The organism is Streptomyces sp. OZ13 (assembly GCF_052068155.1).
Taxonomy (GTDB): Bacteria; Actinomycetota; Actinomycetes; order Streptomycetales; family Streptomycetaceae; genus Streptomyces.
Genome location: NZ_JBQHCZ010000018.1, coordinates 115,344 through 164,168, shown reverse-complemented (window position 1 = coordinate 164,168; position 48,825 = coordinate 115,344). Strand labels below are relative to the sequence as shown.

Annotated in this window: 41 protein-coding genes and 1 tRNA gene (1 of these 42 cut by a window edge); 25 read left to right on the top strand and 17 right to left on the bottom strand. The window is 70.3% G+C overall.

Annotated features, from left to right (window positions below):
* The first annotated feature begins 195 nt into the window (after positions 1-195).
* A tRNA-Thr gene (locus tag ACTMTU_RS30850) sits at positions 196-268 on the top strand.
* 86 nt (positions 269-354) lie between these two features.
* Here the strand turns inward: ACTMTU_RS30850 and ACTMTU_RS30845 are convergent.
* Positions 355-3,003, bottom strand: coding sequence for a SpoIIE family protein phosphatase (locus tag ACTMTU_RS30845; protein ID WP_441266710.1), 2,649 nt, complete (start codon positions 3,001-3,003; stop codon positions 355-357).
* 267 nt (positions 3,004-3,270) lie between these two features.
* Here ACTMTU_RS30845 and ACTMTU_RS30840 point away from each other — a divergent pair, with 267 nt between their 5' ends.
* The 9 genes from ACTMTU_RS30840 (at position 3,271) to ACTMTU_RS30800 (ending at position 17,489) form a co-directional block, all read left to right on the top strand.
* A complete protein-coding gene (locus ACTMTU_RS30840) occupies positions 3,271-8,736 on the top strand; it encodes a HAMP domain-containing protein (protein WP_441266709.1) in 5,466 nt (1,821 codons plus the stop codon).
* A 274-nt stretch (positions 8,737-9,010) separates the two neighbouring features.
* Positions 9,011-9,694: a response regulator gene (locus tag ACTMTU_RS30835; RefSeq protein ID WP_441266708.1), complete on the top strand. Its 684-nt coding sequence runs from the start codon at positions 9,011-9,013 to the stop codon at positions 9,692-9,694.
* A gap of 149 nt (positions 9,695-9,843) precedes the next feature.
* Positions 9,844-12,600, top strand: a complete 2,757-nt coding sequence (locus tag ACTMTU_RS30830) for a DNA translocase FtsK (protein ID WP_441266707.1) — start codon at positions 9,844-9,846, stop codon at positions 12,598-12,600.
* A 190-nt stretch (positions 12,601-12,790) separates the two neighbouring features.
* The gene (locus ACTMTU_RS30825; protein WP_441266706.1) at positions 12,791-13,612 is read left to right on the top strand and encodes a helix-turn-helix domain-containing protein; all 822 of its coding nucleotides are present in this window, start codon (positions 12,791-12,793) and stop codon (positions 13,610-13,612) included.
* A gap of 71 nt (positions 13,613-13,683) precedes the next feature.
* On the top strand, positions 13,684-15,180 hold the full coding sequence (gene rimO / locus ACTMTU_RS30820) for a 30S ribosomal protein S12 methylthiotransferase RimO (protein ID WP_441266705.1): 1,497 nt from the start codon (positions 13,684-13,686) through the stop codon (positions 15,178-15,180).
* Entirely contained in the window at positions 15,177-15,842 is a 666-nt protein-coding gene (gene pgsA / locus ACTMTU_RS30815) for a CDP-diacylglycerol--glycerol-3-phosphate 3-phosphatidyltransferase (RefSeq protein ID WP_159686267.1), read from the top strand. The genes rimO and pgsA overlap by 4 nt, the downstream gene beginning before the upstream one ends.
* Positions 15,839-16,348, top strand: coding sequence for a CinA family protein (locus tag ACTMTU_RS30810; protein ID WP_441266704.1), 510 nt, complete (start codon positions 15,839-15,841; stop codon positions 16,346-16,348). The genes pgsA and ACTMTU_RS30810 overlap by 4 nt, the downstream gene beginning before the upstream one ends.
* A gap of 109 nt (positions 16,349-16,457) precedes the next feature.
* Entirely contained in the window at positions 16,458-16,838 is a 381-nt protein-coding gene (locus tag ACTMTU_RS30805; RefSeq protein ID WP_005311156.1) for a helix-turn-helix domain-containing protein, read from the top strand.
* A 180-nt stretch (positions 16,839-17,018) separates the two neighbouring features.
* Complete coding sequence (locus ACTMTU_RS30800) at positions 17,019-17,489, top strand: Dps family protein (RefSeq protein WP_441266703.1); 471 nt, start codon at positions 17,019-17,021, stop codon at positions 17,487-17,489.
* Between the two features lie 288 nt (positions 17,490-17,777).
* Here ACTMTU_RS30800 and ACTMTU_RS30795 read toward each other — a convergent pair whose 3' ends face one another.
* From ACTMTU_RS30795 to ACTMTU_RS30785, 3 genes are all read right to left on the bottom strand, one after another.
* Positions 17,778-18,539: an SDR family NAD(P)-dependent oxidoreductase gene (locus ACTMTU_RS30795; protein WP_441266702.1), complete on the bottom strand. Its 762-nt coding sequence runs from the start codon at positions 18,537-18,539 to the stop codon at positions 17,778-17,780.
* A gap of 70 nt (positions 18,540-18,609) precedes the next feature.
* A complete protein-coding gene (locus ACTMTU_RS30790) occupies positions 18,610-19,413 on the bottom strand; it encodes an Fpg/Nei family DNA glycosylase (protein WP_441266701.1) in 804 nt (267 codons plus the stop codon).
* A 45-nt stretch (positions 19,414-19,458) separates the two neighbouring features.
* Positions 19,459-24,096 (bottom strand): ATP-dependent helicase, encoded by a 4,638-nt coding sequence (locus ACTMTU_RS30785; protein ID WP_441266700.1) that lies wholly within the window; start codon positions 24,094-24,096, stop codon positions 19,459-19,461.
* Between the two features lie 92 nt (positions 24,097-24,188).
* Between ACTMTU_RS30785 and ACTMTU_RS30780 the strand changes: the two genes are divergently transcribed.
* Genes ACTMTU_RS30780 through ACTMTU_RS30770 form a run of 3 tightly spaced genes read left to right on the top strand, consistent with a single transcriptional unit; the run spans position 24,189 to position 26,345 of the window.
* Complete coding sequence (locus tag ACTMTU_RS30780; RefSeq protein ID WP_441266699.1) at positions 24,189-25,061, top strand: AraC family ligand binding domain-containing protein; 873 nt, start codon at positions 24,189-24,191, stop codon at positions 25,059-25,061.
* A 10-nt stretch (positions 25,062-25,071) separates the two neighbouring features.
* Complete coding sequence (locus ACTMTU_RS30775) at positions 25,072-26,040, top strand: AzlC family ABC transporter permease (RefSeq protein WP_441266698.1); 969 nt, start codon at positions 25,072-25,074, stop codon at positions 26,038-26,040.
* A complete protein-coding gene (locus ACTMTU_RS30770) occupies positions 26,037-26,345 on the top strand; it encodes an AzlD domain-containing protein (RefSeq protein WP_189474613.1) in 309 nt (102 codons plus the stop codon). The genes ACTMTU_RS30775 and ACTMTU_RS30770 overlap by 4 nt, the downstream gene beginning before the upstream one ends.
* Before the next feature lie 127 nt (positions 26,346-26,472).
* Here ACTMTU_RS30770 and ACTMTU_RS30765 read toward each other — a convergent pair whose 3' ends face one another.
* Complete coding sequence (locus ACTMTU_RS30765) at positions 26,473-27,408, bottom strand: hypothetical protein (RefSeq protein WP_441266697.1); 936 nt, start codon at positions 27,406-27,408, stop codon at positions 26,473-26,475.
* 79 nt (positions 27,409-27,487) lie between these two features.
* Between ACTMTU_RS30765 and ACTMTU_RS30760 the strand changes: the two genes are divergently transcribed.
* Complete coding sequence (locus tag ACTMTU_RS30760) at positions 27,488-27,682, top strand: DUF3046 domain-containing protein (RefSeq protein WP_159686234.1); 195 nt, start codon at positions 27,488-27,490, stop codon at positions 27,680-27,682.
* 333 nt (positions 27,683-28,015) lie between these two features.
* Positions 28,016-29,188, top strand: coding sequence for an AI-2E family transporter (locus ACTMTU_RS30755; protein WP_441266717.1), 1,173 nt, complete (start codon positions 28,016-28,018; stop codon positions 29,186-29,188).
* A 210-nt stretch (positions 29,189-29,398) separates the two neighbouring features.
* Here the strand turns inward: ACTMTU_RS30755 and ACTMTU_RS30750 are convergent, their stop codons facing one another.
* Positions 29,399-30,253, bottom strand: coding sequence for an alpha/beta fold hydrolase (locus ACTMTU_RS30750; RefSeq protein ID WP_441266696.1), 855 nt, complete (start codon positions 30,251-30,253; stop codon positions 29,399-29,401).
* Positions 30,254-30,823: 570 nt separating this feature from the next.
* On the opposite strand from ACTMTU_RS30750, the gene recA reads away from it, so the two are divergent.
* On the top strand, positions 30,824-31,951 hold the full coding sequence (recA, locus tag ACTMTU_RS30745; protein ID WP_441266695.1) for a recombinase RecA: 1,128 nt from the start codon (positions 30,824-30,826) through the stop codon (positions 31,949-31,951).
* 3 nt (positions 31,952-31,954) lie between these two features.
* The gene (gene recX / locus ACTMTU_RS30740) at positions 31,955-32,527 is read left to right on the top strand and encodes a recombination regulator RecX (RefSeq protein WP_441266694.1); all 573 of its coding nucleotides are present in this window, start codon (positions 31,955-31,957) and stop codon (positions 32,525-32,527) included.
* Positions 32,528-32,572: 45 nt separating this feature from the next.
* Here the strand turns inward: recX and ACTMTU_RS30735 are convergent, their stop codons facing one another.
* The 8 genes from ACTMTU_RS30735 to ACTMTU_RS30700 form a co-directional block, all read right to left on the bottom strand.
* Positions 32,573-32,959: a rhodanese-like domain-containing protein gene (locus tag ACTMTU_RS30735; RefSeq protein WP_441266693.1), complete on the bottom strand. Its 387-nt coding sequence runs from the start codon at positions 32,957-32,959 to the stop codon at positions 32,573-32,575.
* Positions 32,956-33,555: a cysteine dioxygenase gene (locus ACTMTU_RS30730; protein WP_441266692.1), complete on the bottom strand. Its 600-nt coding sequence runs from the start codon at positions 33,553-33,555 to the stop codon at positions 32,956-32,958. The genes ACTMTU_RS30735 and ACTMTU_RS30730 overlap by 4 nt, the downstream gene beginning before the upstream one ends.
* Positions 33,556-33,622: 67 nt before the next feature.
* Positions 33,623-33,709, bottom strand: coding sequence for a putative leader peptide (locus tag ACTMTU_RS30725; protein WP_312845644.1), 87 nt, complete (start codon positions 33,707-33,709; stop codon positions 33,623-33,625).
* Positions 33,710-33,741: 32 nt separating this feature from the next.
* The gene (locus ACTMTU_RS30720) at positions 33,742-35,451 is read right to left on the bottom strand and encodes an FAD-dependent monooxygenase (RefSeq protein WP_441266691.1); all 1,710 of its coding nucleotides are present in this window, start codon (positions 35,449-35,451) and stop codon (positions 33,742-33,744) included.
* A 175-nt stretch (positions 35,452-35,626) separates the two neighbouring features.
* Positions 35,627-36,532, bottom strand: coding sequence for an amino acid ABC transporter permease (locus ACTMTU_RS30715; protein WP_441266690.1), 906 nt, complete (start codon positions 36,530-36,532; stop codon positions 35,627-35,629).
* Positions 36,529-37,197 carry an amino acid ABC transporter permease gene (locus tag ACTMTU_RS30710; RefSeq protein ID WP_441266689.1) on the bottom strand — a complete coding sequence of 223 codons (669 nt, stop codon included), beginning with the start codon at positions 37,195-37,197 and terminating at the stop codon, positions 36,529-36,531. Before ACTMTU_RS30710 ends, ACTMTU_RS30715 begins: the two co-directional genes overlap by 4 nt.
* Positions 37,198-37,271: 74 nt before the next feature.
* Positions 37,272-38,117 carry a glutamate ABC transporter substrate-binding protein gene (locus tag ACTMTU_RS30705; protein ID WP_441266688.1) on the bottom strand — a complete coding sequence of 282 codons (846 nt, stop codon included), beginning with the start codon at positions 38,115-38,117 and terminating at the stop codon, positions 37,272-37,274.
* 72 nt (positions 38,118-38,189) lie between these two features.
* The gene (locus tag ACTMTU_RS30700; protein WP_159686208.1) at positions 38,190-38,972 is read right to left on the bottom strand and encodes an amino acid ABC transporter ATP-binding protein; all 783 of its coding nucleotides are present in this window, start codon (positions 38,970-38,972) and stop codon (positions 38,190-38,192) included.
* 301 nt (positions 38,973-39,273) lie between these two features.
* Here ACTMTU_RS30700 and ACTMTU_RS30695 point away from each other — a divergent pair, with 301 nt between their 5' ends.
* On the top strand, positions 39,274-39,981 hold the full coding sequence (locus ACTMTU_RS30695; RefSeq protein WP_441266687.1) for a response regulator transcription factor: 708 nt from the start codon (positions 39,274-39,276) through the stop codon (positions 39,979-39,981).
* A gap of 14 nt (positions 39,982-39,995) precedes the next feature.
* Positions 39,996-41,393 carry a sensor histidine kinase gene (locus tag ACTMTU_RS30690; RefSeq protein WP_441266686.1) on the top strand — a complete coding sequence of 466 codons (1,398 nt, stop codon included), beginning with the start codon at positions 39,996-39,998 and terminating at the stop codon, positions 41,391-41,393.
* 81 nt (positions 41,394-41,474) lie between these two features.
* Here ACTMTU_RS30690 and ACTMTU_RS30685 read toward each other — a convergent pair whose 3' ends face one another.
* Entirely contained in the window at positions 41,475-42,482 is a 1,008-nt protein-coding gene (locus ACTMTU_RS30685; RefSeq protein WP_441266685.1) for a TAXI family TRAP transporter solute-binding subunit, read from the bottom strand.
* Between the two features lie 98 nt (positions 42,483-42,580).
* On the opposite strand from ACTMTU_RS30685, the gene miaB reads away from it, so the two are divergent.
* On the top strand, positions 42,581-44,068 hold the full coding sequence (gene miaB / locus ACTMTU_RS30680) for a tRNA (N6-isopentenyl adenosine(37)-C2)-methylthiotransferase MiaB (RefSeq protein WP_441266684.1): 1,488 nt from the start codon (positions 42,581-42,583) through the stop codon (positions 44,066-44,068).
* A 111-nt stretch (positions 44,069-44,179) separates the two neighbouring features.
* Positions 44,180-44,893: a class III extradiol dioxygenase subunit B-like domain-containing protein gene (locus tag ACTMTU_RS30675; RefSeq protein WP_441266683.1), complete on the top strand. Its 714-nt coding sequence runs from the start codon at positions 44,180-44,182 to the stop codon at positions 44,891-44,893.
* 180 nt (positions 44,894-45,073) lie between these two features.
* On the opposite strand, the gene ACTMTU_RS30670 is transcribed toward ACTMTU_RS30675, so the two are convergent.
* On the bottom strand, positions 45,074-45,313 hold the full coding sequence (locus ACTMTU_RS30670) for an antitoxin (RefSeq protein ID WP_441266682.1): 240 nt from the start codon (positions 45,311-45,313) through the stop codon (positions 45,074-45,076).
* 25 nt (positions 45,314-45,338) lie between these two features.
* The gene (locus ACTMTU_RS30665; protein WP_441266681.1) at positions 45,339-45,650 is read right to left on the bottom strand and encodes a hypothetical protein; all 312 of its coding nucleotides are present in this window, start codon (positions 45,648-45,650) and stop codon (positions 45,339-45,341) included.
* Between the two features lie 223 nt (positions 45,651-45,873).
* Here ACTMTU_RS30665 and miaA point away from each other — a divergent pair, with 223 nt between their 5' ends.
* The 4 genes from miaA to ACTMTU_RS30645 form a co-directional block, all read left to right on the top strand.
* On the top strand, positions 45,874-46,812 hold the full coding sequence (gene miaA / locus ACTMTU_RS30660) for a tRNA (adenosine(37)-N6)-dimethylallyltransferase MiaA (protein WP_441266680.1): 939 nt from the start codon (positions 45,874-45,876) through the stop codon (positions 46,810-46,812).
* A 106-nt stretch (positions 46,813-46,918) separates the two neighbouring features.
* The gene (locus ACTMTU_RS30655; RefSeq protein ID WP_307710509.1) at positions 46,919-47,359 is read left to right on the top strand and encodes a hypothetical protein; all 441 of its coding nucleotides are present in this window, start codon (positions 46,919-46,921) and stop codon (positions 47,357-47,359) included.
* Between the two features lie 34 nt (positions 47,360-47,393).
* Positions 47,394-48,302 (top strand): diaminopimelate epimerase, encoded by a 909-nt coding sequence (gene dapF / locus ACTMTU_RS30650; protein ID WP_441266679.1) that lies wholly within the window; start codon positions 47,394-47,396, stop codon positions 48,300-48,302.
* A 138-nt stretch (positions 48,303-48,440) separates the two neighbouring features.
* On the top strand, positions 48,441-48,825 hold the start of the coding sequence (locus ACTMTU_RS30645) for a RelA/SpoT family protein (protein WP_441266678.1). Its footprint extends 1,694 nt past the window's final position; only the first 385 of its 2,079 coding nucleotides appear in the window; it begins with the start codon at positions 48,441-48,443; its stop codon lies off the right edge, out of view.

The following is a 48,825-nucleotide window of genomic DNA, read 5'->3' as shown; positions in this document are numbered from 1 at the left end:
GGAGAGTAGGACGCCGCCGAACAATCATTGTGGGAAAGCCCCGCACCTCTGGTGCGGGGCTTTCCTGCGTTCAAGGGGGGCACTGCACAGGCCGGCTTCCAGGAAGCGTGAAGGGCTGCTGGATCGATTGCGGCCGGTGGTTATGAGCATCCCCTGATGCAGGGTATGCTTTACCTCGTTGCCGCAGGGCAACAGGCCCCTATAGCTCAGTCGGTAGAGCGTCTCCATGGTAAGGAGAAGGTCAACGGTTCGATTCCGTTTGGGGGCTCCGGACAACAGAAAGGCCCCCGCCGAAAGGCGGGGGCCTTTTTCGTGTGCCGATTCGCTGACGCGGCCGGCTGCCATCAGCAGCCGTCAACTGTTGTGCGGCTCCGGGACGCGCATCGCGAGGATGGCCATGTCGTCCGACGCCGGCTCCGCCGCGAAGCGCTCCACTGCCCTCAACACCCGGGCCGCCACCGCACCGGCGGTGAGCCCCGTACAGGTCGTCAGAACGTCGCTCAGGCCGTCGTCCCCCAGCATGCGCGTGCCCTCGCGGCGTTCGGTGACGCCGTCGGTCACGCACAGCAGGACGTCACCCGGATCGAGCGTCACCATCTGCTCGTACAGCTCCAGGTCCTCCATCACACCGAGCAGCGGCTGTGGTTCGGCCGCCGGCTCCACGGTGCCGTCCTGGCGCAGCCGCAGCGGCAGCGGGTGGCCGGCGCACACGACCTTGAGGATCGCGCTGCCGTCCTCCTGCGGCCACAACTCGCCGTAGAGGAGCGTCAGGAACCGGCTGCGGGCCCCCTCGTCGAGAATGGCCGCGTTCAGCCGCTCCAGGACCGCGGGGCCTCCGAAGCCCTCCCTGGCCAGCAGGCGCAGCGCGTGGCGGGCCAGGCCCGTCACGGCCGCGGCCTCGGGGCCCGTGCCGCAGACATCGCCGATGGCGAAGCCGTACGCGCCGTCCCGGATGGGGAACAGGTCGTAGAAGTCGCCGCCGACCTCGTTGCCCTCACCCGCCGCGCGGTAGATGACCTCGACCTCCACGCCCTCGATCAGCGGCAGTTCCGGCGGCAGCAGGCTGCGCTGCAGGGACTGGCTGATCGCGACGCGTTCCGAATAGAGCCGCGAGTTGTCGAGCGCCAGGGCCGCTCGCCGGGAAAGGTCCTCGGCCAGTTCCAGGATCTCCTGGCGGAAGTGGTCGTCGGAGGGCTTGCCGAGGGTCAGCATGCCGATCACGCGGTTGCGGGCCACGAGCGGCAGTACGACGGTCTCGCCGCCGACAGCCGCCGCTGTGGCCAGCGTTGTGCCGATCCCGGAGGAGACGGGCGGAGTCGAGCCGAGGCCCAGTTCACGCTTGGAAGCGAGCAGGGCGGCGCGCTGTGCGGCCTCCGCGGGCGCGTTCCATACGCGGGCGCCGGGCGTCGGGACGGGGTCCGGAGGGTCGATCTTCGACAGGAGGGCCTTGAGGCCGTCGATGCGCTCCTCGTCCTCGTGCAACACATAGCTGAGGTACGGCTCGGACGACTGGTCGGCGATCGTGTAGACCGCGCACCAGGCGGCGAGCGTGGGAACCGTCATCTGCGCCATCAGGGCGAGCGTCTGGTCCCGGTCGAGGGTGCCGGCCAGCAGGTCGGAGGCCTCGACGAGGAAGGACAAGGAGCCGCGGCGCAGCCGTTCCAGTTCGCCGAGGCGGGCCGACTCGACGGCCAGCGCGATCCGGTCGGCGGCGAACTGGAGCCGCAGGGCCTCCTCGTTGGAGTAGCGGCCCGCGGATTCGGCGGCCACGCCGAGGGAGCCGGTGAGCCGGCCCTCCACCTTCAGCGGCACCGTGACCACCGAGCGCATGCCAGTGGAGTTGAGGAGCGGGACGGCGCCGGGAACGGCCGTGAGGTCCTCGTGGACCGCCGGCATGCGGGCGGAGCCGTACCGTCCGGCGCCCGCTTCCACCGGCACGCGTGCGAAGCGCTGACGGGCGGAGGGAAGGCCCGTCGTGGCCCGTACCTCCAGCTCCGTCTCGTCGTCGGTGGCGAGGAGCAGGAACGCGGCGTCGCCGTCGAGCATGTCCCTGGCCCGCTCGACGGTGCGCTGGAGCAGTCCGTCGAGGTCGTCGGGGGCGGGTGAGCCGATGAAGACCTCGAACGGGTCCGTGCTGCGGTGCTCCGCGCCGCTGTCGGGGGTGCGCTGCGGGGTCTGCAGTACGGCACGCTCGTCGTCGCGCACCAGGAGGCAGACCGTGGACGGCTCGCCGTCCGCGTCCCGTACGCGCAGGTGGGAGGCGTAGACCGGGAGTACACGGCCGTCGAGGCCGCGGATTCCGTAGCTGCCCTCCCAGCGGGACATCTGAAGGGCCTCTGCGATGCCCGTGCCGATGCCCGGTGTCTGCGGCCAGGCCGCCAGGTCGGTGAGCGGCTTGCCGACGACCTGGTCCGCCGCGTAACCGAACAGACGCTCAGCGTCCTCGTTCCATGCGGAGATAGTGCCGGTGCGGTCGATCTGGGTGACGGCGACCCGTACCCGTTCCTCGGCCACCGGAAGCATCGCGGTGGGCAGTACCGGGCCGGCCGACCTGGTGCCCACGGGCCGCTGCGGCAGATCCAGTTGGAACCACACCGTCTTGTGGGTGGGGGTGTATTCGACGCCCCACCGCGAGGCGAGCGCCGCGCACAGCAGCAGCCCGCGGCCGTTCTCGCTGTCGAGGTTCGCGATGGCGCGGCCGGCGCCCTGTATCGGGACCTCGCGCTCGGGGTAGCGGTCGGCGACCTCGACGCGGACGCCGTCCTCGGAGCGCAGGCACAGTACGTCCGCGGAGGTTCCCGCGTGGATGACGGCGTTGGTGACGAGCTCGCTGGTGAGCACCACCGCGTCGTCCACCACGTCGGAATATCCCCACCCTTGGAGGGTGTCGCGGACGAAGGCACGGGCGGTCGCGACGGACCGCCCGACAGGGTCGAAGCTGGCAGCCGCCCGCGCGGTGATCACAGAACTCCTCGTACGCGTCTCGACGCCCGGCTCTGCCATGATCGGCCTACCCCTCCCGGTGCCCGGTGGTAGCGAGCACCACACCGCCCCCGCCGGGCGGACCGGGGCGGTTGGACAGCCGGATGCCAGGTTACTTACCTTCGCTGTCCGAGCGGATGCCGGTTGCCGCTGTTTCCGCCCTCCGGGGGTGGGGACGCTATGCGAAGCTGCCGAACTGTTATCGCCTGGTTCCGGCATGGTGAAACACTGGGCAGGCTTCCTGAGACTGCCCAGGCAGTGACGGTCAACCCCTGCGGGAGGGACACGGTGGAGTCTGGCGTGACGGCGCGGGCAAAGGATACGCGCGCGAAAGGCGGACGGTCCCGGAGCAATGGGACAACCGAAGTCGATACGGCGGCCCTGAACAGGCTGCTGGCGGCGCTTGTGACGATGCGCGACGGGAATTTCCGCCGCCGTCTGACGGTGTCCGGCGACGGTGTGATGGCCGAGATCGCGGCTGTCTTCAACGAGGTCGCCGACCGGAATCTCCACCTCACGGGTGAGATCGCAAGAGTCCGCAGGATGGTCGGCCGTGAGGGAAAGCTCACGGAGCGGCTGGAGACGGGTGCCTGCGAGGGGTCCTGGGCGGCGGCTGTCGACGCCGCGAACGAGCTGGTGGACGACCTGGCGCGGCCCGTCTCCGAGGTCGGGCGTGTGCTCTCCGCGGTCGCCGACGGTGATCTCGAGCAGCGGATGGAGCTGCGCTCGCCCGCCGCGGACGGTCAGGACGGGGCGGCGGCGGTGCGCCCGCTGCGCGGCGAGTTCCTGAAGGTCGCGCGTACGGTCAACAGCCTGGTCGACCAGCTGTCGGCGTTCACCGACGAGGTGACCCGGGTCGCTCTCGAGGTGGGCACGGAGGGCAAGCTCGGCGGCCAGGCCCAGGTGCGCGGTATGTCCGGTTCGTGGAAGGACCTCACGGATTCGGTCAACACCATGGCGTACCGGCTGACGGCGCAGGTACGTGACATCGCTCTCGTCACGACCGCGGTCGCGAAGGGTGATCTGTCCCGCAAGGTCACGGTTCATGTGGCCGGCGAGATGCTTCAGCTGAAGGACACCGTCAACACGATGGTCGACCAGCTGTCGTCCTTCTCCTCCGAGGTGACCCGGGTGGCCCGGGAAGTGGGCACCGAGGGCGAGTTGGGCGGCCAGGCGACCGTTCCCGGTGTGGCCGGCGTGTGGAAGGACCTCACCGATTCGGTGAACACGATGGCCGGAAACCTCACCTCCCAGGTGCGCGGCATCGCCGAGGTGACGACGGCCGTCGCCAACGGTGACCTGTCTCAGAAGGTCACGGTCAACGCGCGGGGCGAGGTGGCCCAGCTCGCCGAGACCATCAACCAGATGACCGAGACGCTGCGGACGTTCGCGGACGAGGTCACGCGCGTCGCCAGCGAGGTCGGCGCGGAAGGTCTGCTCGGCGGTCAGGCGCAGGTGCCGGGTGCGGCGGGTACGTGGAAGGACCTCACCGATTCGGTGAACACCGTCTTCCGGAACCTGACCACACAGGTGCGCGACATCGCGCAGGTGACGACCGCGGTCGCCAACGGTGACCTGTCGCAGAAGGTCACCGTGGATGTCGCGGGCGAGATGCTGGAGCTGAAGAACACCGTCAACACGATGGTCGACCAGCTGCAGTCCTTCGGTTCCGAGGTGACACGGGTGGCCCGCGAGGTCGGTGTCGAGGGCCGTCTCGGCGGTCAGGCCGAGGTGCCGGGTGCGGCGGGTACGTGGAAGGACCTCACCGATTCGGTGAACACCGCGTTCCGGAACCTCACCGGCCAGGTGCGTGACATCGCGCAGGTGACGACCGCGGTCGCCAACGGTGACCTGTCGCAGAAGGTCACCGTGGATGTCGCGGGCGAGATGCTGGAGCTGAAGAACACCGTCAACACGATGGTCGCGCAGCTCTCCTCCTTCGCCGACCAGGTCACGCGCATGGCCAGGGACGTGGGTACGGAGGGCCGCCTGGGCGGCCAGGCCCGGGTGGACGGCGTCAGCGGAACCTGGAAGGAGCTGACGGACTCCGTCAACTTCATGGCCGGCAATCTGACGTCGCAGGTGCGTCAGATCGCGCAGGTGACGACGGCGGTGGCGCGTGGTGACCTGTCGCAGAAGATCGACGTGGACGCGCGGGGCGAGATCCTCGAGCTGAAGAACACCATCAACACCATGGTCGACCAGCTCTCCGCCTTCGCGGAGCAGGTGACCCGGGTGGCCCGTGAGGTGGGCACCGACGGCCGTCTCGGCGGTCAGGCCCAGGTGCCGGGCGTGGCGGGTGTGTGGCGCGACCTGACCGACTCGGTGAACGGCATGGCCGGGAACCTCACGGCACAGGTCCGCAACATCGCGCAGGTCGCCACGGCGGTGGCGCGTGGTGACCTGTCGCAGAAGATCGACGTGGACGCGCGGGGCGAGATCCTCGAGCTGAAGAACACCCTGAACACGATGGTCGACCAGCTGTCGAACTTCGCGGAGCAGGTCACCAGGGTGGCCCGTGAGGTGGGCACCGAGGGCATCCTCGGCGGTCAGGCGGAGGTGCAGGGAGTCTCCGGCACCTGGAAGGACCTCACCCAGTCCGTCAACTTCATGGCGAACAACCTGACGAGTCAGGTGCGCAACATCGCGGAGGTGACGACGGCGGTCGCCAAGGGCGACCTGTCGAAGAAGATCACCGTCGACGCCAAGGGCGAGATCCTGGAACTGGTGACGACCGTCAACACGATGGTCGACCAGCTGTCCGACTTCGCGGACGAGGTGACCAGGGTCGCCCGCGAGGTGGGTACCGAGGGTGTGCTGGGCGGTCAGGCGCGGGTCCGCGGTGTGACCGGCATCTGGAAGGACCTCAGCGACAACGTCAACCTGATGGCCAACAACCTCACCAGCCAGGTGCGCAACATCTCCCGTGTCTCCGCGGCGGTCGCCAACGGCGACCTGACGAAGAAGGTCACGGTGGAGGCGCGCGGCGAGGTCGCGGAGCTCGCCGACACCGTGAACACGATGGTGCGCACGCTGTCGTCGTTCGCCGACGAGGTGACCCGGGTGGCCCGTGAGGTGGGCACCGACGGCCGTCTCGGCGGTCAGGCGCGGGTGCCCGGTGTCTCCGGCACCTGGAAGGACCTGACCGAGTCGGTGAACTCGATGGCGTCCAACCTGACCGGTCAGGTGCGCCAGATCGCGACCGTCACCACCGCCATCGCCAAGGGCGACCTGACCCGCAAGATCGACATCGATGCGCGGGGCGAGATCCTCGAGCTGAAGACCACCATCAACACCATGGTCGACCAGCTGTCGTCGTTCGCCGAGGAGGTCACCAGGGTGGCCCGCGAGGTGGGCACCGACGGACAGCTGGGCGGTCAGGCCCGCGTCCGTGACGTCGACGGCACCTGGCGCGACCTGACCGAGTCGGTGAACGAGATGGCCGGGAACCTGACCCGTCAGGTGCGTGCCATCGCGGCCGTGGCGACCGCGGTCACCCGCGGCGATCTGAACCTCAAGATCGATGTGGACGCCGCCGGCGAGATCCAGGTCCTCCAGGACAACATCAACACGATGATCGCCAACCTGCGCGACACCACGCTCGCGAACGAGGAGCAGGACTGGCTCAAGGGCAATCTGGCCCGTATCTCCGGTCTGATGCAGGGCCGCCGCGACCTCGACGACGTCGCCTCACTGATCATGAGCGAGCTCACCCCGGTCGTCTCGGCGCAGCACGGTGCCTTCTTCCTGGCCGTGCCCGCCGGCAACGGCTCGGAGACCGGCGGCGGTGAGTCGTACGAGCTGTGCATGCGCGGGAGTTACGGATACTCGGCCGGGCTGATGCCGACGTCGTTCCGGCCGGGGGAGACCCTGATCGGGACGGCTGCCGAGGAGAAGCGCACCATCCAGGTCAACGTTCCGCCGGGCTACCTGCGGATCTCCTCGGGGCTGGGTGAGGCGTCGCCCGCCTATGTGATCGTGCTTCCGGTGCTGTTCGAGGGGAAGGTCCTCGGAGTGATCGAGCTGGCGTCGTTCCAGCCGTTCACGCAGATCCAGCGGGACTTCCTGAACCAGATCGCCGAGATGATCGCGACGAGCGTCAACACGATCAGCGTCAACACGAAGACCGAGGTGCTGCTCAAGCAGTCGCAGGAGCTGACGGAGCAGTTGCGTGAGCGCTCCGCCGAGCTGGAGAACCGGCAGAAGGCGCTCCAGGCGTCCAACGCCGAACTGGAGGAGAAGGCCGAGCTGCTGGCGCAGCAGAACCGCGACATCGAGGTGAAGAACACCGAGATCGAGGAGGCCCGGCAGGTGCTGGAGGAGCGGGCGGAACAGCTCGCGGTCTCCATGCGCTACAAGTCGGAGTTCCTGGCGAACATGTCGCACGAGCTGCGGACGCCGCTCAACTCCCTGCTCATCCTGGCCAAGCTGCTCGCGGACAACGCGGAGGGCAATCTCTCCCCGAAGCAGGTGGAATTCGCGGAGACGATCCACGGCGCCGGTTCCGATCTGCTGCAGCTGATCAACGACATCCTCGACCTGTCGAAGGTCGAGGCGGGCAAGATGGACGTGAGCCCGACCCGTATCGCGCTGGTGCAGCTGGTGGACTACGTCGAGGCGACGTTCCGGCCGCTGACGGCGGAGAAGGGACTCGACTTCTCCGTCCGCGTCTCGCCGGAGCTGCCGGCGACGCTGCACACCGACGAGCAGCGGCTGCTGCAGGTGCTGCGCAATCTGCTGTCGAACGCGGTGAAGTTCACCGACAGCGGTGCGGTCGAGCTGGTGATCAGGCCGGCCGGCACGGATGTGCCGCAGTCGATCCGCGAGCAGCTGTTGGAGGCGGGATCGCTGCGCGACCCGGACGGGGACCTGATCGCCTTCTCCGTGACCGACACGGGCATCGGGATCGCGGCCGGCAAGATGCGGGTGATCTTCGAGGCGTTCAAGCAGGCCGACGGGACGACCAGCCGTAAGTACGGCGGTACGGGCCTCGGCCTGTCGATCAGCCGGGAGATCGCGCGGCTGCTCGGTGGCGAGATCCACGCGGCGAGCGAGCCGGGGCGCGGTTCGACGTTCACCCTGTACCTGCCGCTCCACCCGAGCGAACTGCCGCCGCAGGGCTACCCGCAGCTCGGACCGGGCGGCGTCGGAAGCCGTCCGGGCGAGGAGGGCGTCGCGGAGGACGGCGGGGCGCAGGTGCGGCCGCAGCCGACCCAGGCGGCTCCCACCGGCCCCGCGGCTCTGCTGCGGCGGCGCCGCAAGGCCCAGGCGGCCCTGGAGCCGTCGCGGGGTGCGGGGCAGCCGGGGGAGACGCCCGGACAGGAGCCGTGGGTGGCCGGCGAGCAGGAGGGCCCGGAGCAGCGGCGGGTGTTCACCTTCGACGGTGAGAAGGTCCTGATCGTCGACGACGACATCCGCAATGTCTTCGCGCTCACCAGTGTTCTGGAGCAGCACGGGCTGTCGGTGCTGTACGCGGAGAACGGCCGGGAGGGCATCGAAGTCCTGGAGCAGCACGACGATGTGACTGTCGTACTGATGGACATCATGATGCCGGAGATGGACGGGTACGCGACGACCACGGCGATCCGGCGGATGCCCCAGTTCGCGGGCCTGCCGATCATCGCGCTCACGGCGAAGGCCATGAAGGGCGACCGGGAGAAGGCCATCGAGTCCGGAGCATCCGATTATGTGACCAAGCCGGTGGATCCCGACCACCTCCTGTCGGTGATGGAGCAGTGGATGCGCGAGAAGTGACGGCAGGTCGTGTGATTGTGTGCGAGTCCCTGATCGACTTTGGCCGGAGGCGTGTGGGAGGGGAGGATCCGGGGAACTATCCGGTCTCCCCCCACGTTTGCGGTACGTGCACAGTGACATCACGGTGACAGGGTGTGGCGACGGGCGGGGTGCGGCTACGATGACCGGCACAAGGACGGGCGGCGCAAGGGAGTCGTCCCCTGGGGCGGCGCCCGGTGCGTCCCCCGGCTCATCGAGCTGGGGAGACCCCATGCCGGGGCGAGGAGGACGGGGCATGGTGCAGAAGGCCAAGATCCTCCTGGTCGATGACAGGCCGGAGAATCTGCTCGCGTTGGAGGCCATTCTCTCAGCGCTCGATCAGACGCTGGTGCGGGCATCGTCAGGGGAGGAAGCGCTCAAGGCGCTACTGACGGACGACTTCGCGGTCATTCTGCTGGATGTCCAGATGCCTGGAATGGACGGGTTCGAGACCGCCGCGCACATCAAACGCCGGGAGCGGACGCGGGACATTCCGATCATCTTCCTGACCGCTATCAACCACGGCCCCCATCACACTTTCCGTGGCTATGCCGCGGGTGCCGTGGACTACATCTCCAAGCCGTTCGACCCGTGGGTGCTGCGCGCGAAGGTCTCCGTCTTCGTCGAGCTCTACATGAAGAACTGCCAACTGCGGGAGCAGGCGGCGCTGCTGCGGCTCCAGCTCGAGGGCGGCAACCAGACCGAAACGGGAGCCGGCCGGGAATCCGCGGGTCTCCTCGCCGAACTGTCCGCGCGGCTCGCTGCCGTCGAGGAGCAGGCAGAGGCCCTCTCCAAGCAGCTCGACGACGACTCGGCGGACGCGGCGGCCGTGGCGACGGCCGCCCACCTCGAGCGCAAACTCACCGGACTGCGCAGGGCTCTTGACGCCTTGGAGCCCGGCACGGGCGGCGGTTCGCCGACCCTTCCCTCGCAGAGCTAGCGGCAATCAGGCGCCGGGCGTCGGGCTCCTGCCGGTGTCCGACCGGCGCTTGATGTCACGTCAGTTCTCCGCACCATCAGCCACGACACGAACGGGTGAAGCAGTGGGCACACGTGTCCGCTGCGGTCGACACCGGTAACCTCACCACCATGGCCTCACGTACGTCCGGCAAGGGTTCCCAGGGCACGGCGGGCACCGCGAAGCCGCGCGCCGGCCGTACGACCGGCGCCGCGAAGAAGGCAGCGCCCGCAAAGAAGAGCGCCGCCAAGAAGGCCGTGCCTCCGAAAAAGGCACCGGCGAAGAAGGCGGCGGCGAAGAAGGCGGTCGCGCCGAAGCCCGCACCCTCTCCCACCGGGGGTGTGTACCGCCTGGTTCGCGCCGTCTGGCTCGGGATCGCGCACGCCGTCGGAGCGATGTTCCGCGGCATAGGGCGTGGAGCCAAGGGTCTCGACCCGGCGCACCGCAAGGACGGGCTGGCTCTGCTGCTGCTCGGCCTGGCGCTGATCGTCGCGGCGGGTACCTGGTCGAATCTGCGCGGCCCCGTCGGCGATCTCGTAGAAATGCTCATCACCGGTGCCTTCGGAAGGCTCGATCTGCTCGCGCCGATACTGCTGGGCGCGATCGCCGTGCGGCTGATCCTCTTCCCGGAGCGGCCGGAGGCCAACGGCCGTATCGTCATCGGCCTTTCCGCTCTGGTCCTCGGTGTGCTCGGTCAGGTGCACATGGCGTGCGGCTCGCCCGGCCGGGGCGAGGGCACGGAGGCGATCCAGGACGCGGGCGGCCTCATCGGCTGGGCCGTGTCCAAACCGCTGATCTTCGCCATGGGCGAGGTGCTCGCGGTGCCGCTGCTCGTACTGCTCACCGTCTTCGGCCTGCTCGTGGTCACCGCCACGCCCGTCAACGCCATTCCTCAGCGACTGCGGCTGCTCGGCTCAAAGCTCGGCATCATCGAGCCGCTGCCCGGCCCCGACGCCGAGACGGACGACGAGCGGTACGACGAGCAGTGGCGCGAGGCTCTGCCCGCCCGCCCGGGCCGTTCGGCCGGCCGCGGCGGCGCAGTCGCGGAACCCGGCCCGGACGCGGCGGAGGAGGCCCTCTCCCGGCGCCGCCGGCCGCGCAGGCCGTCGGCCCAGCCGGCCCTGGGCAGGGAGATGGACGCGGTGGACGTCGCTGCGGCGGCGGCCGCAGCGCTCGACGGAGCCGTACTGAACGGCATGCCGCCCTCGCCGCTCGTCGCCGATCTCACCCGGGACGTCACCGCCGAGCGGCAGCGTGCCGCCTCCCCCGTCCCCACCGCACGCGAACCCGAGACACCCGGCCGCGAGCAGAAGGCCCCTGGGGCGAAGGGAGCCGTACCCGACCTGACGAAGCCGGCGCCCGACGAGTCCCAGCCCCTGCCGCCGCGGGCCGAGCAGCTCCAGCTGTCGGGCGACATCACCTACTCGCTGCCCTCGCTCGACCTGCTCGAGCGAGGCGGCCCCGGCAAGACCCGCAGCGCCGCCAACGACGCGGTCGTGGCCTCGCTGACCAACGTGTTCATGGAGTTCAAGGTCGACGCCGCCGTCACCGGCTTCACCCGCGGTCCGACGGTCACGCGGTACGAGGTGGAACTCGGCCCCGCCGTGAAGGTCGAGCGCATCACGGCCCTGACCAAGAACATCGCGTACGCCGTCGCCAGCCCGGACGTGCGGATCATCTCGCCGATCCCCGGCAAGTCCGCCGTGGGCATCGAGATCCCGAACACCGACCGCGAGATGGTCAACCTCGGCGACGTGCTGCGCCTCGCGGACGCCGCTGAGGACGACCACCCGATGCTCGTCGCGCTCGGCAAGGACGTCGAGGGCGGCTATGTGATGGCCAACCTGGCGAAGATGCCGCACGTCCTCGTCGCGGGCGCCACCGGCTCCGGCAAGTCCTCCTGCATCAATTGCCTGATCACTTCCGTGATGATAAGAGCGACGCCGGAGGACGTACGGATGGTGCTGGTCGACCCCAAGCGGGTCGAGCTCACCGCCTACGAGGGCATCCCGCACCTGATCACGCCCATCATCACCAACCCCAAGCGGGCCGCGGAGGCACTGCAGTGGGTCGTGCGCGAGATGGACCTGCGCTACGACGATCTCGCCGCCTACGGCTTCCGCCACATCGACGACTTCAACCAGGCCGTACGCAACGGCAAGGTCAAGCCGCCGGAGGGCAGCGAGCGGGAGCTCCAGCCTTATCCGTATCTTCTGGTCATCGTGGATGAGCTGGCGGACCTCATGATGGTCGCGCCGCGTGACGTGGAGGACGCGATCGTCCGCATCACGCAGCTGGCGCGCGCCGCGGGCATCCATCTGGTATTGGCCACCCAGCGGCCGTCGGTCGATGTCGTCACCGGCCTGATCAAGGCGAACGTGCCCTCCAGGCTCGCCTTCGCCACCTCCTCCCTCGCCGACAGCCGGGTCATCCTCGACCAGCCGGGTGCGGAGAAGCTCATCGGCAAGGGCGACGGCCTCTTCCTGCCCATGGGCGCCAACAAGCCCACCCGCATGCAGGGCGCCTTCGTGACGGAGGAAGAGGTCGCCGCGGTCGTCCGCCACTGCAAGGACCAGATGGCCCCCGTCTTCCGGGACGACGTGGTCGTCGGCACGAAGCAGAAGAAGGAGATCGACGAGGACATCGGCGACGACCTCGATCTGCTCTGCCAGGCCGCCGAGCTCGTCGTTTCCACGCAGTTCGGCTCGACGTCGATGCTGCAGCGCAAGCTGCGCGTGGGTTTCGCGAAGGCGGGACGGCTGATGGACCTCATGGAGTCGCGGAACATCGTCGGCCCCAGCGAGGGGTCGAAGGCCCGTGACGTTCTCGTGAAACCGGACGAACTGGATGGAGTGCTCGCCGTGATCCGGGGAGAGACTCACTCGTAAGGGTTTGACGGGCAACCGTTTCCCTTGGTCGTACGTCAAGTTGGAGGGAGGGATGTACAGATGTCCCGACCCCGGGACCGCCCGGCCATTCCGATGGCGTACAAAGCTTCACCGCCCGGTTGCCCCACCCTTTCGTACCACCCATAGACTGAACCTCCAGCAGGTGGTTACACGCTCGAAAGGCGCCCCCGTGTCCATCGGCAACTCCCCCGAAGAAGACCGGCCTTCAGTCGAAGACGAGCGGCCTTCGATCGGTCGCGTGCTCCAGCAGGCGCGTGTCGGCGCAGGCCTCACCGTTGACGAGGTCAGTACCTCCACCCGGGTGCGCATCCCCATCGTGCACGCGATCGAGGAGGACGACTTCTCCCGTTGCGGCGGCGACGTGTACGCCCGCGGGCACATCCGTATGCTCGCCCGCGCCGTCGGACTCGACCCCGAACCGCTCGTCGAGCAGTTCGACGACGAGCACGGCGGCCGCCCGGCGCCGACCCCTGCCGCCCCGCTGTTCGAAGCCGAGCGCATCCGTCCCGAGCGGCGCCGCCCCAACTGGACCGCCGCCATGGTCGCGGCAATCGTCGCCGTGGTCGGCTTCTCCGGCTTCACGCTCTTCAGTGACGCGGAGAGCGGCGGCGGCAACGTCGCCGAAGGCCCCGCCTCCGGCACGAAGCCCACTCCCACCGACGCCCGGACGACCAAGCCCGCCGATCCCAAGCCCGACCCCTCGGACAGTGCCATCGCGGCCCTGCCGAAGGACAAGGTCACGGTGAAGCTGTCCGCCACCAGCGACAAGAGCTGGATCTCCGCCAAATCGCACAACGGCAAACTGCTCTTCGACGGGCTGCTGCTCAAGGGCGAGACCAAGACCTTCCAGGACGACGAGCGCGTCGACCTGATCCTCGGCAACGCCGGGGCGATCGAGCTGTTCGTGAACGGCAAGAAGGTCCAGGACGAATTCAAGATGGGCGGCGTCGAACGGCTCTCCTACACGAAGGGTGACCCCGAGGTCGGCTGAGCCCCTCGTCCCGGCACGGGCCCCGACCCTCGCGGCCGGGGCCCGCGCCGGGACAAAGTAGTCTTGAGCTCATGCCCGAACGCCGTACCGTCGCCCTTGTCACTCTCGGATGCGCCCGTAACGAGGTGGACTCGGAGGAGCTTGCAGGCCGCTTGGCAGCGGACGGCTGGGAGCTCGTCGAGGACGCCTCCGACGCCGACGTCGCCGTCGTCAACACCTGCGGATTCGTCGAAGCCGCCAAGAAGGACTCCGTCGACGCCCTCCTGGAAGCCAACGATCTCAAGGATCACGGCAGAACCCAGGCCGTCGTCGCCGTCGGCTGCATGGCGGAGCGGTACGGCAAGGATCTCGCGGAGGCCCTTCCGGAGGCCGACGGCGTCCTCGGATTCGACGACTACGCCGACATCTCCAACCGCCTCCAGACGATCCTGAGCGGCGGCAGCGTGGAGGCCCACACCCCCCGCGACCGGCGCAAGCTGCTGCCGCTGAGCCCCGTCGAGCGGCAGCAGGCGACCGACGTGGCCCTGCCCGGCCACGGTGACGCCGCCCCGGCGCCCGAGGACCTCCCGGAGGGCGTCGCCCCGGTGTCCGGCCCGCGCGCGCCGCTGCGCCGCCGCCTCGGCACGAGCCCCGTCGCCTCGGTGAAGCTGGCCTCCGGCTGCGACCGGCGCTGCTCCTTCTGTGCCATCCCGTCCTTCCGCGGCTCCTTCATCTCGCGACGCCCGAGCGATGTCCTCGGCGAGACGCGCTGGCTGGCGGAGCAGGGCGTCAAGGAGATCATGCTGGTCTCCGAGAACAACACCTCGTACGGCAAGGACCTCGGCGACATCCGTCTGCTCGAGACGCTGCTGCCCGAGCTGGCGGCCGTCGACGGCATCGAGCGGGTCCGCGTCAGCTATCTGCAGCCGGCCGAGATGCGCCCCGGGCTGATCGACGTCCTCACCTCGACCCCGAAGGTCGCTCCCTACTTCGACCTGTCCTTCCAGCACTCCGCGCCCGGGGTGCTGCGCGCGATGCGCCGCTTCGGCGACACGGAGCGATTCCTGGAGCTGCTGGAGACCATCCGCGGCAAGGCTCCGCAGGCCGGTGTGCGCTCGAACTTCATCGTCGGGTTCCCGGGCGAGACCGAGGCGGACTTCGCGGAGCTGGAACGCTTCATCTCGGCCGCGCGCCTGGATGCCATCGGGGTCTTCGGATACAGCGACGAAGAGGGCACAGAAGCCGTCACCTACGACGGGAAGCTGGACGCCGACGTCATCGCGGAGCGGCTCGAGCACATGTCGCGCATCGCCGACGAGCTCACCGCTCAGCGGGCGGAGGAGCGCCTGGGTGAGACCCTCGAGGTACTGGTGGAGTCCGTCGACGAAGAGGACGGCGCGGTGGGACGTGCCGCTCACCAGGCGCCGGAGACCGACGGCCAGGTCGTTTTCACGTCGAGCGAGGGCCTCCAGCCCGGTCGTATGGTCGTGGCGAAGGTCGTGGGCACCGAGGGCGTCGACCTGGTGGCCGAGTACTGCGAGGTCCTGGGGGTCGGCTCCCCGACCCCTGACGAGGAGGCGGGCAGATGACCGGAGTGCCGGCATCCGCGGCGGGCGGGACCGGAAGGCCGGCGCCCGGCGGCAAGCTGGGCGCTGCGGCCGTCAATCAGGCCAGCCTGTGGAACATCGCCAACATCCTGACCATGGTGCGGCTCGTCCTCGTGCCGGCCTTCGTCGTGCTGCTGCTGCAGGACGGCGGCTACGACCCGGCCTGGCGGGCGTGGGCATGGGCGGCGTTCGCCGTCGCCATGATCACCGACATCTTCGACGGGCACCTCGCCCGCACGTACAACCTGGTCACCGACTTCGGGAAGATCGCGGACCCGATCGCCGACAAGGCGATCATGGCCGCGGGGCTGATCAGCCTCTCCGCGCTCGGCGACCTTCCGTGGTGGGTGACCGGAGTCATCCTCTTCCGTGAGCTCGGGATCACGCTGATGCGGTTCTGGGTGATCCGGCATGCGGTGATCCCGGCCAGCCGCGGCGGCAAGATGAAGACGCTCGCGCAGGGCACCGCCGTGGGCATGTACGTGCTGGCGCTCACCGGACCGCTGGCGACGTTGCGGTTCTGGGTGATGGCTCTCGCCGTGGTGCTGACGGTCGTCACCGGCCTCGACTACGTGCGGCAGGCGATCGTGCTGAGGCGCAAGGGGCTCGCCGCCGAGCGGGCCGGGGCGGGCTCCTCGAAGTGACCGGGGCCGCCGCAGTCCTGGCACTGCTTGCGGAGCGTGGTCAGAGCCTGGCCGCCGCGGAGTCCCTCACAGGCGGTCTCGTGGCCGCGGAGCTCACTTCGGTGCCCGGAGCCTCGAAAGTCTTCCGCGGTTCCGTCACGGCGTACGCCACCACCCTCAAGAGGGATGTTCTCGGCGTCGACGGTGTCCTTCTGGCGGAGCGCGGAGCGGTCGATCCGCAGGTTGCGTCGCAGATGGCGGCCGGTGTCCGGGACGTCATGGGAGCCGATTGGGCTCTGGCGACCACCGGAGTGGCGGGCCCCGATCCGCAGGACGGGCAGCCCGTCGGGACGGTATATGTGGCTGTCGCGGGACCGGCGGGAGCCGGGAAAGTGGCCGCATTGAGGTTGAACGGCGACCGCGGGGAAATCCGTAGAGAGAGTGTACGGAGCGTGCTGGAGCTGCTCCTCGAGGAACTGCGCGAGAACGCGCGGGCACAGGATACGGAACAGAACGGGGGGAATTGATGTTTGCAGCCCTGAGTGAACACGACATCGCTCCCCGCACGGCCGCCGCGCAAGGCGGTACGGTGGGGCGTGAAGGATGCGGCTACGCGGTCCGAGGAGGGAGCCACCGATGATTCTGCTCCGTCGCCTGCTTGGTGACGTGCTGCGTCGGCAGCGCCAGCGCCAGGGCCGTACTCTGCGCGAAGTCTCCTCGTCCGCCCGAGTCTCGCTCGGCTATCTCTCCGAGGTGGAGCGGGGGCAGAAGGAGGCATCCTCCGAGCTGCTCTCCGCGATCTGCGACGCGCTTGACGTACGGATGTCCGAGCTCATGCGTGAAGTGAGCGACGAACTGTCGCTGGCCGAACTGGCCGAGTCGGCAGCCGCCGGCGAGGTGCCCGCACCGGTACGTCCCATGCTGGGTTCCGTCTCCGTGACGTCGGTGGCAGGTGTGCCGACCGAGCGTGTGACGATCAAGGCACCCGCGGAAGCGGTCGACGTCGTCGCCGCCTGATCGCGGGTCCTGCACCATCCCGCACGGCATTTCTGTTTGAGCTGGGCCCTGACCGGTACCCGTTACCGGTCAGGGCCTTTCGCTTGGGCAGGCGCAGTGCTCGACCACCTGTCCCGAATGGCTCTTTTCGGTAGTTATGTAATCGTGGACGGTAGTCGGCGAACCGAGTGGAGGACGTGGATGTCTGTCGTGAAGAGCGCTCTGTCCGATGCGGATCTCAAGACCGTCGGCGATGCGCTGAAGGGTGCGCTGGTGGATCTGGTGGACCTCGGCCTGGTGGCCAAGCAGGTGCATTGGAACGTGGTCGGCCCCCGCTTCAGGTCCGTGCACCTGCAGCTCGACGAGGTCGTCGACACCGCACGGCAGCACTCCGACATGGTCGCGGAGCGGGCGTCGGCGATCGGCGTGGCACCTGACGGGCGGGCGGCGACCGTGGCCGCCCGGAGCGCGATCGGCTCCGTTCCGGAAGGCTGGATCAAGGACGTCGATGTCGTGCGGACCATGATCGACTCCCTGGGGTCCGTCATCGGGCACATGCGTGAGCGCATCGAGGCGACCGCCGAACCGGACCCGGTGAGCCAGGACATCCTGATCCAGCTCACCGCGGACCTCGAGAAGCACGCGTGGATGTTCCAAGCGGAGAACGCGTGACGCCGAGCGCGGGATCGCTGTCCGCGCGCGCCGGGTCGTCCAACCGTGCGCCCTCCCCGCGGCCCGCTGCGGCGCATTAGCGTGGGCCGGAGGAGGCAGCCATGGCAGTACGCGGGGCGGTCCTCGTGCCCGTTGTCGCGCTCGGACTCGTGGTGGGCGGCTTGTGGTGGTGGGCCGTGTTTCGGCTCGCTCTGGTCCCGGAGCACTCCGGCGTCGTCGAAGGGGCGGTGGCCGCGAGTGGTTGGGGACTCAGCCTGCTCCCGGTCCATGCGACGGCGGCCCGCCGGGCTACCAGGGCATCACGACGCCACCGTTCGGACGGCATATCTGACCCGTAGTGAACGACGAGGCGTCGCAAGCCAGATGAAGCACCGTGTGGGCCACGTCCGCCGGTTCGCCCACGCGCCCGAGGGGTGACAGTCGCGCCATCGCGGTCTCCGTTCTGTGCTGGAGACCGTTCTCATGACGGTCGGTCATCGGTGTCCGCACCCAGCCCGGCGCGACCGCGTTCACGCGGATCCCGTGCGGGCCCAGTTCGGTCGCGAGCGTCCTGGTGAGCTGGACGACAGCGGCCTTGGAGGCGCTGTAGCAGAGCAGACCGGCGTTGGCCGCGTCCACCGCGCCGGAGGCCATCGTGACGATGGAGCCGCCGCCCGCCGGGATCATGGCGCGGGCCGCCGCCCGGCACGCGTGCAGTACACCCTTGAAATTGACGGCCATGACGCGGTCCAGGTCCTCGTCCCGGGTCTCGAGGACCTGGCTCGTGTGCATGATCCCGGCGACGGCGGCCATGACGTCGAGGCGGTCCGCGCTCGCGACCGCCGCGTCCAGGGCCGTGCGGTCGGTGACGTCGACGGTGTGGGTAAGGGCCTTGCCCCCGGTGGACTCGATCAGGGAGCGGGTCCCGGCGAGACCCTGCCCGTCGAGGTCGGCACAGTGGACCACCGCCCCGGCCTCGGCGAGCAGCACGGCACAGGCGCGACCGATCCCGCCTGCCGCTCCGGTGACGAAAGCGGTGCGGCCGGTGAGGTCGTACGCCGCGAGGGTCATACGGGGAACGTACGGCCATATCTGACGCGTCGTCAATTACATGGCCCTCTTGGAGTTAGGGGCCGTTTCGTCAGGGGGTGGGGCCGGTCTGACAGCGCGGGCACCAGTAGGTCGGACGCTCACGGCCCACCTCCCCCTGGTCGGCCTTGCGCACGGGCGTGCCGCAGCGCGGACACGGGCGACCCTCGCGTCCGTACACGTACAGCTTCTGGGAGGGATTGCGGCCGCTGGTCATGGTGCGCCGGTCGAAGCGCTGCTTGTTGGCCTCGAGGAGCCGCTGCGCGGTGGCCACCAGCCGCTCGGGAATGCCGGTCGGCAGTTCGCCGACCGGCAGCCATGGTGTGACGCGGGCCAGGAAGGCCAGCTCCGACTTGTAGACATTGCCGATCCCGGCGAGGTTCCGCTGGTCGAGGAGGGCTTCCCCGAGCGGCCGGAGGGGGTCGGCGAGCAGGTTCGCCACTGCCCGCTCGGCATCCCAGTCCGGGCCGAGGAGGTCGGGCCCGAGGTGGCCGACGGCCTCCTCCTCTTCCGTGGTACGGAGCAGCTCGACGACGGGCAGGCGGTATCCGACGGCCGTGCGGGCCGCGTTGCCAAGGATCGCGCGGATCTGGTGCGACGGGCCGCCGCTCCAGCGCGCACTGACGTCATAGACGCGCCACGAGCCGTCCATGCCGAGATGCGAGTGCAGGGTCAGCCCGCCCTCGAACCGGGTGAGGAGATGCTTGCCGCGCGGGGTCACGTCCAGGACGGTCCGGCCGGTCAGGTCCGCCGTGGCGAAGCGCGGGACACGGAGGTCGGAACGGGTCAGGACCTGGCCGGCCAGTGCCTCGTGCAGATGGTGGGCGGTCAGCCAGACGGTGTCTCCTTCGGGCATGGCACCCATGATGCGCGACGGGCGGGCCGGGCGGGCGTGTGCCGGTCACGGGCGCAGACGCAGCCCCCGTGGTGTGGCATGGAACCCGGCGCTCTCCAGGGCGCGGGCCAGCGGCGCGGTCAGGGCCGGGGCCCCGTTGGCGCGCTCCACCGTGACCGTGCCGAGGGCGCCTTCGCGGGCCGCGGCGGCGAGCGCGCCGGCCGCCGCGTGCAGCGCCGGCGCATCCGGGTCGGTGGCCCAGGCGAGCAGCGTCTTGCCGCCGCGCTCCATGTACAGCGTCAGCTCCCCGTCGACCAGGACCACCAGGGAACCCGCTTTCCTGCCCGGCTTGTGCCCGGCGCCCTCCGGCGGCTCCGGCCAGGGCAGCGCCGCCCCGTAGGCGTTCGCGGGGTCGGCAGCAGCCAGTACCACCGCGCGGGGCGCGGCCTGCCCCTCGGCGCGGTCCCGCGCGGAGGACGCCGCTCGCAGACGGTCGACCGCGCCGTCCATCGCGAACTGGGCCGCGCCCAGCCCTTCGACGACGTATCCACGGCGCGCCTGTCCGCTGTCCTCGAAGGCCGACAGGACGCGGTACACGGCGGAGAAGCCGCCCTCCACGCCCTCCGCCGCGACCGCGCCCCGCGTCACCACACCATGGCGGTCCAGCAGGGTCCGGGCCAGGGCGTGCGCCCGGTGGGTCGGATCCTGCTCGAGGGACGGCAGCAGCGACCAGCGGCCGCTCACCGTGGGAGGACCGGTGCGGGAGGCGGGACGGGCCGCCGCCGTCAGGCTTCCGTAGCGGCCGCGGGGGACGGTGCGCCTGGCGCGGTGGGCGGTGGATCCCGCCGTGCGGCCCGAGCCGAGCATGGCCCGCAGCGGTGCGAGAGTGTCATTGGTGAGCCGGCCGGACCAGGCCAGATCCCAGACGGCGTCGGCCAGTTGCGGGTCGGTGGCGTCGGGATGCGTGGTGGCGCGCACCTGGTCGGCGATCTGGCGGAAGAACAGGCCGTATCCACCGGAGAGGGCGGTGAGCACCGATTCGTGCAGCGCCGTCAGCTCCAGCGGGTGCGGTGGAGGCAGCAGCAGAGGGGCGGCGTCGGCCAGATAGAGCGAGACCCAGCCGTCCTTGCCGGGCAGGGCACCGGCGCCCGCCCACAACACCTCGCCACTCGTGGTCAGTTCGTCCAGGAGTGTGCTGCTGTAGTGGGAGACGCGGGACGGAAGGACCAGCTTCTCCAGGGCGGAAGCCGGCACGGAGGCGCCCTGCAGTTGCTCGATGGCACGGGCGAGGCCGTCGATGCCGCGCAGGCTGCTGCTCCCCAGGTGCTGCCACTGGGGCAGGAAGGAGGCCAGCGCGGCGGGCGGCACCGGCTCCAGCTCGTGCCGGAGCGCGGCCAGGGAACGCCTGCGCAGCCGGCGCAGCACGCCCGCGTCGCACCATTCCTGGCCGATGCCGGCGGGATGGAACTCGCCCTGTACGACCCTGCCGCTCGCGGCGAGCCGCTGGAGTCCGCCGTCGGTAACCGCCGCGCCGAGGCCGAAGCGGGCGGCGGCGTGGGCGGAGGTGAAGGGGCCGTGGGTGCGGGCGAACCGGGCGAGAAGGTCACCGAACGGGTCCTTCACCGGCTCGGTGAACGCCTCCGGGACGCCCACGGGCAGGGCCGTGCCCAACGCGTCGCGCAGCCGTCCCGCGTCCTCCACCGCCGCCCAGTGGTCCGCGCCGGCGATGCGGACACGGATCGCGCGACGGGACGCGGCGAGCTCCTGCGGCCAGGCGGGGTCACTCCCGCGCTCCACGAGTTCCGCCTCGGTCAGCGGACCCAGCACGCGCAGCAGGTCGGCCACACCCTCCACGTCCTTGATCCGCCGCTCCTCGGTCAGCCACTGCAGCTCCCGCTCCAGCTCGGTGAGCACATCGGCGTCCAGCAGTTCCCTCAGCTCCGCCTGGCCGAGCAGCTCGGACAGCAGCCGGGAGTCCAGGGACAGGGCGGCGGCCCGGCGCTCGGCGAGCGGCGAGTCCCCCTCGTACAGGAACTGGGCGACGTAGCCGAACAGCAGGGAGCGGGCGAAGGGGGAGGGCTCGGGGGTGGTGACCTCGACCAGACGGACGCGGCGGGACTCGATGTCACCCATCAGTTCGGTGAGCCCGGGGACGTCGAACACGTCCTGGAGGCACTCGCGGACCGCTTCCAGGACGATCGGGAACGAACCGAACTCACTGGCTACCTGCAACAACTGGGCGGCGCGCTGCCGCTGCTGCCACAGCGGGGTGCGCTTGCCGGGACTGCGGCGCGGCAGCAGCAGCGCGCGGGCGGCGCACTCGCGGAACCGGGAGGCGAACAGGGCGGATCCGCCGACCTGGTCCGTCACTATCTGACTGATCTCGCCCTTGTCGAAGACGGCGTCGGCGGCACCGACGGGCGCCTGCTCGCTGTCGTACGCCCCGTCCGGTGAGGCGTCCAGGTGCACATGGTCCTGGTCGAGCAGGTCGAGCCCCATCAGGTCGGCGTCAGGAAGACGCAGCACGATGCCGTCGTCGGCGTGCATCACCTGTGCGTCCATGCCGTAGCGCTCGGCGAGACGGGCGCCCAGTGCGAGCGCCCACGGCGCGTGGACCTGGGCGCCGAACGGGGAATGGATCACGACCCGCCAGTCGCCCAGCTCGTCCCGGAACCGCTCCACCAGGATCGTCCGGTCGTCGGGGACATGGCCGCAGGCCCGGCGCTGCTCGTCGAGGTAGGCCAGCACATTGTCCGCGGCCCAGGCGTCCAGACCGGCGGCCAGCAGGCGCAGCCGGCCGTCCTCGGGCGTGAGCCCGCCGACCTCACGCAGGAAGGCCCCGACGGCCCGTCCGAGCTCCAGCGGCCGGCCCAGCTGGTCGCCCTTCCAGAACGGGAGCCGCCCGGGCACCCCCGGGGCGGGGGAGACCAGCACCCGGTCGCGGGTGATGTCCTCGATCCGCCAGGACGTGGTGCCCAGCGTGAACACATCGCCGACCCGTGACTCGTAGACCATCTCCTCGTCGAGCTCCCCGACGCGGCCACCGCCCTTCTTGGGGTCGGCGCCGGCGAGGAAGACGCCGAAGAGGCCGCGGTCCGGGATCGTGCCTCCGGAGGTGACGGCGAGGCGCTGCGCCCCGGGACGGCCCGTGACGGTCCCCGCGACCCGGTCCCAGACCACGCGGGGGCGCAACTCGGCGAACGCGTCGGAGGGATAGCGGCCGGCGAGCATGTCGAGGACGGCGGTGAAGGCCGACTCGGGCAGTGAGGCGAACGGCGCGGCCCGACGGACCAGCGCCAGCAGGTCGTCGGCCTGCCAGCTGTCCAGGGCGACCATCGCGACCAGTTGCTGGGCCAGCACGTCCAGAGGGTTAGACGGGACGCGCAGCGACTCGATGGAGCCGCTGCGCATGCGCTCGGTGACCACTGCCGCCTGCACCAGATCGCCCCGATACTTCGGGAAGACCACACCGGTGGAGATCGCGCCCACCTGGTGTCCCGCCCGGCCGACCCGCTGGAGACCGGAGGCCACGGACGGCGGGGACTCGACCTGGACGACCAGGTCCACCGCGCCCATGTCGATGCCCAGCTCCAGGCTCGACGTGGCGACGACCGCGGGCAGCCGGCCCGCCTTCAGATCCTCCTCGACAAGGGCCCGCTGCTCCTTGGACACCGAGCCGTGGTGAGCGCGGGCGAGCAGCGGCGGTGCGCCCCGGGCGGCCCCGGACTGCGCCATGATCTCCGCCGGCGGTCCGTCCTCCGGCATGGGTGCGCCCGTGGCCCGTTCGTACGCGATCTCGTTGAGACGGTTGCACAGACGCTCGGCCAGACGGCGGGAGTTCGCGAAGACGATCGTGGAACGGTGGGCCTGGACGAGATCGGCGATGCGCTCCTCGACATGCGGCCAGATCGACGGCTTCTCGGCGACCCCGTCGCCGGTGTCGGAGGCGGGCGAGCCTCCGAGCTCTCCCAGGTCCTCCACCGGGACGACCACGGAGAGGTCGAACTCCTTGCCGGACACCGGTTGGACGATCTCCACCCGGCGCTGCGGCGACAGATAGCGGGCCACCTCGTCCACCGGCCGCACCGTGGCCGACAGGCCGATCCGGCGGGCCGGGCGGGGCAGCAGCTCGTCGAGACGCTCCAGGGACACGGCGAGATGGGCGCCCCTCTTGGTGCCCGCGACGGCGTGGACCTCGTCGAGGATCACCGTCTCCACGCCGGCCAGCGCCTCCCGGGCGGACGAGGTGAGCATCAGGAAGAGCGACTCGGGGGTGGTGATCAGGATGTCCGGCGGCCGGGTCACAAGCGACCTGCGCTCCGCGGGGGGCGTGTCGCCCGAGCGGATCCCCACCCGCACGTCCGGCTCCGGCAGGCCGAGCCGGACCGACTCCTGCCTGATCCCGGTCAGGGGGCTGCGGAGATTGCGCTCCACGTCGACCGCCAGAGCCTTCAGCGGTGACACGTACAGCACGCGGCAGCGCTTCTTCGCCTCCGCCGGCGGAGGCGTGGACGCGAGCCGGTCCAGGGCGGCGAGGAAGGCGGCCAGCGTTTTACCGGAACCCGTGGGTGCCACGACCAGCACGTCCGAGCCCTCGCCGATGGCCTTCCACGCCCCCTCCTGCGCGGCGGTGGGCGCGCTGAACGCCCCCGAGAACCAGCCTCGTGTCGCGGGGGAGAAGGAGTCGAGCGCAGTCCTGGCCATGCCCACCATCGTGCACCCGACCACTGACAACGCCTGTCCAGGACATGGACCGGCCGGGCCGCCGGACGGGTCACGGGAGCAGAATGGGCTTCATGGATGAGGAAGCCGCGCCGGAGAGGGAGGGCGAGTGGGCACGGCACTGGCAGTACCCGGGCGTGCCCGGTCTCGATCTGCTGCGGGCCCGCTACGTGCGCCATTCCTTCTCCCGGCACAGTCATGAGGGATTCGTCGTGGGCGCCGTCCGCCGCGGCATCGAGGACGTTTTCCTGCCGGAGGGCACGGTGCGGGCGCGGCCCGGCACCGTCGTCATGATCAACCCAGAGGTGCCGCACTCGGCGAAGGCCGGTGTGCCGGAAGGCTGGGTGTACTCCACGCTCTACCCGTCCTCGCAGCTCGTCGCCACGATCGCCGAGGAGACGACGACGCTGCGCGGAACGGCCGGTTTCGCGGAGACGATCGTCGAGGACCCGAACACCGCCCGGCTGGTGCACGAAGTGCACCGGGCGGCCGAGGCGGGCAACGCCCTCGCCGCCGACAGCGTCCTGCGCGTCACCGTCGCCACACTGCTGCGCCGTCACGGGCGCTCGCTCCCCGCGCGTAAGCCCCTGGCGGCGGGCGCGCGGACAGCGGCTGCCGCGAAGCAGCTCCTCGAGGAGCGGATGGCCGATCCGCCGTCCCTCGAGGAACTGGCGCAGGAGGTAGGGGTCGGGCCCTTCGCACTGCTCCGAGCCTTCAAGGCCGCCTACGGGCTGCCGCCGCACACCTGGCTCACGGACGCGCGCGTCCGGCGTGCCCGTCTCCTCCTGGACGCCGGCACGACCCCGTCGGAGGCGGCCGTCGCGGTCGGTTTCACCGACCAGCCGCACCTGAACCGCCACTTCACCCGGATCGTCGGCGTTCCCCCGGGCGCGTACCGCCGGGAGCGCGCAAGAACGTACAAGACCGCAGGCGGGAGCCCTGCGTAACGTCCCTGACGTGGCAGAACAGACAGCTCGACCAGACATACCGGCCGGGGAGGCCTACGCGACCGCCGCGCCGTCCACGGCGCTTGCGGCGCGCACCGAGGGACCCACGCCCGGATCCGGGGACGCGGCCGGGCCGCGCTCCGGATCCGCGCCCGGGGGCTCGTCTTCCGCCCCTGGGGACGCACCCTCCGCGCCCGGGGAACCGAAGCCCGACGCGGCCGTCGTCAGAGACGCTCTCGGTGTCGGGATAGCCGTCGGTCTCTCCGGCTTCGCCTTCGGTGTGACCTCGGCAGGCTCCGGCCTGACCCTTCTGCAGACCTGCGCGCTCAGCCTGCTGGTGTTCACCGGGGCGTCGCAGTTCGCGCTCGTGGGCGCGATCGCGGCCGGCGGCAATCCCCTCGCCGCCGCGGCAGGGGCCTTCTTCCTCGGCGTACGCAACGCCTTCTACGGGCTGCGGCTGTCACAACTGCTCGCGCTGCCCCGCTTCGTACGGCCTCTCGCCGCGCACTGGGTCATCGACGAGACCACCGCCGTAGCGCTCGCCCAGCCGACGCGGCGCAGTGCGCGGCTCGGCTTCACCGTCACCGGTCTGACGCTCTACGTGCTGTGGAACCTGACCACGCTCCTCGGGGCGCTCGGGGCGGAAGCCATCGGCGACACCGACGCGTGGGGGATCGACGCGGCGGGCCCGGCCGTCTTCCTCGCGCTGCTCGCCCCGATGCTGCGGACCGCCACCGAACGCGCGGTGGCCGGGCTCGCGGTCCTCCTCGGCCTCGGCTTCCTGCCGGTGCTGCCCGCCGGGGTGCCGGTGCTCGTGGCGGCAGTGGCCGCTCCCGCGGTGCTGTGGCTCAAGGGGCGCGCGATGGGCGACGGCGTGAGCGGCGACGGCGTGAGCGGTGACGGCGTGAGCGGTGACGGCCCGGCCCGTGACGGCTCGGGCCGGACGAAGAAGGCACGGCGGAAGGAGCGGGAACGATGAGCATCTGGATCGCGATCGGTGCGACGGCGGTCGGCTGCTATCTCGTCAAACTCGTCGGCCTGCTGGTGCCGGCCGACACCTTGGAACGGCCGCTCGTGCAGCGCCTGGCGGCCCTGCTGCCCGTCGCCCTGCTGGCCGCACTGACGGCGCAGCAGACGTTCAGCACGGGTCAGTCGCTGGTCCTCGACGCACGGGCCGCAGGAGTCGGTGCGGCGGCGCTGGCGCTGCTGCTGCGCGCCCCGTTCCTGGTGGTGGTCGGGGTCGCGGTGGCCGTCACGGCGGGTGTGCGGGCGCTGGGAGGCTGAGGCCGGCGCGGCGGCTGGAATGCGCCGGTGAGATGTCCTGTGCGGCCGGAACGCGCCGGTCGTTCCTGCCAGGAACGCCGGGCAGACGTCCTGTGCGGCCGGCGCGGTCCGCGTACCGGCATCCGCTTCACTCGATGGGGTGGCCGTGCGCCCGCAGGGTCCGCAGCGCCTCGATCGTCACGATCGGCCGCGACTCGAGAGCGGTACCTGGAGCCCACTCCTGCCAGGTGATGGGCCACCCGCCGTCCTGCTGTTGCTCCGCCGAGAGGTGCTCAAGGGCCCGGTCCATCTCCTCGTCCGTGAACCAGCGGCGGGCGAGGGAGTCGGGTCTGCGGGCGTAGTCGTAGGCGAAATGGTGCTCGCCCGGGGCGTAGCCGGGGGCGACCGGCTGCTCGTCGAGCCGGTCCGGGTCGAGCGCGACGAGCCGCTGCTCGCGCACGAGCGCGCCCAGCCGGTCCGCCGCGGCCTGTGCGCGGGTGCTGTCCGGTACGCCGTCCAGGAAGGCGATCGCAGCCTGGATCTCGTAAGGATGCGACTTCTCGATCGCGTCGACCGCCGACCAGCAGAAGTCCGTGGCCCGGAACAGCCATGCGTGCCACACCTGATTGCGGTGCAGCAGGCCGACCACCGGCCCTGTCGCGAGCAGGTCGCTCGGAGGGTTGTCGACGATCGGGAGGAATGGGGCGGCCGGATAGGCGCGCTGGGACGGGTGGACGGCCGGCAGTGCCCCGTCCCGTGTGGACACCTCGGTGAAATAGCGGCACATCCGCTCCACCCGGAGCCCACCGCAGCGGCCGATGGAGTCCAGCACCCGCAGGGCGTGCGCCGTGTGCAGGGGCTGGCTGATCGGGCCCCGCAGGTCGGGCTCGAGGGCGTGGCCGTAGCCGCCGTCCTCATTGAGGTAGGCGGCCAGCGCCGTCTCCACCGGGTCGGAGGGGCCCGCGAGGAAGTGGTAGGCGAACCGCCGCTGCTCGAGCACCCGGGCCGTCAGCCAGATGAAGCGCTCGGCGCGTGCCAGTGCGGACGCGGGGGAGGGGTCGGTGGTTGCTCCGTTTCCAGCCATGTTCCGACGGTAGGGCGGAAAGGGCTTTCAGCAAGGCGGACGGACAGGGCTGCACTCTCAGGAGCGGGATACTGAGGTCATGCGGTTGACGATTTTCTGGGAACGCATGGCCGACCACTTCGGAGCGGCGTACGCGGACTCCTTCGCACGGGACCATGTGATGGCCGAGCTGGGCGGCCGCACGATCCATGAGGCCCTGGCCGCCGGCTGGGAGGCGAAGGACGTGTGGCGCGCCGTCTGCGCCGCGATGGACATTCCCGCGGACAAGCGGTGAGACTCCGTGCCGGCGGCTCGCGGTCGCCCCGGTGAGCCACACTGAGCCGATGGCCAGTACCGACAGCACGCACACGACGGCACGAGGCAGGGCCGCAGAGGCGAGCCCGTACGGAAACGAGCCTGTACAGCACGAGGCCGCACCGGCCGGACCGCACACGCCACCGCACAGGACGGACCGCTGACGATGACCGCTGACGAGAGGACCGCGCCGGACGCGGTCGCGTCGGACGAGGGCGTGGCGGGGATCCCCGCACAGGGCACCACGGCGCCCACGGCTCCGCCGGCGTCTCCGCCTCCCGGGGCCGACGCCGGCAGCGGCGGTCCGGGCCGAATGCCTCGCTGGCTGCCGCGCGCGCTGATCCTCGCGCTGGCGCTCTACGCCTGCTTCCAGCTCGGCAGCTGGGCCTTCCACCAGCTCATCGGCCTCTTGATCAACGTTCTGATCGCCTTCTTCCTTGCCCTCGCGATCGAACCCGCGGTCGGGCGGATGGCGGCCCGCGGCATGCGCCGGGGCCTCGCCACCTTCCTGGTCTTCTTCGCGGTGCTTGTCGCGGGGGTGGGATTCGTCGTACTGCTGGGCTCGATGCTGGCCGGCCAGATCGTCGAGATGGTCGAGGACTTCCCGCAGTACCTCGACTCGGTCATCCGCTGGATCAACAGCACCTTCCAGACGGAACTGTCCCGCGTCGAGGTCCAGGACAGCCTGCTGCGCTCCGACTGGCTGAGGAAGTACGTACAGAACAGCGCCACCGGTGTGCTGGACGTCTCGGCGACCGTGCTCGGCGGACTGTTCAAGCTGCTGACGATCTTCCTGTTCTCGTTCTACTTCGCGGCCGACGGGCCCCGGCTGCGCCGCGCGCTCTGCTCCGTGCTGCCCCCGGCCAAGCAGACGGAGGTCCTGCGGGCCTGGGAGATCGCGGTCGACAAGACCGGCGGCTACCTCTACTCACGCGGGCTGATGGCGCTGATCTCCGGAGTCGCGCACTACATCCTGCTGGAGATCCTCGGGGTGCCGTACGCCCCGGCCCTCGCGGTCTGGGTCGGCCTGGTCTCGCAGTTCATCCCGACCATCGGCACGTATCTGGCGGGCGCGCTGCCGATGCTGATCGCGTTCACGATCGACCCTTGGTACGCCCTGTGGGTCCTCGGCTTCGTCGTGATCTACCAGCAGTTCGAGAACTACGTGCTGCAGCCGAAGCTCACCGCCAGGACGGTGGACATCCACCCGGCGGTGGCCTTCGGCTCGGTCGTGGCGGGTACCGCCCTGCTGGGCGCGGTCGGCGCGCTGATCGCGATCCCGGCGGTCGCCACGCTCCAGGCCTTCCTCGGGGCGTACGTGAAGCGGTACACGGTGACCGACGACCCGCGGGTCCACGCCCACAGCAGGCACGGCGGCAGCCGGTTGGCGCGGGTGCGCAGCGCGTTGGGGAACGGCCGGCAGGCTCCGTCCACATCCGAGGGCTCACCCGGCGGGGTGCCCCCGCAGGCCGGCTCCGGGTCCTGAGCCCGTCGGGCGGAAGCCTGGGACGTACCACACGGCTGTGACGGCGGCCAGCCTCGGGCAGCCGATGCCGGGGAACGCCGGCCTCGGCCCCGGTGGCGGCCAGGTGCCGCACTGCGGCGACGGCCGGGTCTTCCGGGGCAGGCCACGGCGGCATGGAGTACTCCGCCGTGGCCTTGGTGTCGCCGTCGGGCCGTGCGCTTCTCGATCCCCCTATCCGATCAGTGCCGCGAGCTCCCCCAGGACTCGGGCCGCTGGTGCCGGGTCGACCAGCCACTTCAGGTGGCTGCCCGCAAGGGTGCGGACGTCGTACGGGTTGTCCGGCGTCAGCGCGTTGCCCTCGCGGATCAGCCGGTCCTGTATGGCGAGCGGCAGGCTCGTGTCGCCGGCCAGGCGGACGTAGGTCTTCGGGATGCGGCCCCAGGTCTCGGCCTGCGCGCGGTCGGCGGAGGTGCCGACGTCCAGGTTCTCGTCGGGCTGGAAGGTGTTCAGGAAGGTCAGGAGCTCCTCGTCGGTGCCGTCAGCAAGGAAGGCCGCCTTGAGGGCAGCGAGGGCGTCCGCGTTCGCGGTGCGGAAGTTGACGCGGAGCAGCCCGAGTTCGGCCGGGTTCCCGGCCAACGCGAGGGCCAGGGAAGCGGCGTCCACCGTGGCCATCTCCGGCTCGGCGTAGTAGTCGCTGACGTCGAGATCGACAGGACACCAGGCCGAGACGTAGACGACGCGGTCGATCAGGTCCGGCCGTGCGTTGGCTGCCGCGGTAGCCGTGATTCCGCCACGGCTGTGGGAGACGAGGATCACCGGCCCGTTCCGCTTGGCCCTTTCGAGGATCCCGATCAGGTGCGCGGCATTGTCGGCGAGTGTGACTCCCTTGATCGAGCCGGGTGCCGTGGCCAGCCCTTCGAGATCTTGTGGCGCCTGGTAGGCGCGCGTGTAGGTCGCCCCGAAACCATGGCCGGGCAGGTCGACGGCGACCGAGCGGTGCCCGAGGAGGCCGAGTTCGGCCTGGAGTGGTGCGAATGAGAAGGAGTTCGAGAAGGCTCCGTGAACCAGTACGAACGTCGGTTGCATCTGTCTACTCACTTTCTGACGCCTACGGCATCGGCGGCACACGCGTCGCTGGTCCGGCCCGCAGTCACCTGCGCGAACCGCACGTCTCAGTAAGGCCGGAGCGGGCGTCGCACGGGACGCGCCTTCGAAGCAGCCAAGACCAAACGCCCCGAACAGCCGGATCCGCGTTCGCACCCGTGCTCCCCGCCACAACCCCCGACACACGGACACCCCCGTGCCACGCAAACTTCGAAGGCACAAACCTAGTGATCGTCAAGGCTCGGTGACAATGATCAAGGTTCGAGACATCGGGACGCCGGCGCCGCTGTCCGGATCAGCGCACGCGTCCGCGAGCTGTCCGACCGCCACCCACGACCCGCCGATCAGACCACCGGACACCGGTCGCACACGGCTACGCGGACCGCCGCGTGGTGAGCTTGACAGTAAAATCGAACATCCATTCTTATGGGATTCCGGCCCTCGCTCCCGCGAGTTGTCCACAGGCCGGCCGGACGTCGGGGCCCATTGTCAGTGGCAGGGGTTAGCGTCTTTGACGTGAAGCGATCGACACAAGCAAATCGGGTGGAACCCATGGCAGGAACCGACCGCGAGAAGGCGCTCGACGCCGCGCTCGCACAGATTGAACGCCAATTCGGCAAGGGTGCCGTGATGCGGCTGGGCGAGCGGCCGAACGAGCCCATCGAGGTCATCCCTACCGGGTCGACCGCCCTCGACGTCGCCCTCGGCGTCGGCGGCCTGCCGCGCGGGCGTGTGGTGGAGGTGTACGGACCGGAGTCCTCCGGTAAGACGACCCTCACGCTGCACGCCGTGGCCAACGCCCAGAAGGCGGGCGGAGCGGTGGCCTTCGTGGACGCGGAGCACGCCCTCGACCCGGAGTACGCCAAGAAGCTCGGCGTCGACATCGACAACCTGATCCTTTCCCAGCCGGACAACGGCGAGCAGGCGCTCGAGATCGTCGACATGCTCGTCCGCTCCGGCGCGCTCGACCTGATCGTCATCGACTCCGTCGCGGCCCTTGTGCCCAAGGCGGAGATCGAGGGTGAGATGGGCGACTCGCACGTCGGTCTGCAGGCGCGGCTGATGAGCCAGGCGCTCCGGAAGATCACCAGCGCGCTGAACCAGTCCAAGACCACCGCGATCTTCATCAACCAGCTCCGCGAGAAGATCGGTGTGATGTTCGGCTCCCCGGAGACCACGACCGGTGGCCGGGCACTGAAGTTCTACGCCTCGGTGCGTCTGGACATCCGCCGTATCGAGACCCTGAAGGACGGCACGGACGCGGTCGGAAACCGCACCCGCGTCAAGGTCGTCAAGAACAAGGTCGCCCCGCCCTTCAAGCAGGCCGAGTTCGACATCCTCTACGGCCAGGGCATCAGCCGCGAGGGCGGTCTGATCGACATGGGCGTGGAGCACGGCTTCGTCCGCAAGGCCGGCGCCTGGTACACGTACGAGGGCGACCAGCTGGGCCAGGGCAAGGAGAACGCCCGCAACTTCCTGAAGGACAACCCCGACCTCGCGAACGAGATCGAGAAGAAGATCAAGGAGAAGCTCGGCGTCGGCGTCAGGCCGGAGACCCCGGCGGCGGAGCCCGGTGCGGACGCGGTGGCCGGAGCGGTTCCGGCCGAGGACACGGCGAAGTCCGTGCCCGCAGCCGCGTCCAAGGCGAAGGCGGCCAAGACGGCGGCGGCCAAGGGGTAGCACATGGCCGCCCGGCGTACCGAATGGCCGGGTGACAGCCCCGACTCGTCGAGGGCCGAGAAGGAGCTGTCACCCAAGGATCCGGCGGAGCGGGCGCGGGCCATCTGCCTGCGCCTGCTCACCGGGACCCCGCGCACCCGCAAACAGCTCGCGGATGCGCTGCACAAACGCGAGATCCCACCGGAAGTGGCCGAGGAGGTCCTCTCCCGCTTCGAGGACGTGGGGCTGATCAACGACGCCGCCTTCGCGGACGCGTGGGTGGAGTCCCGGCACCACGGCCGGGGCCTCGCCCGTCGGGCCCTGGCACGGGAGTTGCGTACCAAGGGCGTGGATTCGGCGCTGATCGACGAGGCGGTGGGGCAGCTCGACTCCGACCAGGAGGAGGCGACGGCCCGCGAGCTGGTGGCGCGGAAGCTGCGCTCCACCAGGGGCCTGGAGCGTGACCGTCGTCTCCGCCGACTGGCCGGAATGCTGGCCCGCAAGGGCTACTCCGAGGGCATGGCCCTGCGGGTGGTGAGGCGCGCCCTCGAAGAAGAGGGCGAGGACACGGCGGACCTGGACGACATGGGGCACTAGACATACCGGACCTGGGGCCGGTCGGGGACGCGTCCGGGCCCGCGGCTACCGCGTGACCGGCAGTCCCGCCGACTTCCACGCCTGGAAACCACCGACGAGGTCGGTCGCGCGCCGTAGCCCCAGCTGGTGCAGGGACAAGGCAGCGAGGGAGGAGGCGTAACCCTCGTTGCAGATGACCACGATCCGGAGGTCGTGGCCGATCGCCTGGGGGAGGCGATGACTGCCCTGCGGGTCCAGCCGCCATTCCAGTTCATTGCGCTCCACGACCAGCGCCCCAGGGATCAGCCCGTCGCGCTCGCGCAGTGCCTGGTAGCGGATGTCGACCAGCAGGGCACCCTCGGCCGCCGCCTCGAAGGCCTCTTGCGGACCGATCCGTTCGAGCCCTCGCCGTACCTGCTCCAGGTACTCGTCGATTCCCGGGGGCCCGCTCACTGCCAGTCCTCCGGGTGCTCGACGTGCTCGAGACGGAGAACGGCCCCCGACCGGCTGTAGCGCCTCATCAGCGGCAGCGGCGGGTAGTACGCGTGGACCGAGACTGCATGCTCGGCGGACGACTCGTTGAGCACCTCGTGCACATGGTGCGTACCGAAGGCGCGGGACCGGCCGGCTGCCAGATGCCGCTCCCGGTCCACACCATCGTCGAGTTCGAGCGTCTTCCAGCCGGCGGTGGGAAGCCGTACGGCGAGAGAGTTCTCCTTCAGCACGCCCTCCGCCGTGGCGAACGCCCCGACGGAGTCGGCGTGGTCGTGCCAGCCGGTGCCGGTGCCGGGCGGCCAGCCGATGAGCCACGCCTCACTGCCGCGCGGCCCTTCGAGCCGCAGCCAGGTGCGTCCCTCGGGGTCGAGAGGCAGTGAGGCGATCAGTTCCTTGTCGGCGGCGGCGTGCCGTACGAAGTCGAGCAGCTCGGCGGAGGTCGGCGCGCCCGTCAGGCTCGGGACGGGCCAGGAACCGGTGAGGGGAACGGGATCGGCTGAGGATCCGGGAGTCGAAGGCGCCGAGGCAGGGGGGAGCGGAGCAGGGTGGGACACGGAAACCGTCCTGGGGTTCGCTGGTGAGCGCACGGGCCAGAGGCCACGGCGCGAAGGGAAGGCGAATTCAGCAGGACGGCCGACACACGCAGCCCGCGTAGCGGACGAGGTCCATATGGACCCTCCGCCACAGGCGCACATCGGTGTCGTTCATGCTCGGGAGTACACCACGCCGGACACCGTGAATCAATCGATGTCCGCAGTACGGTCACTGCCCGCCGTGGCGGGGGCTCCTCCTCTCGCGATGTCCGCGGCGGCGTACAGCTCGGCGGGCCGCACCCCCGCGAATGCGGCCACCAGATGTCCGTCGGGCCGTACGAGCAGCACGGTGTGCGCGGAGGCGCCCGGGTAGCTCTCCGTCACCAGCAGTTCCGCCGGTGCCGGAAGGCCGGACACCGCTGTTTCCAGCCGCGGCATGATGCCCGCGCCGGCCCAGTGCCTCCGGTCCCACACTCCGGTGCCGGGCGCCACCAGCACGACCAGCAGGCGCCCCCGGCACAGCCGGTCCCGCAGGTGGGCGCAGGTGCCGTCCGGAGCCGTCACCTGCACATCGGCGACCGGCGAGCCCGGCACGGTGCCCGCCGGCGTCTGCGGACCGGTGGGCTCCGGTGTGAGCGGTGAATGCGTGTAGACGGGCGGTGCGCCGAGGGCCCCCCGCCCGAGATGCGCGTCGGTGAGCATCGCGTCGTGTCCCCGGGCGGCCCCGGGAAGGTACATGCGCAGACCGCTGCCGCTGCGCAGTATCGGCAGTGACTGGTCGGCGGCGCGCAGCCGTGCGGCGACGGCGGTGCGCCGCTCGGCCTGATAGCTGTCCAGCAGTGTTTGTGACGCCCCGTGATGCCAGGCATGCGCCAGCTTCCAGGCCAGGTTGTCCACGTCGCGCAGACCCTCGTCGAGCCCTTGGGCGCCGATCGCTCCCAGCAGGTGCGCCGCGTCGCCCGCGAGGAAGGCCCGGTCCACGCGCCATCGCCGGGCGAGCCGGTGATGCAGTGTGTAGACGCCGGTGTCGAGCAGTTCGTACGGCGGCGTGTCGCCGCACCAGCCGGCCAAAGTGTCACGGACCCGCGCCACGAGGGCCTCCGGCGTCACCAGTTCGCCGCGGGGCGGAAGCAGCCAGTCGAGTCGCCACGTACCGTCCGGCAGTGGACGTGCGGTGATCTCGTCACCGCCCGAGCTCCACGGTGGCTGACGGTGCAGCACCGCCTCACCGGGCCAGGGCAGTTCGGTGCGCAGCGCGGCTACGGCGTGACGTTCCACCGCCGTGCGGCCCGGGAAGCGGATGCCGAGGAGCTTGCGGACCGTGGACCTCGCGCCGTCGCAGCCGACCAGATAACTGCCCCGCCACCAGGTCGCGGAGGGTCCCCTGGTGTGCACACCCACGCCGCCGGCGTCCTGTTCCAGCGAGTCGAGGCGGCTGTCGGTCACGAGCCGTACGAGCCGGTGCTCCGCTGCGGCTTCACGCAGTCCACGAGAGAGGCTGTGCTGCGGGATGTGAAGGGGCGCGGCCAGGTCCCCGTCGGCTCCGGCGCTCCTTTCCCCCCGCTGGTATGCGCTGTCGCGTCCGTCCCCGGCGTACGTGTCGTCCCTGTCCCAGTGGTGCCCGTCGCTCCGGCGGTGGTCCTCGGCGCCGTCGTCGAGGGGCAGTTGCCGCAACTCCTGCTTGCGCAGCATCGAGCGCCAGCCGCTCCAACGGGTGCCTTCGTGACGCACGGTCCCGCAGCCGAGCCGCGACATGAGGTCGGCCGTGTCGGGGCGGAGTACGACGGTGCGGGCCGGGCGCGGCTCGTCCTTCCCATTGCCCTCGTCGAGCACGACAGAAGGGACGCCCTGTGCCGCGAGGGCGAGTGACAGCGCCAGCCCGACGGGACCCGCGCCGACCACGATCACCGGGTCCACGGCGTGACTCCTCGGGCCCGTAGGGTCGTGCGGGGAAGTGCGGTTGGAGCCCGGTGCGCGATCACAGAACGTATGCAACCCACTGCCGGTGCCCGCGTCAAGCGCCACCGGGACGCGGCGAGGGGCGGTGGCCCGCAGGCCACCGCCCCTCAGCGGTCGAACATCGGATGAACCGTCAGCCGGCCCGTCCGTCGTCGGTCTTGCCGACTCCGGGCTCGGCGACGGGCTCCTCGGCGCCACCGGGTGCGGTCAGCACCGCTCCGGTGCTCTTCTTGGCCCGCCGCAGCCTCTTCTCCAGCCAGGAGGCGAAGGTGGTGAGGATGAGGTTGAGGACGATGTAGATCAACGCGACGACGACGAAGCTCGGGATGACATTCGCGTAGAACGCGGAGAGAGTCGAACGCGCGTTGAGCAGTTCAGCGAAGGCCAGCACCGCGCCACCGAGTGCGGTGTCCTTGACGATGACCACGAGCTGGCTGACCAGCGCCGGCAGCATCGCGGTGACGGACTGCGGCAGCAGGATGCTCGTCATCGTCTGGCCCTTGCGCAGCCCGATGGCCTTGGCGGCCTCCGACTGGCCCTTGGGCAGCGACAGGATGCCGGCCCGTACGACCTCGGCGAGGACCGACGCGTTGTACAGCACCAGGCCGGTGACCACTGCGTACAGCGGACGCAGCTCACTGCTGATGTCGGTGTAGCGCGCGTAGAGCTCGTTCGCGAACAACATCAGGAGCAGGACGGGAATGGCGCGGAAGAACTCCACGACCACACCCGCCGGGACACGGACCCAGATGTGGTCGGAGAGCCGGGCGATGCCGAAGATCGCACCCAGCGGCAGGGCGATGACCATGGCGAGGGCCGCCGCCTTCAGCGTGTTGACGAGGCCGGGCAGCAGATAGGTCGTCCATGCCGCGGACTGGGTGAACGGCTTCCACAGTGACCATTCGAGCTGTCCGTGGTCGGACATGACGCCGATGACCCACCAGATGCCGAGCGCCAGCAGCACCAGGAAGACAGCCGTGTAGACGATGTTGCGCCGCTTGGCCCGGGGGCCGGGGGCGTCGTAAAGAACGGACGTCATCGCTTCACCGCCACACGCTTGCCGACCCAGCCGAGGATGAGACCGGTGGGAAGGGTCAGAACAACAAAGCCAAAGGCGAAGATCGCCGAAATGAGGACGAGCTGTGCCTCGTTCTCGATCATCTCCTTCATCAGCAGAGCCGCTTCCGCCACACCGATGGCCGCCGCGACCGTGGTGTTCTTGGTGAGGGCAATCAGCACATTGGTGAGCGGACCGACGACCGAGCGGAACGCCTGCGGGAGGACCACGGTCGTGAGGACCTGGGTAAAGCTCAGCCCGATGGCCCGCGCCGCCTCTGCCTGACCGACCGGCACCGTGTTGATGCCGGACCGCACCGCCTCGCACACGAACGCCGCGGTGTAGGCAGAGAGCCCGAAGACAGCGAGTCGGAAGAACTTGGCCTCGAAGTCGTCGGCCGCGCCCAGCGTCATGCCGAAGACGTCGGCGAGGCCGAGCGAGGAGAAGACGATGATCACAGTGAGCGGGATGTTCCGGACCACGTTCACGTAGAACGTGCCGAACGCGCGCATCAGGGGCACCGGGCTCACTCGCATCGCGGCGAGGACGGTGCCGAGCACCAGAGAGCCGATTCCGGAGAAAACGGTGAGTTGCACCGTCACCCAGAACGCCCCGAGCAAGTCGTAGCCTTCAAGAAAGTCGAACACGATCTCCCGCGCTTCCGCGTGTAGGAGGGCGCGGCGCGCCGCCTTCAGGGGCGGCGCGCCGTGTCAGCCCAGCTTCACTTGACGATGTTGCCGATTTCCGGGGCGGGCTCGTTCTTGTAGTTGGCCGGGCCGAAGTTGTCGGTCACGGCCTTCTCCCAGGCCTTGTCCTTGACCATCTTCTCGAGGGCGGCGTTGATCTTGTCGACCATCGCCTTGTCGCCCTTCTTGACGCCGATGCCGTAGTTCTCGTTGCTCAGCTTCAGGCCGGCGAGCTTGAACTTGCCCTTGTACTGGTCCTGCGAGGCGTAGCCGGCCAGGATCGAGTCGTCCGTGGTCAGCGCGTCGACGGCGCCGCTCTGGAGTCCGTTGAGGCACTCCGAGTACGTGCCGACCTGCTGCAGCTGGGCCTTCGGGGCGAAGTCCTTCTTCACGTTCTGCGCGGACGTGGAGCCGACGACCGAGCAGAGCTTCTTGCCGTTGAGGTCCTCGCCCTTGGTGACGTTGTCATCGGCACGGATCAGCAGGTCCTGGTGGGCGAGGAGGTACGGACCGGCGAAGTCGACCTTCTGCTTGCGCTCGTCCGTGATCGAGTACGTGGCGGCGATGAAGTCCACGTCGCCACGGGCCAGCGCGGTCTCGCGGTCGGCGCTCTTCGTCTCCTTGAACTCGATGTCGCCCTCGGCGTAGCCGAGCTCCTTGGCGACGTACGTGGCGACATCGACGTCGAAGCCGGTGAACCCGTCCGGGGTCTTCAGGCCGAGGCCCGGCTGGTCGTACTTGATGCCGACCATGATCTTCTTGCCGCCGCCATCGCCGGAGCCGCTGCCGCTGTCCTTCCCGCTGTCGGAGCCGCAGGCAGTTGCGGACAGGGCGAGAGCGAGGACGGTGGCCGAAGCGGCGGTGACCTTACGAAGCTTCATGATGGTGACTTCCCTAGAATTGACGCGAGGTATTGGAACAGACGCGATGTGCTGGATCAGCTGATCCAGGACTCAGTGGTGAAGGATCTTCGACAGGAAGTCCTTGGCCCGGTCGCTGCGCGGGTTGCTGAAGAATTCCTCGGGCGATGCCTCTTCCACGATCTTGCCGTCGGCCATGAACACGACCCGGTTCGCGGCCGAACGGGCGAAGCCCATCTCATGCGTGACGACCACCATTGTCATCCCGTCACGTGCCAGCTGCTGCATGACCTCGAGGACCTCGTTGATCATCTCGGGGTCGAGCGCCGACGTCGGCTCGTCGAAGAGCATCACCTTCGGGTCCATCGCCAGCGCACGCGCGATCGCCACACGCTGCTGCTGGCCACCGGAGAGCTGCGCCGGGTACTTGTCGGCCTGCGCACCGACACCCACGCGGTCAAGCAGGGCCCGCGCCTTGGTCTCCGCGGCCTTCTTGTCGGCCTTGCGTACCTTGATCTGGCCCAGCGTCACGTTCTCCAGCACGGTCTTGTGCGCGAAGAGGTTGAACGACTGGAAGACCATGCCCACGTCGGCGCGCAGCCGGGCGAGCTCCTTGCCCTCGTGCGGCAGCGGCTTGCCGTCGATCGAGATCGCGCCGGAGTCGATCGTCTCCAGGCGGTTGATGGTGCGGCACAACGTGGACTTTCCGGACCCGGAGGGTCCGATGACGACCACGACCTCGCCCCTGGCGATGGTCAGGTCGATGTCCTGGAGCACATGCAGCGCGCCGAAGTGCTTGTTCACGTTGCTCAGCACGACCAGATCGGCCGTGGGCACCGCGTCCTCGGCGTCCTTGGTCACTGACACTCCGCTCATCGGCTTCTTGCTCCGTCCTCCTCGGTTGGGAGGACCTTAGTCACGCACTGCGACCAGCGTCATTACATCTGAGGGGAAATTGAGCATAACGATCCGGCCTCAACCGGACACTATGCGTGAACAGGGTGGTCCACTGCGATACCGGGTGGATAACGGAACCGTTCGGCACCCGGAAGCCTCTTGACTGTGCGCCGTGACATCCGCGTTGATGCCCTGTGGTGTGTCGCGAACCATTCGTACAACACCGCACGACCAACACCACACGACCGCGCCACGAACACCACACGACCGGAGGGGGGCCATGAGACTGCTGCTCGTCGAGGACGACGACCATGTCGCCGCCGCCCTGTCGGCGGTGCTCGCGAGGCACGGCTTCGAGGTGGTCCACGCCCGCAACGGCGAGGAAGCCCTCCGCGCCGTCCTGCCCGCCACCGCCCCGGACAAGCCGCCCTTCGGCGTCGTCCTCCTGGACCTCGGCCTGCCCGATCAGGACGGCTACCAGGTGTGCGGCAAGCTCAGGAAGCTCACGTCCACGCCCGTGATCATGGTGACCGCGCGCTCGGACGTCCGCTCCCGGATCCACGGACTCAACCTCGGCGCCGACGACTACGTGGTCAAGCCGTACGACACGGGGGAGTTGCTCGCCCGGATCCACGCGGTCAGCCGGCGCACCACCGCCGGTGACGACACCGGTGCGCCCGCCTCCGACGAGGCGCTGCGGCTCGGGCCGGTCACCATCGAGCTGCCCACCCGCAGGGTCAGTGTCGACGGGGCGGACGTGCAGCTCACGCGCAAGGAGTTCGACCTGCTGGCGCTGCTCGCCCAGCGCCCGGGAGTGGTCTTCCGGCGTGAGCAGATCATCAGCGAGGTGTGGCGGACCAGCTGGGAGGGCACCGGCCGCACGCTCGAGGTGCATGTGGCGTCGCTGCGCTCGAAGCTCCGGATGCCGGCCCTGATCGAGACCGTGCGGGGTGTCGGCTACCGGCTCGTCGCGCCCGCCGGGGCGTAAGGTCCCTCGCCCCGGTGCGTACCCGACTTCTTCCGCTCCTCATCGTGCTCATGGCCGGTGTGCTGCTGGCGCTCGGCTTTCCGCTCGCGGTGAGCGTCGCGGCCGCGCAGCAGCAGGGCGTCGTCGTCGACCGGATCGACGACACCGTGCGCTTCGCGGCGCTGGCCCAGTTCGTCACCGATCAGGGCTCCACCCCGGACGAGCGCCGCTCCACGCTGCAGGAGCAGCTCGACCGGTACCACGACACGTACGGGATCAAGGCGGGCGTCTTCTACCGCAGCGGCGACTCCATGGCCCGCGCCCCTCACGACTGGTACGTGCCGGGCGAGGGGGAGGGCCGCGAGGCGTTCCAGGAGGCGCTCACCGGCCGGCGCAGCGACGACCCGCCGCAGGTGTGGCCCTGGCAGCGCGGGGAACGGCTCGTCGTCGCCTCGCCCGTCGTACGGGACGGGGACGTCGTCGCCGTCGTGTTCACCGACTCGCCCACCGACCAGCTCCGGTCGCGGGTCCTGCGCGGCTGGCTGCTGATCGTCGCCGGAGAGGCCGCCGCGATGCTCGTCGCCGTCGGCGCGGCCTTCCGGCTGACCGGGTGGGTACTGCGGCCCGTACGGATCCTGGACGCCGCCACCCACGACATCGCGACCGGCCGGATGAACTCGCGGGTCGCTGCCGCCGGGGGGCCGCCGGAACTCAGACGGCTGGCGCGCTCGTTCAACGAGATGGCCGACAACGTCGAGGAAGTCCTCGAACAGCAGCGGGCCTTCGTCGCGGACGCCTCGCACCAGCTGCGCAACCCGCTCGCCGCCCTCCTGCTGCGCATCGAACTGCTCGCCCTCGAACTTCCCGAGGGGAATGCCGAGATCGCCTCCGTCCGCACCGAGGGCAAACGCCTTGCCCAGGTCCTCGACGACCTGCTGGACCTCGCGCTCGCCGAGCACGCCTCCGCGGAGCTCCAGCTCACCGACATCGGCGAGCTGACGGCCGAGCGGGTGGCGGCCTGGCGGCCACTGGCCGACGAGAAGCGGGTGGTGCTGTCGTACGAGACCGCCGCGGTCACCGCCTGGGCGGACCCGGTGGCGCTCTCCAGCGCACTGGACGCGGTGATCGACAACGCCCTGAAGTTCACCTCGCAGGGCGAGGAGGTCACCGTCGAGGTCGCGGCGCAGGGCGGCACCTCGACCATCCTGATCGCCGACCGCGGCCCGGGCCTGACCGACGAGGAGCTCTCCCGGATCGGGGACCGCTTCTGGCGCAGCGGCCGTCACCAGAACGTGAAGGGTTCCGGCCTCGGCCTGTCCATCTCGAGGGCGTTGCTGGCGGCGGGCGGCGGGTCCATCGCGTACGCGCACCACGAGCCCCACGGTCTGAAGGTGACGCTCACGCTGCCGCGAACCCATGCGAAGGACGCCTGAGACCACCGGTCGAACTGCTGGAAGCGGGCGTGGGACCACCGGTCGGAACTGCTGGAAGCGGGCGGGTTCCCGGCGCCGCCGTTACGGCTTGACCGAGCGGTAGTAGCGCCGCGCGCCTTCGTGCAGCGGCAGCGGGTCCGTGTAGACGGCCGTCCGCAGGTCGACCAGCTGGGCGGGGTGCACGGTGTTGCCGATGCGGTCCCGGCTCCTGATCACCGTGCGGGTGAAGCCCTCCGTCTGGGCCGAGCTCATCCGGTCGGTGGTGACCAGCAGGTTGGCCACCGCGACGGTCTCGACGGGAAGTCCGCCCTGGGCCTGCGGGTAGGCGTCGGCCGGCATCACTGCGGAGCGGTAGTAGCTGGTCGGATCGCCCGACGCGTGGAGTTTCGCGACCAGTTCCGGCTCCAGGGCGACCAGCCGGACCGGGAAGCGCTCCGACAGTTGCTGCACCGTGTTGGTGGGCAGTCCGCCGGACCAGAAGAACGCGTCGATGCGGCCCTTCTCCAACTGGCCCGGGGCCACGTCGATGCCCGAGGGGAGTGCGGTGATGTCCTGTGCGGGATCGATCCCGGCGGCCTTCATCAGCCGGTCGGCGACCAGCCGGATGCCCGAGCCGTCCTGTCCGACGCCGACCACCTTGCCGCGCAGGTCGGCCACCGACTTGACGTTGGAGTCCCGGGGCACGACGAGCTGGACGTAGTCGTCGTACAGCCGGGCGCAGCCCCGCAGCCGGGTGGCGCCCGGCAGCCCTTCCCGCTTGTACTTCGCGACGGCGTCGGCGGTGGCGATGGTGAAGTCGGCCTCCCCGGACGCCACCCGCTCGAGGTTCTGCTGGGACCCTTCGCTGGTCCGCAGGTCTATCGCCACGTCCGGCATGTCGCGGGCCAGCGCGTCCTTCAGCAGCACGCCGTAGCGTTGGTAGACACCGCTGTGCGACCCCGTGCTCAGTGTCAGCTTCCCGCTCGGCGACGACTGGCCGAGCGGCAGCAGCCACCACAGCAGCAGCCCGAGGACCACCAGGGCCGCGGCGGCGCCTTGAAGGGCGCGGCGGCGGCCGAGGCGGGAGAGGACGGGAAGTGCCGGGAGCATGGCGCGATCCTGCCAGCTCACTCCTTGTGATGGCCAGGCCCGGCCTTGCCGGAGGAGGGGTCGCACTGTCGGTGCGACCCCGTACCCTGGTTGGCGCGATGAGTGCGAAAACTTACGAGGTGCGCACCTACGGGTGCCAGATGAACGTCCACGACTCCGAGCGGCTGTCGGGCCTGCTGGAGGACGCGGGATACGTACGCGCGCCCGAAGGCGCCGACGGTGACGCCGATGTCGTCGTCTTCAACACCTGCGCGGTGCGGGAGAACGCGGACAACAAGCTCTACGGCAATCTCGGCCGGCTCGCCCCGATGAAGTCGCGGCGCCCCGGGATGCAGATCGCCGTCGGTGGCTGCCTGGCGCAGAAGGACCGCGACACCATCGTCACCAAGGCGCCGTGGGTCGATGTCGTCTTCGGTACGCACAACATCGGAAAGCTTCCGGTGCTCCTCGAGCGCGCCCGTGTCCAGGAAGAGGCGCAGGTCGAGATCGCGGAATCGCTCGAGGCGTTCCCCTCGACGCTGCCGACGCGCCGTGAGTCGGCGTACGCGGCGTGGGTCTCGATCTCCGTGGGCTGCAACAACACCTGCACCTTCTGCATCGTGCCCGCGCTGCGCGGCAAGGAGAAGGACCGCCGGCCCGGCGACATCCTCGCCGAGATCGAGGCACTCGTCTCAGAAGGTGTCAGCGAGATCACCCTGCTCGGCCAGAACGTCAACGCGTACGGGTCCGACATCGGCGACCGCGAGGCCTTCAGCAAGCTGCTGCGTGCCTGCGGGAACATCGAGGGCCTCGAGCGGGTCCGGTTCACCTCGCCCCATCCGCGCGACTTCACGGACGACGTGATCGCCGCCATGGCCGAGACGCCGAACGTCATGCCGCAGCTCCACATGCCGCTGCAGTCGGGATCGGACACGATCCTCAAGGCGATGCGCCGCTCGTACCGGCAGGAGCGCTTCCTCGGGATCATCGAGAAGGTGCGCGCGGCCATTCCGCACGCCGCCATCTCCACCGACATCATCGTGGGCTTCCCGGGCGAGACCGAGGAGGACTTCGAGCAGACCCTGCACACCGTGCGCGAGGCCCGCTTCGCGAACGCCTTCACCTTCCAGTACTCCAAGCGCCCCGGGACCCCGGCGGCGACCATGGAGGGGCAGATCCCCAAGGAGGTCGTCCAGGAGCGGTACGTGCGTCTGGTCGCCCTCCAGGAGGAGATCTCCTGGGACGAGAACAAGAAGCAGGTCGGCCGCACACTCGAGGTGATGGTCGCCGAAGGCGAGGGCCGCAAGGACGGGGCCACCCACCGCCTCTCCGGCAGGGCCCCCGACAACCGCCTCGTCCACTTCACCAAGCCGGACGCCGAAGTGCGCCCCGGCGACGTGGTCACCGTCGAGATCACCTACGCCGCCCCGCACCACCTCCTGGCGGAGGGCGCGGTGACATCAGTGCGCCGCACCCGCGCGGGAGACGCGTGGGAGAAGCGCAACGGGTCCGAGACCGCGAAGCCGGCCGGTGTGATGCTGGGGCTGCCCTCGCTGGGCGTCCCCGCGCCGCTGCCGCCGGTGACGGGCGGTTGTGCGGCGGGCTGACGACGCCGCCCCGGTCGGCCACGGCCCCGCCGGACGGCGGCCGGGACGGGGCCGGCCGCCCGGGCCCGGCAGGTGCCCGCCTCGCCCACCACGCCGACTAGGCTGCGGATCATGCTCGTAGCCGCTGCCGTGTGTCCGTGCCCGCCGCTCCTCGTCCCCGAGGTCGCCTCCGGGGCCGCGCCCGAACTGGACGCGACGCGCGCCGCGTGCGCCGACGCCGTGGCCGTTCTCGCCGCCGCGGAACCGGACCTGCTGATCGTGGTCGGACCCGCGGCGCACGATCGGCGCGGACCGCACGCCGCAGGCGCCACCGGCTCCTTCCGGGAGTTCGGCGTGGAACTCGACGTCCGGCTCGGCGACGGCCCCCGGCAGGAACGGACACTGCCGCCTTCGCTGTCCGTCGGCGCCTGGCTTCTCGCCCGCGACGGCTGGACGGCCGCTCCGGTCGAAGGCCTCGGTGTCGGCGAACCCCTCGACGGGCACCGGTGCATGACGGCCGGAAAAGAACTCGCCGCGCGCGCCGGGCGGGTCGCGCTTCTCGTGATGGGCGACGGCAGCGCCTGCCGCACGCTGAAGGCGCCCGGCTACCTCGACGAGAGGGCCGCGGACTTCGACCGGCGGGCCGCCGACGCGCTCGGCGCGGCCGACATCGAAGGGCTCAGAGAGCTCGACGAGTCGCTGGCCCGCGAGCTCAAGGTGTCGGGCCGCGCGCCGTGGCAGGTCCTCGCCGGAGCCGCACAGGGCGCGGGGCTCACGGGCCGGCTGCTCCACGAGAGTGATCCGTACGGTGTCGGCTACTTCGTCGCGGCGTGGTCCCAGGCCTAGGGGCACCTCCCCGTTCCCGGAGGGCTACGGGGGAGTGAGTGCCAGGGCCAGCGAGCCCGGCATGATCCAACGAGAGCACCTGGAGCCGGGGGCTCACCGGGAAGAGAACTCCGGACGCGGGAAGGCGGCGGTGGAGCCTGTGCCCAACCGCCGCCCTCCGCCGAACCGGTCCGGTGAACTTCAGGCGGCCGGCGGTGTCGTCCCGCGGTCGTCCTTGTGCGCGATGCGGCCGAGGGCCTGCTTCGCCTTCCCGGTACCCGACTCGATCTTGTTGCTGTACTTGCCCTTGGTCTTGTCGTCGACCTTCTTGGCAGCTTTCTCCAGCGTCTGCCCGATCCTGCCCTCGTGCTGCTGGGCAAGGCCGGAGACCTTGTCCTTCGCGGGGCCGAGCTTGGTCTTCAGGTTGTCCAGGAAGCCCATGGGGCACCTTCCCTCGTCGCGGCTGCTACGTGCGGGCGCCTTCGCCGGCCTCGCTGTCCGCCGCTTCCCCGGCCGATTGCTGCCTCGGGATCTCCACTGCCCCGGCCGCGGTGCCTCCGTCGCGGGGAGGTACCGCGGTTTCGGCGGCGGTATCGGTGGATCCGGCGGTATCGGTGGATCCGGTGGCCTCGACGGCGCCGGCGGCCGGAGCCGCCTCTTCCGCCGGCTCCGCCACAGCCGGGGCCTCGGCCGTGCCGTCGCTCACCTCGGACCGGCCGGACTCCACGGACTCCTCGGCGGGAGCTCCGACGACTGCCTCCGGTGCCGACGCCTCCACGGCAGCTGCAGGCTTACCGCGAAACCATGAGAAAACACCCATATCTACTCCATACCCTACTCGTGCGGGCGAAGTTCTGCGCCGCCCGGAGCGCCGTCTTGCGTCACGCGCGGGCGCCGGTCCGGAAACCGGCGTTGGGAACCTCGCAACAGGCAACGACCCCGAGTCGCCGCCGTCACCTCGCTCGTTCGGGGACACGCACCAGGTTTGCGAGACTGGGGCGGTGAGAAGTGCAGCTCCCGCCCCGCGGGTCATCGCCGTCGTCGGTCCCACCGCAGCCGGAAAGTCCGATCTGGGGGTGTTCCTCGCCCGGCAACTGAACGGCGAGGTCGTCAACGCGGATTCCATGCAGCTCTATCGGGGGATGGACATCGGCACCGCCAAGCTGACGCCCGAAGAACAGGGCGGAGTGCCGCACCGGCTCCTCGACATCTGGGACGTCACCCGGACGGCGAGCGTCGCCGAGTACCAGACGCTGGCGAGGGCGGAGATCGACCGGCTGCTCGCCGAGGGCCGCACCCCGGTACTCGTCGGAGGGTCCGGGCTGTATGTGCGCGGTGCGATCGACGCCCTCGAGTTCCCCGGTACCGACCCGACGGTGCGGGCGCGCCTGGAGGAGGAGCTGACGGTGCGCGGACCCGGCGCCCTGCACGCCAGGCTGGCCGCGGCCGACCCGGGGGCGGGCCGGGCGATCCTCCCGAGCAACGGCCGCCGGATCGTCAGGGCCCTCGAGGTCATCGAGATCACGGGCAAGCCCTTCACGGCCAACCTGCCCGGCCACGACGCCGTCTACGACACCGTCCAGATCGGCGTCGACGTCGCACGGCCCGAGCTCGACGAGCGCATCGCCGTGCGTGTGGACCGCATGTGGGAGGCGGGTCTCGTCGACGAGGTGCGCGCGCTCGAGGCGCAGGGACTGAGGGAGGGCCGCACGGCCTCGCGGGCGCTCGGCTACCAGCAGGTCCTGACGGCTCTCGCCGGAGAGTGCACCGAACAGGAGGCGCGCGACGAGACCGTGCGCGCCACCAAGCGCTTCGCGCGCCGCCAGGACTCGTGGTTCCGGCGCGACCCGAGGGTGCACTGGCTGAGCGGCGCCGCCGCCGACAGGACGGAACTTCCGCAGCGCGCGCTGGCGTTGATCGAACGAGCGGTCACAGCCTGATCACGTGATGGCATCGGGACGCTCCGGCCGTCATTCCGGCCCCTGGGAGCGTGCCATCATCGAGCATCGATCGACAGTTGAGTCCGAGTTGGGAGGGCGCGTGGCGATGGAGGCCGGCCCTCGCGACACGGAACAGCAACGACGGGATGCGGCGGACGGCGCGTCCGGTCTCAGCCCGGACGGGCCCGACGAGCAGGATGTGCTCGCCGACGAGGTCGAGGTCGAGCTGCGTCCGCAGCGGCGGCTCAGGATCTGGCAGCTCGCACCCATCGTCGTCCTCGCCGCCGTCGGCTCGCTGATGTTCGCCTTCCCGCTCGCTTTTGGTACGGGCGACGGCGGAGCGGTCGTGGCCATGCTCGGGCTGCTGCTCAGCTGCTGTGCCGCCGGCTGGGGTGTGATGGCGGCGCGCCGTGTCGGCCACACCTGGCCCGGCCTGCCGTCGCGCGGTTCGGGCGAGCGCCCCGACTGGCGTGTGATCGCTTTGTACGTGGGCGTCGCCGCGGTGCTCGTCGCACTCGCCGTGTGGCGTGTGGCACGACTGAGGTGACCGGCTCCGGCCGCTGTCGGACCGTCCTCGTACGATGGAGCACGTGAGCACCTCGCAGACGTCGCCCCTCCCCTTCCTCAAGGGCCACGGGACCGAGAACGACTTCGTGATCGTCCCCGACCCCGACAACACCGTGGATCTGCCCGCGTCCGCCGTCGCCCGGCTGTGCGACCGCCGGGCCGGCATCGGCGGTGACGGGCTGCTGCGCGTGGTGCGCTCGGCGGCCCACACGGAGGCCCGGCACATGGCCGGCCAGGCCGAGTGGTTCATGGACTACCGCAACGCGGACGGCTCCATCGCCGAGATGTGCGGCAACGGCGTCCGGGTCTTCGCCCGGTATCTCCAGTACGCGGGCCACATCGACGCCGGGGACGTCGCCGTCGCGACCCGCGGCGGGATCAAGAAGGTCCACCTCGCCAAGGCGGTGTCCGGGAGCGGCGGCGGCGACATCACGGTCTCCATGGGCCGGGCCGTGCTGCCCGAGGACGGCGTCACCGTGTCCGTCGGCGGTCGCAGCTGGCCGGCGAGGAACGTGAACATGGGCAACCCGCACGCGGTCGCCTTCGTCGAGGAGCTGGACCACGCGGGCGATCTGCTGGCAGTGCCTCCGTTCACCCCGGCGTCGGTCTACCCCGACGGGGTCAACGTGGAGTTCGTCGTCGACCGCGGTGAGCGTCATGTGGCGATGCGCGTCCACGAGCGCGGCTCCGGTGAGACCCGCTCGTGCGGCACCGGCGCGTGCGCCGTCGCGGTTGCCACCGCGCGCCGCGACGGTCTGGACCCGGCAGCCACCGGCGTTCCCGTCACGTACACGGTGGATCTGCCCGGCGGCCGGCTCCGTATCACCGAGCGGCCCGACGGGGAGGTCGAGATGACCGGCGCCGCGGTGATCGTGGCCGAGGGTGTGATCGACCCCGACTTCCTCGAAACCGTGACCGCCTAGGGCTTCGCTCGAATGGGTGATCCGTTTCACGCTGGGCGAGAGCTGGACTGCGCCACGTGGTGGGCTCGGTAGCATCAAGCACCGGCCCGGAGGCATGCCAGTTCTCCGTACCGCCGGTCGAAGCTGCCGGAGGTGCCCATGAGCGCAGAGGCCACCAACCCAGGTGCCCACAGCCGCAGGCGCGGCCGTGCCAGGATCGACCTGCGCAGGCTGGGCCGCGCCGCTCTGCTGGGACCCACCGGTCGCGACCGGCTCCCCGACGCGATCGGCCATGTCGTGGACGCGCACCGGGCCCACTACCCCGACGCCGACCTCGCCACACTGCACAAGGCGTACGTACTGGCGGAGTCGTCCCACCGCGGGCAGTTCCGCAAGAGCGGCGAGCCCTACATCACCCACCCGCTCGCCGTGACGTTGATCCTGGCCGAACTGGGCGCGGAGACAACGACGCTGACCGCTTCCCTGCTCCACGACACCGTCGAGGACACCGAGGTGACACTCGATCAGGTGAGATCCGAGTTCG

Bases quoted from the DNA above. Each gene is read 5' to 3' on its own strand.
- rimO (WP_441266705.1), top strand. From the start codon at position 13,684: ATGCCCGAACGCCGTACCGTCGCCCTTGTCACTCTCGGATGCGCCCGT.
- ACTMTU_RS30795 (WP_441266702.1), bottom strand. From the start codon at position 18,539: ATGACCCTCGCGGCGTACGACCTCACCGGCCGCACCGCTTTCGTCACC.
- ACTMTU_RS30805 (WP_005311156.1), top strand. From the start codon at position 16,458: ATGATTCTGCTCCGTCGCCTGCTTGGTGACGTGCTGCGTCGGCAGCGC.
- ACTMTU_RS30835 (WP_441266708.1), top strand. From the start codon at position 9,011: ATGGTGCAGAAGGCCAAGATCCTCCTGGTCGATGACAGGCCGGAGAAT.
- dapF (WP_441266679.1), top strand. From the start codon at position 47,394: ATGGAGCACGTGAGCACCTCGCAGACGTCGCCCCTCCCCTTCCTCAAG.
- ACTMTU_RS30755 (WP_441266717.1), top strand. From the start codon at position 28,016: ATGCCTCGCTGGCTGCCGCGCGCGCTGATCCTCGCGCTGGCGCTCTAC.
- ACTMTU_RS30845 (WP_441266710.1), bottom strand. From the start codon at position 3,003: ATGGCAGAGCCGGGCGTCGAGACGCGTACGAGGAGTTCTGTGATCACC.
- ACTMTU_RS30765 (WP_441266697.1), bottom strand. From the start codon at position 27,408: ATGGCTGGAAACGGAGCAACCACCGACCCCTCCCCCGCGTCCGCACTG.
- recA (WP_441266695.1), top strand. From the start codon at position 30,824: ATGGCAGGAACCGACCGCGAGAAGGCGCTCGACGCCGCGCTCGCACAG.
- ACTMTU_RS30800 (WP_441266703.1), top strand. From the start codon at position 17,019: ATGTCTGTCGTGAAGAGCGCTCTGTCCGATGCGGATCTCAAGACCGTC.
- ACTMTU_RS30705 (WP_441266688.1), bottom strand. From the start codon at position 38,117: ATGAAGCTTCGTAAGGTCACCGCCGCTTCGGCCACCGTCCTCGCTCTC.
- ACTMTU_RS30780 (WP_441266699.1), top strand. From the start codon at position 24,189: ATGGATGAGGAAGCCGCGCCGGAGAGGGAGGGCGAGTGGGCACGGCAC.
- ACTMTU_RS30830 (WP_441266707.1), top strand. From the start codon at position 9,844: ATGGCCTCACGTACGTCCGGCAAGGGTTCCCAGGGCACGGCGGGCACC.
- ACTMTU_RS30675 (WP_441266683.1), top strand. From the start codon at position 44,180: ATGCTCGTAGCCGCTGCCGTGTGTCCGTGCCCGCCGCTCCTCGTCCCC.
- recX (WP_441266694.1), top strand. From the start codon at position 31,955: ATGGCCGCCCGGCGTACCGAATGGCCGGGTGACAGCCCCGACTCGTCG.
- ACTMTU_RS30790 (WP_441266701.1), bottom strand. From the start codon at position 19,413: ATGCCCGAAGGAGACACCGTCTGGCTGACCGCCCACCATCTGCACGAG.
- pgsA (WP_159686267.1), top strand. From the start codon at position 15,177: ATGACCGGAGTGCCGGCATCCGCGGCGGGCGGGACCGGAAGGCCGGCG.
- ACTMTU_RS30655 (WP_307710509.1), top strand. From the start codon at position 46,919: ATGGAGGCCGGCCCTCGCGACACGGAACAGCAACGACGGGATGCGGCG.
- ACTMTU_RS30695 (WP_441266687.1), top strand. From the start codon at position 39,274: ATGAGACTGCTGCTCGTCGAGGACGACGACCATGTCGCCGCCGCCCTG.
- ACTMTU_RS30715 (WP_441266690.1), bottom strand. From the start codon at position 36,532: ATGACGTCCGTTCTTTACGACGCCCCCGGCCCCCGGGCCAAGCGGCGC.
- ACTMTU_RS30685 (WP_441266685.1), bottom strand. From the start codon at position 42,482: ATGCTCCCGGCACTTCCCGTCCTCTCCCGCCTCGGCCGCCGCCGCGCC.
- ACTMTU_RS30750 (WP_441266696.1), bottom strand. From the start codon at position 30,253: ATGCAACCGACGTTCGTACTGGTTCACGGAGCCTTCTCGAACTCCTTC.
- ACTMTU_RS30700 (WP_159686208.1), bottom strand. From the start codon at position 38,972: ATGAGCGGAGTGTCAGTGACCAAGGACGCCGAGGACGCGGTGCCCACG.
- ACTMTU_RS30760 (WP_159686234.1), top strand. From the start codon at position 27,488: ATGCGGTTGACGATTTTCTGGGAACGCATGGCCGACCACTTCGGAGCG.
- ACTMTU_RS30770 (WP_189474613.1), top strand. From the start codon at position 26,037: ATGAGCATCTGGATCGCGATCGGTGCGACGGCGGTCGGCTGCTATCTC.
- ACTMTU_RS30725 (WP_312845644.1), bottom strand. From the start codon at position 33,709: ATGAACGACACCGATGTGCGCCTGTGGCGGAGGGTCCATATGGACCTC.
- ACTMTU_RS30785 (WP_441266700.1), bottom strand. From the start codon at position 24,096: ATGGCCAGGACTGCGCTCGACTCCTTCTCCCCCGCGACACGAGGCTGG.
- miaB (WP_441266684.1), top strand. From the start codon at position 42,581: ATGAGTGCGAAAACTTACGAGGTGCGCACCTACGGGTGCCAGATGAAC.
- ACTMTU_RS30670 (WP_441266682.1), bottom strand. From the start codon at position 45,313: ATGGGCTTCCTGGACAACCTGAAGACCAAGCTCGGCCCCGCGAAGGAC.